49 protein-coding genes and 2 pseudogenes are annotated in these 51,498 nt (G+C 70.2%); 23 read left to right on the forward strand and 28 right to left on the reverse strand.

From position 1 onward, the window contains the following. Positions 1-408: 408 nt before the first annotated feature. The 6 genes from AB0O76_RS41205 (at position 409) to AB0O76_RS41230 (ending at position 6,805) form a co-directional block, all read left to right on the forward strand. Complete coding sequence (locus AB0O76_RS41205) at positions 409-1,179, forward strand: DeoR/GlpR family DNA-binding transcription regulator (RefSeq protein WP_365502385.1); 771 nt, start codon at positions 409-411, stop codon at positions 1,177-1,179. Between the two features lie 100 nt (positions 1,180-1,279). Then, on the forward strand, positions 1,280-2,653 hold the full coding sequence (locus tag AB0O76_RS41210; protein ID WP_365502386.1) for a sugar ABC transporter substrate-binding protein: 1,374 nt from the start codon (positions 1,280-1,282) through the stop codon (positions 2,651-2,653). After that, complete coding sequence (locus tag AB0O76_RS41215; RefSeq protein WP_365502388.1) at positions 2,650-3,594, forward strand: sugar ABC transporter permease; 945 nt, start codon at positions 2,650-2,652, stop codon at positions 3,592-3,594. Before AB0O76_RS41210 ends, AB0O76_RS41215 begins: the two co-directional genes overlap by 4 nt. Beyond that, on the forward strand, positions 3,594-4,457 hold the full coding sequence (locus AB0O76_RS41220; RefSeq protein WP_365502390.1) for a carbohydrate ABC transporter permease: 864 nt from the start codon (positions 3,594-3,596) through the stop codon (positions 4,455-4,457). The genes AB0O76_RS41215 and AB0O76_RS41220 overlap by 1 nt, the downstream gene beginning before the upstream one ends. Continuing rightward, the gene (locus tag AB0O76_RS41225) at positions 4,454-5,443 is read left to right on the forward strand and encodes a zinc-dependent alcohol dehydrogenase family protein (RefSeq protein ID WP_365502392.1); all 990 of its coding nucleotides are present in this window, start codon (positions 4,454-4,456) and stop codon (positions 5,441-5,443) included. Before AB0O76_RS41220 ends, AB0O76_RS41225 begins: the two co-directional genes overlap by 4 nt. Positions 5,444-5,581: 138 nt before the next feature. Next, positions 5,582-6,805 (forward strand): TerD family protein, encoded by a 1,224-nt coding sequence (locus AB0O76_RS41230; RefSeq protein ID WP_365502461.1) that lies wholly within the window; start codon positions 5,582-5,584, stop codon positions 6,803-6,805. Between the two features lie 85 nt (positions 6,806-6,890). On the opposite strand, the gene AB0O76_RS41235 is transcribed toward AB0O76_RS41230, so the two are convergent. The 5 genes and pseudogenes from AB0O76_RS41235 to AB0O76_RS41255 all read right to left on the reverse strand — a co-directional run bounded on the left by AB0O76_RS41235 (position 6,891) and on the right by AB0O76_RS41255 (position 12,529). Next, the gene (locus AB0O76_RS41235; RefSeq protein ID WP_135329399.1) at positions 6,891-7,118 is read right to left on the reverse strand and encodes a CarD family transcriptional regulator; all 228 of its coding nucleotides are present in this window, start codon (positions 7,116-7,118) and stop codon (positions 6,891-6,893) included. A 264-nt stretch (positions 7,119-7,382) separates the two neighbouring features. Next, positions 7,383-8,122 (reverse strand): annotated as a pseudogene (locus tag AB0O76_RS41240) (aminocyclopropane-1-carboxylate deaminase/D-cysteine desulfhydrase family protein). A gap of 24 nt (positions 8,123-8,146) precedes the next feature. Further along, positions 8,147-8,683 (reverse strand): GntR family transcriptional regulator, encoded by a 537-nt coding sequence (locus tag AB0O76_RS41245; RefSeq protein WP_365502394.1) that lies wholly within the window; start codon positions 8,681-8,683, stop codon positions 8,147-8,149. A gap of 90 nt (positions 8,684-8,773) precedes the next feature. Continuing rightward, positions 8,774-10,354: a TROVE domain-containing protein gene (locus AB0O76_RS41250; protein WP_365502396.1), complete on the reverse strand. Its 1,581-nt coding sequence runs from the start codon at positions 10,352-10,354 to the stop codon at positions 8,774-8,776. A gap of 582 nt (positions 10,355-10,936) precedes the next feature. Beyond that, a pseudogene (locus tag AB0O76_RS41255) lies at positions 10,937-12,529 on the reverse strand (alkaline phosphatase PhoX). A 155-nt stretch (positions 12,530-12,684) separates the two neighbouring features. On the opposite strand from AB0O76_RS41255, the gene AB0O76_RS41260 reads away from it, so the two are divergent. The 4 genes from AB0O76_RS41260 (at position 12,685) to AB0O76_RS41275 (ending at position 15,550) form a co-directional block, all read left to right on the forward strand. Further along, positions 12,685-13,452, forward strand: a complete 768-nt coding sequence (locus AB0O76_RS41260) for an SDR family oxidoreductase (protein ID WP_365502398.1) — start codon at positions 12,685-12,687, stop codon at positions 13,450-13,452. Between the two features lie 161 nt (positions 13,453-13,613). Further along, complete coding sequence (locus AB0O76_RS41265; protein ID WP_365502400.1) at positions 13,614-13,856, forward strand: hypothetical protein; 243 nt, start codon at positions 13,614-13,616, stop codon at positions 13,854-13,856. A gap of 64 nt (positions 13,857-13,920) precedes the next feature. Next, positions 13,921-15,075: a hypothetical protein gene (locus AB0O76_RS41270; RefSeq protein WP_365502402.1), complete on the forward strand. Its 1,155-nt coding sequence runs from the start codon at positions 13,921-13,923 to the stop codon at positions 15,073-15,075. Between the two features lie 28 nt (positions 15,076-15,103). Next, positions 15,104-15,550 carry a hypothetical protein gene (locus AB0O76_RS41275; RefSeq protein ID WP_365502404.1) on the forward strand — a complete coding sequence of 149 codons (447 nt, stop codon included), beginning with the start codon at positions 15,104-15,106 and terminating at the stop codon, positions 15,548-15,550. A gap of 55 nt (positions 15,551-15,605) precedes the next feature. Here the strand turns inward: AB0O76_RS41275 and AB0O76_RS41280 are convergent, their stop codons facing one another. Further along, entirely contained in the window at positions 15,606-17,066 is a 1,461-nt protein-coding gene (locus AB0O76_RS41280) for a hypothetical protein (RefSeq protein WP_365502406.1), read from the reverse strand. A 239-nt stretch (positions 17,067-17,305) separates the two neighbouring features. Between AB0O76_RS41280 and AB0O76_RS41285 the strand changes: the two genes are divergently transcribed. Next, positions 17,306-19,171 carry an endonuclease/exonuclease/phosphatase family protein gene (locus AB0O76_RS41285; RefSeq protein ID WP_365502408.1) on the forward strand — a complete coding sequence of 622 codons (1,866 nt, stop codon included), beginning with the start codon at positions 17,306-17,308 and terminating at the stop codon, positions 19,169-19,171. Between the two features lie 3 nt (positions 19,172-19,174). On the opposite strand, the gene AB0O76_RS41290 is transcribed toward AB0O76_RS41285, so the two are convergent. From AB0O76_RS41290 to AB0O76_RS41310, 5 genes are all read right to left on the reverse strand, one after another. Then, entirely contained in the window at positions 19,175-19,918 is a 744-nt protein-coding gene (locus AB0O76_RS41290; RefSeq protein WP_365502410.1) for an SRPBCC domain-containing protein, read from the reverse strand. 61 nt (positions 19,919-19,979) lie between these two features. Then, positions 19,980-20,771, reverse strand: a complete 792-nt coding sequence (locus AB0O76_RS41295; protein ID WP_365502412.1) for an SGNH/GDSL hydrolase family protein — start codon at positions 20,769-20,771, stop codon at positions 19,980-19,982. Positions 20,772-20,861: 90 nt separating this feature from the next. Further along, positions 20,862-21,626: a glucose 1-dehydrogenase gene (locus AB0O76_RS41300; protein WP_365502414.1), complete on the reverse strand. Its 765-nt coding sequence runs from the start codon at positions 21,624-21,626 to the stop codon at positions 20,862-20,864. A gap of 102 nt (positions 21,627-21,728) precedes the next feature. Next, a complete protein-coding gene (locus tag AB0O76_RS41305) occupies positions 21,729-22,397 on the reverse strand; it encodes a hypothetical protein (RefSeq protein ID WP_365502416.1) in 669 nt (222 codons plus the stop codon). Continuing rightward, positions 22,394-22,540, reverse strand: coding sequence for a hypothetical protein (locus AB0O76_RS41310; RefSeq protein ID WP_365502418.1), 147 nt, complete (start codon positions 22,538-22,540; stop codon positions 22,394-22,396). The genes AB0O76_RS41305 and AB0O76_RS41310 overlap by 4 nt, the downstream gene beginning before the upstream one ends. A 180-nt stretch (positions 22,541-22,720) precedes the next feature. On the opposite strand from AB0O76_RS41310, the gene dapA reads away from it, so the two are divergent. Next, entirely contained in the window at positions 22,721-23,617 is an 897-nt protein-coding gene (dapA, locus tag AB0O76_RS41315) for a 4-hydroxy-tetrahydrodipicolinate synthase (protein WP_365502420.1), read from the forward strand. A gap of 13 nt (positions 23,618-23,630) precedes the next feature. Here the strand turns inward: dapA and AB0O76_RS41320 are convergent, their stop codons facing one another. From AB0O76_RS41320 to AB0O76_RS41335, 4 genes are all read right to left on the reverse strand, one after another. Beyond that, entirely contained in the window at positions 23,631-24,857 is a 1,227-nt protein-coding gene (locus AB0O76_RS41320) for a WD40 repeat domain-containing protein (RefSeq protein ID WP_365502422.1), read from the reverse strand. Then, on the reverse strand, positions 24,854-25,456 hold the full coding sequence (locus AB0O76_RS41325) for a SigE family RNA polymerase sigma factor (RefSeq protein WP_365502424.1): 603 nt from the start codon (positions 25,454-25,456) through the stop codon (positions 24,854-24,856). Before AB0O76_RS41325 ends, AB0O76_RS41320 begins: the two co-directional genes overlap by 4 nt. A 183-nt stretch (positions 25,457-25,639) precedes the next feature. Next, a complete protein-coding gene (dapD, locus tag AB0O76_RS41330) occupies positions 25,640-26,629 on the reverse strand; it encodes a 2,3,4,5-tetrahydropyridine-2,6-dicarboxylate N-succinyltransferase (protein ID WP_361826869.1) in 990 nt (329 codons plus the stop codon). 9 nt (positions 26,630-26,638) lie between these two features. Next, a complete protein-coding gene (locus AB0O76_RS41335; protein WP_365502426.1) occupies positions 26,639-27,892 on the reverse strand; it encodes an MFS transporter in 1,254 nt (417 codons plus the stop codon). Between the two features lie 59 nt (positions 27,893-27,951). Here AB0O76_RS41335 and AB0O76_RS41340 point away from each other — a divergent pair, with 59 nt between their 5' ends. Continuing rightward, positions 27,952-28,842 carry a winged helix-turn-helix transcriptional regulator gene (locus tag AB0O76_RS41340; protein ID WP_365502428.1) on the forward strand — a complete coding sequence of 297 codons (891 nt, stop codon included), beginning with the start codon at positions 27,952-27,954 and terminating at the stop codon, positions 28,840-28,842. On the opposite strand, the gene AB0O76_RS41345 is transcribed toward AB0O76_RS41340, so the two are convergent. Continuing rightward, entirely contained in the window at positions 28,831-29,376 is a 546-nt protein-coding gene (locus AB0O76_RS41345; protein WP_365502430.1) for a TetR family transcriptional regulator, read from the reverse strand. The genes AB0O76_RS41340 and AB0O76_RS41345 overlap by 12 nt on opposite strands. Beyond that, positions 29,376-29,696, reverse strand: a complete 321-nt coding sequence (locus tag AB0O76_RS41350) for a multidrug efflux SMR transporter (RefSeq protein ID WP_365502432.1) — start codon at positions 29,694-29,696, stop codon at positions 29,376-29,378. The genes AB0O76_RS41345 and AB0O76_RS41350 overlap by 1 nt, the downstream gene beginning before the upstream one ends. Before the next feature lie 136 nt (positions 29,697-29,832). Here AB0O76_RS41350 and AB0O76_RS41355 point away from each other — a divergent pair, with 136 nt between their 5' ends. Further along, positions 29,833-30,960 (forward strand): hypothetical protein, encoded by a 1,128-nt coding sequence (locus AB0O76_RS41355; RefSeq protein ID WP_365502434.1) that lies wholly within the window; start codon positions 29,833-29,835, stop codon positions 30,958-30,960. Between the two features lie 70 nt (positions 30,961-31,030). Here AB0O76_RS41355 and AB0O76_RS41360 read toward each other — a convergent pair whose 3' ends face one another. The 8 genes from AB0O76_RS41360 to AB0O76_RS41395 all read right to left on the reverse strand — a co-directional run bounded on the left by AB0O76_RS41360 (position 31,031) and on the right by AB0O76_RS41395 (position 37,591). After that, positions 31,031-31,366 (reverse strand): metal-sulfur cluster assembly factor, encoded by a 336-nt coding sequence (locus tag AB0O76_RS41360; protein ID WP_135329414.1) that lies wholly within the window; start codon positions 31,364-31,366, stop codon positions 31,031-31,033. Continuing rightward, positions 31,363-31,839, reverse strand: a complete 477-nt coding sequence (gene sufU / locus AB0O76_RS41365; RefSeq protein ID WP_135329415.1) for a Fe-S cluster assembly sulfur transfer protein SufU — start codon at positions 31,837-31,839, stop codon at positions 31,363-31,365. The genes AB0O76_RS41360 and sufU overlap by 4 nt, the downstream gene beginning before the upstream one ends. Positions 31,840-31,855: 16 nt before the next feature. Beyond that, positions 31,856-33,124: a cysteine desulfurase gene (locus AB0O76_RS41370; protein ID WP_360763641.1), complete on the reverse strand. Its 1,269-nt coding sequence runs from the start codon at positions 33,122-33,124 to the stop codon at positions 31,856-31,858. After that, positions 33,121-33,885: a Fe-S cluster assembly ATPase SufC gene (gene sufC, locus AB0O76_RS41375; protein ID WP_135329417.1), complete on the reverse strand. Its 765-nt coding sequence runs from the start codon at positions 33,883-33,885 to the stop codon at positions 33,121-33,123. Before sufC ends, AB0O76_RS41370 begins: the two co-directional genes overlap by 4 nt. A 5-nt stretch (positions 33,886-33,890) precedes the next feature. Beyond that, positions 33,891-34,208, reverse strand: coding sequence for a bifunctional 3-phenylpropionate/cinnamic acid dioxygenase ferredoxin subunit (locus tag AB0O76_RS41380; protein ID WP_365502437.1), 318 nt, complete (start codon positions 34,206-34,208; stop codon positions 33,891-33,893). Next, positions 34,205-35,386, reverse strand: a complete 1,182-nt coding sequence (gene sufD / locus AB0O76_RS41385; protein WP_365502439.1) for a Fe-S cluster assembly protein SufD — start codon at positions 35,384-35,386, stop codon at positions 34,205-34,207. Before sufD ends, AB0O76_RS41380 begins: the two co-directional genes overlap by 4 nt. 64 nt (positions 35,387-35,450) lie before the next feature. Further along, entirely contained in the window at positions 35,451-36,872 is a 1,422-nt protein-coding gene (sufB, locus tag AB0O76_RS41390; protein ID WP_135329420.1) for a Fe-S cluster assembly protein SufB, read from the reverse strand. Continuing rightward, entirely contained in the window at positions 36,869-37,591 is a 723-nt protein-coding gene (locus AB0O76_RS41395) for a metalloregulator ArsR/SmtB family transcription factor (RefSeq protein ID WP_365502441.1), read from the reverse strand. Before AB0O76_RS41395 ends, sufB begins: the two co-directional genes overlap by 4 nt. 161 nt (positions 37,592-37,752) lie before the next feature. Here AB0O76_RS41395 and AB0O76_RS41400 point away from each other — a divergent pair, with 161 nt between their 5' ends. From AB0O76_RS41400 to AB0O76_RS41415, 4 genes are all read left to right on the forward strand, one after another. Continuing rightward, positions 37,753-38,565: an AAC(3) family N-acetyltransferase gene (locus AB0O76_RS41400; protein ID WP_365502443.1), complete on the forward strand. Its 813-nt coding sequence runs from the start codon at positions 37,753-37,755 to the stop codon at positions 38,563-38,565. Positions 38,566-38,611: 46 nt separating this feature from the next. Then, entirely contained in the window at positions 38,612-39,538 is a 927-nt protein-coding gene (locus AB0O76_RS41405; protein WP_365502445.1) for an ABC transporter ATP-binding protein, read from the forward strand. Continuing rightward, on the forward strand, positions 39,535-40,305 hold the full coding sequence (locus AB0O76_RS41410; protein ID WP_365502447.1) for an ABC transporter permease: 771 nt from the start codon (positions 39,535-39,537) through the stop codon (positions 40,303-40,305). Before AB0O76_RS41405 ends, AB0O76_RS41410 begins: the two co-directional genes overlap by 4 nt. A gap of 63 nt (positions 40,306-40,368) precedes the next feature. After that, positions 40,369-41,391 carry a COX15/CtaA family protein gene (locus tag AB0O76_RS41415; protein WP_365502449.1) on the forward strand — a complete coding sequence of 341 codons (1,023 nt, stop codon included), beginning with the start codon at positions 40,369-40,371 and terminating at the stop codon, positions 41,389-41,391. Between the two features lie 6 nt (positions 41,392-41,397). Here the strand turns inward: AB0O76_RS41415 and AB0O76_RS41420 are convergent, their stop codons facing one another. The 3 genes from AB0O76_RS41420 to AB0O76_RS41430 form a co-directional block, all read right to left on the reverse strand. Next, complete coding sequence (locus AB0O76_RS41420) at positions 41,398-42,486, reverse strand: amidohydrolase family protein (RefSeq protein ID WP_365502451.1); 1,089 nt, start codon at positions 42,484-42,486, stop codon at positions 41,398-41,400. Between the two features lie 101 nt (positions 42,487-42,587). After that, positions 42,588-42,935, reverse strand: a complete 348-nt coding sequence (locus AB0O76_RS41425) for a hypothetical protein (protein WP_365502453.1) — start codon at positions 42,933-42,935, stop codon at positions 42,588-42,590. A 585-nt stretch (positions 42,936-43,520) separates the two neighbouring features. Next, positions 43,521-44,474 (reverse strand): heme o synthase, encoded by a 954-nt coding sequence (locus tag AB0O76_RS41430; RefSeq protein ID WP_365502463.1) that lies wholly within the window; start codon positions 44,472-44,474, stop codon positions 43,521-43,523. Between the two features lie 400 nt (positions 44,475-44,874). On the opposite strand from AB0O76_RS41430, the gene tkt reads away from it, so the two are divergent. The 5 genes from tkt to pgl are packed head-to-tail and all read left to right on the forward strand — an operon-like array spanning position 44,875 to position 51,451. Continuing rightward, positions 44,875-46,968 (forward strand): transketolase, encoded by a 2,094-nt coding sequence (gene tkt / locus AB0O76_RS41435; RefSeq protein WP_365502455.1) that lies wholly within the window; start codon positions 44,875-44,877, stop codon positions 46,966-46,968. A gap of 34 nt (positions 46,969-47,002) precedes the next feature. Further along, a complete protein-coding gene (gene tal / locus AB0O76_RS41440; RefSeq protein WP_365502457.1) occupies positions 47,003-48,121 on the forward strand; it encodes a transaldolase in 1,119 nt (372 codons plus the stop codon). Next, positions 48,118-49,650, forward strand: a complete 1,533-nt coding sequence (gene zwf, locus AB0O76_RS41445) for a glucose-6-phosphate dehydrogenase (protein ID WP_365502465.1) — start codon at positions 48,118-48,120, stop codon at positions 49,648-49,650. Before tal ends, zwf begins: the two co-directional genes overlap by 4 nt. Further along, the gene (gene opcA, locus AB0O76_RS41450) at positions 49,647-50,675 is read left to right on the forward strand and encodes a glucose-6-phosphate dehydrogenase assembly protein OpcA (protein WP_365502459.1); all 1,029 of its coding nucleotides are present in this window, start codon (positions 49,647-49,649) and stop codon (positions 50,673-50,675) included. Before zwf ends, opcA begins: the two co-directional genes overlap by 4 nt. Positions 50,676-50,716: 41 nt before the next feature. Beyond that, positions 50,717-51,451: a 6-phosphogluconolactonase gene (pgl, locus tag AB0O76_RS41455; protein ID WP_365502467.1), complete on the forward strand. Its 735-nt coding sequence runs from the start codon at positions 50,717-50,719 to the stop codon at positions 51,449-51,451. The last annotated feature ends 47 nt before the right edge of the window (positions 51,452-51,498 follow it).

The raw sequence follows: 51,498 nt of genomic DNA on the forward strand, positions 1-51,498 counted from the left end.
CGTACGGCATCCGGCTCGCCCGGGACATCGCCGCGCAGCCCGCGATGGCGGTCCCGATCGGCCAGGTCTTTCAGCCCGGCCGCAGGTCTTTCAGCCCGTCCGGCGTTTGAGGACGAACTCGGCGGAGCCGGTGATTGACGGCGCGCAAAGCCCCGGCGCAGCCGGTTTTCGGGAAGGGGTGGGTTTGGGGAAAGAAAAGGCCCCGAACCCGCACCCGGGCAGCAAACGGGCACCCCCACCCCGCCGAACGGGCACCCCTCCCGCCCGAAGCACAGGCCAGCGCCCCGTCAAACGGGCAGAGGCGGGCACCATCGCCCCGGCTCCGAGCCTGTTCATGCCCCGCCCCCCGCTGTAGAACTTCCCCACAGGGCCCGAACGGGCATCCGGCGAGGGAGGAGGCGGCGGCCAATGACCGCGGAAGAACGTCAGCGGAAGATCGTCCGAGCGGCGCGGAACTCCGGTTCCGTGGACGTCACCGCGCTCGCCGCCGAACTGGGCGTCGCCAAGGAGACCGTGCGCCGTGACCTCCGCGCCCTGGAGGACCACGGCCTGGTCCGCCGCACCCACGGCGGCGCCTACCCCGTGGAGAGCGCCGGTTTCGAGACGACGCTCGCCTTCCGCACCACCATGCACGTCCCCGAGAAGCGAAGGATCGCCGCCGCCGCGGCCGACCTCCTGGGCGACGCGGAGACCGTCTTCGTCGACGAGGGCTTCACCCCGCAGCTGATCGCCGAGGCGCTGCCCGAGGCCGCCAAGGGCCGTGCCCTGACCGTGGTCACCGCGTCCCTCGCAACCGCCGGCGCCCTCGCCGAGGCCGAGAACATGTCCGTGCTGCTCCTCGGCGGCCGGGTCCGTCCGGGCACCCTGGCCACCGTCGATCACTGGACGACCCGCATGCTGGCCGGATTCGTGATCGACCTGGCGTACATCGGGGCCAACGGCATCTCCCGCGAGCACGGCCTGACGACTCCCGATCCGGCCGTCAGTGAAGTGAAGGCGCAGGCGATCCGGGCGTCACGGCGCACCGTGTTCGCGGGCGTGCACACCAAGTTCGGGGCGACGAGCTTCTGCCGGTTCGCGCACGTCGGCGACCTGGAGGCCATCGTCACCAGCGCCCAGCTGCCCGCGTCCGAGGCGCACCGCTACTCCCTCCAGGGGCCGCAGGTCATCCGGGTCTGACGACACCCGCGCCACATCCCCTCCCCCGCCGTACCGGGCTTCCGCACGCCCGGAACACCCCAACCACACCCCATACCTCCCCATAAGTCCAGGAGCATTCATGCGAACCCAGAGCCGACGGAGGCCGCGCGCACTCGCCGTGGCCGCCGCAGGGACGCTGCTTGCCCCGCTGCTCTCCGGCTGCTGGGCCGGGGCGGGCGGGACCGGTTCAGGCGGCGACTCCATCAACGTACTGATGGTGAACAACCCGCAGATGGTCGAGCTGCAGAAGCTCACCGCCGCCCACTTCACCAAGGAGACGGGCATCAAGGTGAACTTCACGGTCCTGCCCGAGAACGACGTCCGCGACAAGATCAGCCAGGACTTCGCCAACCAGGCCGGGCAGTACGACGTCGCGACGCTCAGCAACTACGAGATACCGATCTACGCCAGGAACGGCTGGCTGCACGAAGTCGGCTCGTACACGCGCAAGGACAAGGCGTACGACCAGAACGACATCCTGCCGCCCATGCGCCAGTCGCTCACCGGCGACGACGGGAAGCTCTACGGACAGCCCTTCTACGGAGAGTCGTCCTTCCTGATGTACCGGAAGGACGTGTTCAAGAAGGCCGGTCTGACCATGCCGAAGCAGCCCACCTGGCAGCAGGTGGCGAAGCTCGCGGCCGATGTCGAAGGCGCCGGCGCCGAGTCCGGCATGAAGGGCATCTGTCTGCGCGGGCTTCCCGGCTGGGGCGAGCTGATGGCGCCCCTGACGACCGTGGTGAACACCTTCGGAGGGACGTGGTTCGACAAGGGGTGGAAGGCCCGCATCGACTCACCCGAGTTTGAGAAAGCAACTCGCTTCTACGTAGACCTCGTTCGCAAGCACGGCGAGTCCGGAGCCGCCCAGTCCGGCTATGCCGAGTGCCTGAACAACCTCACCCAGGGCAAGACCGCCATGTGGTACGACGCGACGGCCGCCGCCGGTTCGCTCGAGTCGGCCAAGTCGCCGGTCAAGGGCAAGATCGGGTATGTACCCGCGCCCGTGGAGAAGACCAAGAGCTCCGGCTGGCTCTACACCTGGGCCTGGGGCCTGCAGAAGGCGTCGCGCAACCCGGACAAGGCCTGGAAGTTCGTCTCCTGGGCGTCGAGCAAGGAGTACGAGCAGCTGGTCGGCGAGAAGATCGGCTGGTCCAACGTCCCCGCGGGCAAGCGCGCTTCGACGTACGCCAACCCCGAGTACCGCGAGGAAGCCGCCGCCTTCCAGGACGTCACCCGGGCCGCCATCGAAGGCGCAAGGCCCCGCGACCCCGGCGTACAGCCCCGGCCCGCACCCGGCATCCAGTTCGTCGGCATCCCCGAGTTCACCGACCTCGGCACGAAGGTCTCCCAGGAGATCAGCGCGGCCATCGCCGGGCGGCAGTCCGTCGAATCGGCCCTGAAGAAGTCACAGAAGCTCGCCGAGAAGATCGCCGAGGAGTACGAGGGACGATGACCGCCACCGCGAGCACCACCGCCGTCGCGCCCGCGCGCGTGACCGCCGCCAAGCCACCGGGACGGCTGCGCGCCTGGGCCACCAGGGCCCCGCTCCTGCCCGCCCTGATCTTCATGGTCGTCGTCACCCAGCTGCCGTTCGTGGCCACGCTGGTGATCTCCTTCTTCGACTGGAACGCCCTCTACCCCGACGCCCGCAGCTTCGCGGGACTCGCCAACTACTCCGAAGTCCTCACCGATCCGGACCTGCGCAAGTCCGTCCTGACGACCATCGTGCTCACGGCCACCGTCGTGATCGCGAGCCTCGTCATCGGCCTCGGGCTCGCACTCCTCCTGGACCGGAAGTTCCGCGGCCGCGGTCTGGTGCGTACGTTGCTCATCGCGCCGTTCCTGCTCGTGCCGGTGGCCGCGGCGCTGCTGTGGAAGCACGTGCTCTACAACCCCGAGTACGGGCTCTTCAACGGCCTCCTGCACTGGGTGGGCGGTGACGGCGCCGCGCAGCCCGACTGGGTGTCCAACACCCCGCTGATCGCCATCGAGGCCTCCCTGATCTGGCAGTGGACGCCCTTCATGATGCTGATCCTGCTCGCCGGGCTGCAGAGCCGCGACACCGAACTGATCGAGGCCGCCCGCATGGACGGCGCGAACAACTGGCAGGTCTTCCGCCATCTCACGCTGCCGCATCTGCGCCGCTACCTCGAACTGGGCGCCCTGCTCGGCTCGGTGTACATCGTGCAGAACTTCGACGCCGTCTTCACGATCACCTCGGGCGGCCTGGGCACCGCCAACCTGCCCTACACCGTCTACCAGAGCTTCTACCAGGCCCACGAGAACGGCCTGGCGTCCGCCGCCGGTGTCCTCGTCGTCATCGGCTCCATCATCATCGCGACCTTCGCGCTGCGGGTCGTCTCGTCCCTGTTCCGTGAGGAGGCGTCCCGCTGATGAGCAGCATGAACACCGCCGTGACGCGTGTCCGTACCGTCCGTACGAAGGGAGCGTCGGGGCTCGGCCTCGTCGCCTGGCTGGCCGGCATCCTGTTCTTCCTTCCGATCGCCTGGATGACACTGACCTCCTTCCACTCGGAGGAGGACGCCGCGACCAACCCGCCGTCGATCGCCGCCTCGCTCACCCTGGACGGCTACCGCGACTTCTTCGGCACGGGCGGCGGCGCGAGCCCCTGGCCCGCGCTGATCAACTCGACCGTGGCGTCGGTCGCCTCGACCCTCCTTGTGCTGCTCCTCGCACTGCCCGCCGCGTACGCGCTCTCCATCAGGCCGGTGAAGAAGTGGACGGACGTCCTGTTCTTCTTCCTTTCGACGAAGATGCTGCCGGTCGTGGCGGGCCTCCTGCCGATCTATCTCTTCGCCAAGAACACCGAGATGCTCGACAACATCTGGCTGCTCGTCATCCTCTACACGTCGATGAACCTGCCGATCGCGGTCTGGATGATGCAGTCCTTCCTCGCCGAGGTACCGGTCGCGATCATCGAGGCCGCACAGATCGACGGGGCGCGCCTGCCGACCATCCTCGCGCGCGTGGTGGCACCCATCGCGCTGCCCGGGATCGCCGCGACGGCCCTGATCTGCTTCATCTTCAGCTGGAACGAACTGCTCTTCGCTCGGGTGCTCACCGGGGTCGTCGCCCAGACCGCGCCCGTATTCCTGACCGGCTTCATCACCAGCCAGGGCCTGTTCCTGGCGAAGGTGTGCGCCGCGTCGCTCGTGATCTCCCTGCCGGTGCTCGCCGCGGGGTTCGCCGCCCAGGACAAGCTGGTCCAGGGCCTGTCGTTGGGAGCCGTCAAGTGAAGGCCGCCATCATCGAGTCCGTCGGCAAGGCTGTCGTCGGCGAGGTGCCCGACCCCGCTCCGGGGCCGCGCCAGGTCGTCGTCGAGGTCGCCGCTTGCGGTCTGTGCGGGACCGATCTGCACATCCTCCAGGGCGAGTTCGCGCCCACGCTTCCCGTGGTGCCGGGGCACGAGTTCGCCGGGGATGTGGTGGGGCTCGGCAGCGAGGTCACGGAACTCGCCGTCGGCGACCGGGTCGCCGTCGACCCCTCTCTCTACTGCTACGAGTGCCGCTACTGCCGCACCGGCCACAACAACCTCTGCGAGCGCTGGGCCGCGATCGGCGTCACCACGGCGGGCGGCGCCGCCCAGTATGCGATCGCGCCCGTCGCCAACTGCGTACGCCTCCCGGAGCATGTCCGCACCCAGGACGCCGCGCTCATCGAGCCGCTGTCCTGCGCGGTGCGCGGCTACGACGTGCTCCGCGCCCAATTGGGTGCGCACGTGCTGATCTACGGCTCGGGAACCATGGGCCTGATGATGCTGGAGCTCGCCAAGCGGACGGGCGCGGCGAGCGTTGAGATCGTGGACCTCAACGCGGACCGCCTGGCCACGGCGCGGCAGCTGGGCGTCTCGGGCTCTGCCGCGAACGCGGACGATCTTGAGCGGCCACAGGGCTGGGACATCGTGGTCGACGCGACGGGGAACGCGGGGGCGATCCAGGACGGGCTCGGGCGGGTCGCCAAGGCGGGGACGTTCCTGCAGTTCGGGGTGGCGGACTACGCGACGCGCGTGAGCATCGACCCGTACCGGATCTACAACCAGGAGATCACCATCACCGGGTCGATGGCGGTCCTGCACAGCTATGAGCGGGCGGCGGAGCTGTTCGCCGGGGGCGTCCTGGACCCTGACGTCTTCATCAGCGACCGCCTGCCGCTGACGGCGTACCCCGAGGCTCTGGACCGGTTCGCCTCCGGCGTGGGCCGGAAGATCGTCGTCGTGCCGTAGCGGCCCCTGCTCCCCCGACGCCGGACGGTCTTGAAGGTTCAAGACCGTCCGGCGTGTGCAGACGCTGTGGAGAGAGAAAAGTTCTGCGGGTAAGGGAACGGCAAAGCCGGGATGTTCGTTACCCCGTGCATGACCGCTATGACACCCGGCTCGAACATCCCTCTCACCGCCACGCGCGTAGCGGTGGACGTCGCCGCACCGGTGCGGCTCGACGTGTCGGGCCTGCTGCTCACCGCCGACGGCAAAGTGCGCTCCGACGACGACTTCATCTTCTTCAACCAGCCCGCGGGCCCCGGCGTGACCTACCAGTCGGGCGGCGGCACGACGCCCGACAAGATCACCGTCGACACCACGGCCGTGCCCCCCGGCATCGAGAAGATCGTAGTCACCGCGAGCCCGGACGCCGCGGGCCAGACGTTCCAGGGCATCGAACCCACCGCCACCATCCGCAACGCCGACGACGGCTCCGTACTCGCCACGTTCACTCCCCCGCAGCTCGGCGGCGAGACCGCCCTGGTGGTCATCGAGGTCTACCTGCGCAACGGCGCGTGGAAGGCCCGTGCCGTCGGCCAGGGATACTCCAACGGCCTCGCGGGCATCGCGACGGACTTCGGGGTCTCGGTGGAGGAGCCCGCGCCCGCCCCGGCCGCCGCTCCGGCCCCCGCCCCGATGGCCCCGCCGGTCGGCGCGCCCGTGCAGGGCCCGCCCCCGCCGGTCGCCGACCCCCGCGTCGCCGCCCCGGCAGCGCCCGCGGCGACGCCCGCCGCCCCCGCGCCGGGCGCCGGGAAGATCAACCTGGACAAGGGCCGCGTCAGCCTGCAGAAGAACCAGACGGTGTCCCTGGTCAAGGGCGGCCGGCCGCTGCTCTCGCAGGTCAAGATGGGCCTCGGCTGGGAGCCCGCGTTCCGCGGCAAGGACATCGACCTGGACGCCTCGGTCATCGCCTACGGCCCGCAGCGCAACCACGTGGACAGCTGCTACTTCGGCAAGCTGTCGATCGTGAACGGCGCGATCAAGCACTCCGGCGACAACCTCACGGGCGAGGGCGGCGGTGACGACGAGGTGATCGTCGTCGACCTGGGCCGGCTGCCGCAGGACGTGACGGGTCTCGTCTTCACGGTGAACTCGTTCTCCGGCCAGAAGTTCACACAGGTCGCCAAGGCCTACTGCCGCCTCCTGGACGCGGCGACGGGCGAGGAACTGGTCCGCTTCGACCTCACCAACGCCGAGGCGCAGACGGGCGTGATGATGGCCAAGCTGATCAAGCAGTTCACCGGCGAGTGGGAGATGACCGCCATGGGTGACTTCGTGAAGTCACGCACCGTGCGCGGCATGGTCAAGCCGGCGGCGCAGGCGCTGTAGCCGCCGCGGGACATGCGCAGGGGCGGCCGCCGGGAGGATCGACTCCTCCTGGCGGCCGCCCCTTTGTCGTACGCAGATCAGGGACTCAGAGCTTGGCCAGCTTGGGGTACGGGCTCAGGAACCTTCCCTGGCGGCCCGCGAAGTCGATGACCACCGCTTCCTCGCCTTCGACTCCGACGATCCGTCCGAGTCCGTACTGGTCGTGCGAGACCCGGTCGCCCACGGCGAACTGCTCGATGGGCGGTGCGGGCGGCGGCGGAACGTTGAAGGGACTGTTCGGCAGGTGGCGTCGGGTACCGGGGGGCCTCGTCATGTCCTGAGTATGCGCCCCCGGGAGCCCGCCGCACCATGCTCCGAGCTCACACGGTCCTCACATCGGCATCAAACCGACACACAAACACGGCTTCCCCGTAGCGGTCCGTAGCCACTCCATCGCACCACGCGCACATTTGTGCCCCACGCGACTCCGTCAACGCCGTTTTATCCCTTCAGGAACCCCCGGCACATCCGTTCAGGAAAATCAGGCGGATCCGGTTAGGGGCGCGGTGGGCGGATGCATCAGAACACGGCACCGGCCTCAGAACAAGGCACTGTACGCGTTCAGCGCGGGCTGCCCGCCGAGGTGGGCGTACAGGACCGTCGCGTCGCGTGCGATCTCGCCCCGCTCCACCAGGTCGATCATCCCGGCCATCGACTTCCCCTCGTAGACCGGGTCGGTGACCATGCCCTCCGTGCGGGGCCGCGAGCCGCATCGCGTCGCCGCCCTGCTCGGCGAGCGCCGCGAATCCGGCGACCATGCCCGCCTGTGTGGACCCGGTCACCGAGCACACGACAATGGTGTCGAAGAAGACACCCAACTGCCGCTCCTGCTCAGCCACTTCATGCGCCCAGCGGGCGAAGCCGAGGCCGCCGAGCCGGTGCTCGGAGCAGCCCGCAGGGATCGCGTACGGCGTGCCGCCCGCCTCCTCGACCTCGCGCACCGCCTGCTCCCAGCTCTCCTTGATGCCGATGCCGAAGCCCGCCCGCACCAGGCGCACATCGGCGCCCGCGAGCCTGCTGATGAGGATGTTGCCGACCTTGTCGTAGACGGAGTCGGGCCGAGACGAGGGTGTCGCAGCCCTGCGCGAGCGCGTCGGCGACCAGATACTCCAGCTTGCGGGTCTTGTTGCCGCCGTACGCGATGCCGGAGTTGCAGTCCTCCCGCTTGGCCCAGAGCGTGGCGCCGCCGAGGTGCCGGATGAGGCGCTCCAGGGGACGGACGGGCGAGGGCCCGAAGAGGAGCGGGTAGCGGGCGTACGAGTCGAGGAGTGCAGACACGTGGGCCTCCGGCAGATGGCGGATTCAGGGGTGGGCGAGCTCTTCCAAGACGCGCCAGATCTCCGTGGTGACACGGACCGCCGCGGCCGTGTCGCCGTCCGCGCAGGCCTCGATGAGCCGTTCGTGCAGCTCGGCGGAGCCGCAGGTCACGCCTTCGCCGAAGCGCTGCCGCTCCAGGCGGCGGATGAGGGGGGTGTAGCGGGCGATGGTGGCGGCGGCCGCGCCGTTCCCGGCGACGGTCACGAGTACGCCGTGCAGTTCGTCGTCGGCGCGCAGTGCCGTGTCGACGTCGCCGGACGCGACGGCCGCCGTGAACCGCCGGTTGGCGTCCCGCATCGCGTAGAGGTGCGGGGGCTCGATGCGGGGCACGGCACTGCGGGCGACGAGTTCGTGCATGGCGCGGACGACGGCCGCCGCGTCCCTGACGTCGGCGGCGTCCAGCGGCGTCACGCGCGTGTGGCTCTGCGGTTTGCTCTCCAGGAGGCCCTCGTCGACGAGCCGCGAGAACGCCTCGCGGACGGGCGCGCGGGAGAGCCCGAGCGACGCGGCGATAGATGTCAATTTCCTTTGCGGGCAAGGGTCTTGCAAGGGGGGACAGGGAGGGGGGTACGGCGGCCGCCGTACCCCCCTCCCTGTCCCCTGCTACTTCTGCTACTTCACCCAGGGCCAGTCACTCGAAGCCCCCTGCTCAAGCAGCTGCACCATCCGGAAGGCCGCGTCCGAAAGCCCGCCGAACACATGGCGATTGCCCGTGCCGGAGGCGCCGTGGCCCGCCCGGTAGCCGGCCAGGTTCCAGGTGTAGACCGGGATGTTCGCCGGAACCTGCCCGGTCGGGTCGCCGTGGTAGCTGTACGCCGCCTGCTCGTCGGTGACGATCAGGACCCGGTCGTGCTTCTTGTAGAAGCGGCGTACCGCCTCGGTGGTGTTCGTGCCGCCGAGGCTCCCGAAGCGGTCGAGCACCTTCAGGACGGACTCGCCCTTGCGGTACTTCACCTGGGCACTGCCCGTACCGAACTCGACCAGGTCCGCGTCCGCCGCCCGCAGCGCGAGCGCCGTGCCGAAGACCGCCGCCGCGTCCGCGCGGTTGAGCTGCGAGCGGGCCGAGAGCGGCGACCACATCGATCCTGACCGGTCGACCAGGATCAGCGAACGGCCGGGCAGCGCGGGCACGTTGGCCAGCGAGTGGCCGAGCGCCTGCTCCAGCGGGTACGCCCAGCGCAGCGACGGCGCGTGCTGGTACGCGGCGAGGTAGCGGAAGGGGAGCTGCCGCGACTTCGCGACCTCCGCCGGGTCGGCGAGCTTCGCCGCGACGCCGGCCGCCGCCTCGTCCGAGACGCCCGCCTCGTCGAAGTTGCGCAGGTTACGGACGAGCGCCATCGCGCCCATGGACGGAATGACCGCTTCCCAGGCCGCCTTGTCCATCGGACCCTGCAGCCAGCCCGCGAGCGCCTCCCAGGTGATGCCCGCGGCGGCGAGCCGCTCGGCGCCGCCCGGACCGGTCACCACGGCGCGCCGCTCGGCAACCGGCAGCGCCATCAGCTCGCGGTGCGCGCCCAGAATGCGGGCGGACGCGGGCGGGACGGCCGTGTCCGGGTTGTGCCGGCGGTCGAGCGCGTACTGGAAGAGGTCGCCCTGCCACGGCTTGTCCGGGTCGGGCGCGGCGTGCACGAGGTTGAGGATGTCGCCGAAGCGGTAGCCCTTGGACGCCGTGTCGTACTTGAGCAGCGCCTTCTCGCCGTACATGCGGCGTACGGCGTCGGCGATGCCGCGCTTGACGGGCTTGGGGATGCTGCGGCCGTACGTCGCCGTCCAGTAGCCGAGCAGCTCGCCGGGCTCGTCCGGGCGGCGCAGCACGGAGGCGACGACCTGGCGGTTGGCGGGGCCTTCGGTCACGTCCGCGTCGAGGCGTGCCTTGACGTACTCGGCGGCGCCGACGAGCGAGGCCGTGCGCATGTTGCCGTCGCCGCGCAGCCAGCCGAGCAGGCCGGCGGTCCACTCCGGGTCCTCGACGGCGAGGCGGCGCACGAGCGCGGCGAAACGGTCGTCGCGGTCATCGCCGGGCTCGTAAAAGGTCTGCTGGGACACGAAATTCGCGACCGCGAGCAGGAAGAGCTCGGAGCGCGGGTCACGGAGGTGTCCTCGGCCGCCCTCGTGGGTGCGGGTGGTGCGGCCGGTCGACTTCACGGCCGAAGTGACGAGCGCCTTCGCGGACTTGGTGTTGAAGCGTGCCATGAGAATTCCCCCGAATTCAAAATTGCAAGGGGGAGGCGAAGCAGCAGAAGGGCGTGCCCGAGTTCTGTGGCGGCGACGGACTTTTATGCCGGACGCTCTGCCTGACTGAGCTACGCCGACCCGAAGTCGGTGACGAGGATTCGAACCCCGCGACATTCCGGTCCCCAGAAGTAACCGTTGCCTTCGCACCGGGCACGACCTGCTGCTGAGCCTCCCGAGATCAAAGTGGCAGCGGTCTGGTTTCTGTGAAGGAAGTAGCCGCGGCCGGCGCACCGGGAGGTGCGTGAAAACGCATGAAGTTATGGGTGTCCAGAGATCGAGGTCGGCTGAACTGACGATGGTGCTCTAACCCCTGAGCTACTCCGGCCTGTAGTGCCGGAGACGGGACTCGAACCCGTCCGCTCCCCATTATGAGTGGAAGTAAGTCCTGCCTTCGCACCTGGACGAGCTTCACTTTAGGAGAGTGAACTGACGGGGCGCCAATGGTTTTTCGGTGCAACCGTGGGATGCTCCTCAGGCGTCGCACAGATCGTCCACAGGGGCGGTCGAGGCGGCTGGCTGCCGTCAGCTCCCCGGCCGTTCCTAGCCGCGCTGCCTCCGCCACGGCCCCGTGATGGCCAGCATGATGCCCGGCGACTGGATGTTGGCGTAGAGCGTCTTGCCGTCGGGCGAGAACGTGACGCCGGTGAACTCGCTGTAGGAGGGCTTCTCCGGGGTGCCCCCCGCCGCGGCAGCGGCTGATGTCACAGCAAGGTCATTGCGCGCGATCGGGTACGTGCGGCCGCGGTCGGTAGCGCCGAAGAGGTGCTGGATGCCGTCGCCGTCCTCGGCGATGACCAGGCCGCCGTACGGGGAGACGGTGATGTTGTCCGGGCCGTCGAAGGCGCCGTCCTTGCCGGGGTCCTGGTTGACGCCGAGGAGGACCTTCAGGGTCAGGGTGCGGCGGGCCGGGTGGTAGAACCACACCTGTCCGTCGTGCTGGACGGGGCTCTCGTCACGGGCGTACGACGCGACGATGTAGACGCCGCCGTCGCCCCACCACATGCCTTCGAGCTTGCGGGCACGCGTGATGTCGCCGTCGTCGAACTGTTCGCGCACCGGGACCGTGCGGGCGTCGCGGTCGGGGACCTCCACCCAGTCCACGCCGTACACCGTGCCGATCTTGGTGGCGCGGGACAGGTCGTCCACGAAGCGGCCGCCGGAGTCGTAGCACTTGGGGTCCTTCAGTACACCGGCGTCGTCGGCGAGGGTGCGCAGCTTGCCGCGGCCGTGCTCGAAGCCCTTCGGCGGGGTCCAGCGGTAGAGCAGGCCGTTGGGCTCGTCGGCGTCCTCGGTGAGGTAGAGGTGACCGCGCTTGGGGTCGACGACGACGGCCTCGTGGGCGTAGCGGCCGAGCGCCTTGATGGGCTTGGGGTCGCGGTTGGCGGATGGGGTCTCCCCTGCTCGAACGGAGTTGAGAGCTTGGGGAATGTCGAGGGGGTCGACCTCGAAGACGTAACCGTGGTCCTTGGTCATGCCGTTCTCGCCGGCCTTGTCCTCGGTCTCCTCACAGGTCAGCCAGGTGCCCCAAGGAGTGCTGCCGCCCGCGCAGTTGGTGGCGGTGCCGGCGATGCCGACCCTTCCCCAAGCTCTCAACTACGTTCGAGCAGGGGAGACCCCATTGGCGACCTGTCCGTCGCGGCGGACCTCGACGACCGTGCAGCCGCCGGACGCGGCCGGGTCGTAGACAAGGCCGTCGGTGAGCGGGACCGGGTGCTTCCACTTGGAGCGGGGGCCGCTCAGCTCATGGTTGTTGACGAGCAGCGTCACACCGCGCGGGCCGTCGAAGGTGGCCGTACCGTCGTGGTTGGACGGCGTGAACTCGCCGGTCTCCAGCTTCGTCTTCCCGCTGTACGTGAGGACGCGGTACGAGAATCCGGCGGGCAGCGCAAGCAGGCCCTTCGGGTCCGGGACGAGCGGGCCGTAGCCGGGGGCGCCGTACGTCGCGTCGGCGCCCTCCGCGTCGACACCTTCCGTCTCTGTGGCGGCGAGCGCGCCGGGTGCGGTGGCGAGCGCGCCGGGTGCGGTGGCGAGCGCGCCGGGTGCGGTGGCGAGCGCGCCGACGCTGCCGGCCAGCGCGACCCCCGCGCCGGTGATCGCGGAGCGTCTGGCGAAGTCCCTGCGGGTGAGCGACATGATCTCTCCAAAGGCGCGTACGAGCGGACTACGGACGGGCTGCGTGGGGGCTCGGTCGCAGGCGGCGAGGATCGGCCGGGCTGCTGTCGGCGTCACGTTCCCGCTCGCGTATAAACGGCGGTTGAACACCGTCCGACGTCAAGGGGCTTCCTTCCATGAACCTGCCAGCCACCGGCCGCCGTGTCCTGATCAGCGGAGCCTCCCGAGGCCTGGGGAGAGCCCTCGCGCAGGCCTTCGCGGAGAACGGGGACCGTGTCGCGGTGCACTACGGCTCGCGTGAGGAGGAGGCGCGCGCGACCCTCGACTCACTGACGGGCGACGGACATGTGCTGGTGGGCGGTGACCTGTCGGATCCGGCGGGTGCGGCGGACGTCGCGGCGCGGGCCGCCGACGCGCTCGGCGGCATCGACGTCCTGGTGAACAACGCCGCCGTGAACCTGCCGCACCCGCTCGCCGACACGTCGTACGAGGACTGGGCGGAGCTGTGGCAGCGGCATGTGTCCGTGAATCTCCTTGCCACGGCGAATCTCAGCCACCTGGCGGCCCGCCGGATGATCGACCAGGGCTCGGGCGGCCGGATCGTGAACATCGGCTCGCGCGGCGCCTTCCGGGGCGAGCCGGATCACCCGGCTTACGGGGCGACGAAGGCCGCCGTGCACGCGCTCGGGCAGTCCCTGGCCGTCTCGCTGGCCCCGCACGGCATCGCGGTGGCGTCCGTCGCGCCCGGCTTCTTCGAGACCGAGCGCGTGGCGCACCGGCTCAGTGGGGCGGAAGGCGCGGCGATCCGTGCGCAGAGCCCGTTCGGGCGGGCGGGGACGGCGCAGGAGATCGCGGCGGCGGTCCTTTGGCTCGCCTCGCCGGTCGCCGAGTGGGCGTCGGGCACGGTGCTCGACCTCAACGGCGCTTCGCATCTGCGTACCTGAACGTCCGCGTCCGAACGAGAGGTTGGAAGAATCTTCGTAAAGAAGGTCAACAGGCGCGGATCACCCGTAAAGCCAAGATTTCGTGCAGTACGCCTTGACCCGCGATCCACACCGCAATAGACATCACCTACCTGCATCACCCGTTGGGGGAGGCGAGCCGCGTGGACGCACAGCAGGCCCGCAGCCTCCATGAGGACCGGCTGATGAAGCTGGCCAATGTCACCGGCGTCGGCATCGGAAAGGACGAGCACTCGGGGGCGGACGTGATCGTCGTGTTCGTCACCCGCACAGTGCCCCGCGACCGGCTCCGTGACGAAGACGTGATTCCGGATCTGCTCGAAGGCGTCCCCGTGCGTGTGCTCGCCATCGGCGAGACCGCGGCGCAACAGGACGAGGCGCAGTAGGACGACCCGCGCAAGCGGCCCGGAACTCCGCCCTTCAACCAAGGGGAAGAGGTGGTCTGGCGTGGTGAGCCAGCCCGAATTGATGCGAGGACCCACCGGCGGTCAGCTCAGTGACAGCTCACGTCAGCAGGCGACAGGGGACTTCCTGGGCCCCCAGACGTCGCTGGCCAACGTCGTCGGCTTCGGCCACGGCGTGAAGTGGACCGAGGGTGAGCCCACCGGCGAACCCGCGGTCATCGTGTTCGTGACCCAGAAGGTTCCGGAGTCCATGCTCCCGGAGCGGGACGTGATCCCCTCCCAGATGGACGACGGCACCCCCACCGACGTCGTCGCCGTCGGCCACGTCGCCGCACAGCGGCAGCAGCGCAAGTCGGGCCGCACCGAAGACCGTTCGGTGACGTACGGCCCCGACGGCGGTGTCAGCGAGCAGCTCAAGGGCCTTTCGCAGCCCATGCTCGAAGAGCTCGCCGGACTCGGCGCGTTCGAGCCGCAGCTCCTCAAGCGCCGGATGCGCCCGTGCCCCTCCGGCTTCTCGGTCGGCAACGTACGGGTGACGGCCGGGACGCTCGGCAGCGTGGTCTACGACTTCCTGCCCGGCGCCTCCGTCGACCCGCCCGGCTCCGGCCTCGGCGTACCGGCGAAGTTCTACATCCTGTCCAACAACCACGTGCTCGCCGACTCCAACCGCGCCCAGCTGGGCAGCGCGATCGTGCAGCCCGGCGTCTTCGACGGCGGCCAGGACCCAGCCGACCGCATCGCGACCCTGGAGCGCTTCATCACGATCCAGTTCGCCCCGCAGATCCCGCTGGAGCGGCACAACAACGTCGTCGACGCGGCGCTCGGCACCGTCGACTTCCAGGACGCGACCCGTGAGACGTACTTCAGCGGCGCGCCGCGCGCCTGGCGCCGCAAGGCGAACGTCGCGGTCGGCGACCTGGTGAAGAAGACCGGCCGTACGACCAACATCTCCTTCGGCCGGATCATCGCCGTCGACGCGACGATCGACGTCAACTACGGCACGGCGGGCACGGCCCGCTTCAAGGACCAGATCCTGACGACGAACATCTCGGCGGGCGGCGACTCGGGGTCCCTGGTGACCTCGCTCGACAACGTGGCGCTCGGCCTGCTGTTCGCCGGTTCCTCGACCGTGACCGTGCTCAACCACATCGAGAACGTCCGCGCGCTGCTGCGGGTCGAGGTCTCCGAGCAGCTGGCCTGACCGGTCGCACCACGAGAGGAGGGCTTCCATGACCACTCAGGCACGTAAGCAGAAGGGCCAGGCCCGCGCGGAGCACCGCTTCCACAATCCGCAGGGCGCCGAGGTCAAGACGCGCGACGAGGCGTTCGCCTCACCCCAGGAGGTGTCCGCCGAGGCGGTCTCCACGGCCTGCAAGATGCAGCTGCACAACGGCGCGATCACCTTCGCCATCGAGGTGAAGTACAACCCGAACACCTACCCGCACGTGGTGACGGGCGGCCAGATCACCGCCGGCATCTGCGGTGCGCCGTGGGACATCACGGGCGGCCTCATCGGCGACACCATCCGCCTGGACGCCAAGCGCGCGGGCCAGGGATCGTGCGCGAACACGATCACGATCGTCGGCGAGTACCAGAACCCTCCGGCGTACCGGGGGACGTACGGCTTCGACGGTGCTACGGCGTCGTTCAAGCACACGACGCTGTATCAGTGCTGAGCTGAACCGGGCGCCTGCCGGGCCGCGTTGCCGGCCCGGCAGGCGCCCCACTGCGTCAAATCCCTTGCTGCGAACGGGCCTTGAAGGCCGCCTTCCGCGCTTCCTTCGCCACCTTCTTGTCCGGGTGCAGCCGTCCCATCGCCTCCAGGACATCGGCGGTGGCCGGGTGCTCGACCCGCCACGCCGCCGCGAAGAACCCGCTGTGCTGCTCGGAGAGCCCCTCGACCAGACCCTGCAGCTCGTCCGAGTTGCCCTCGGCGGCGAGCTGCGCGGCGATCGTGTCGATGGTCAGCCAGAACACCATCGCCTCGGACGGCGCGGGCACGTCCGCGGCCCCGTGCTCGGCCAGCCACACCCGTGCGAGCCCGCCGAGCTCCGCGTCGTCGAGCACCTCCCGCAGCGCGGGCTCCGCTCCCGCGCCCACCAGCGAAAGCGCCTGCTGGCAGCGGAGCCTGCGGAGCGGCGCGCCCTCGTCGCCGCCGCGCGCCGCGGCCAGCAACTCCCGTGCCGCGTCCAGCGGTTCGTGCCGGGCGAGCCACAGCTCGATCTCGGCCTGCGCGGCCGCCTGCGGGAAACCGGCCGTCCCGTCGAGCAGCGTGTCGGCGCCCTTGTCCGCGAGGTCACCGACCGCGGGCGCGTCGACGCCTGCCTCCAGCATCCGCGCACGGACGCCGTACAGGCCGAGCGGCGTAAGCCGGACGAGGCCGTACCGGGACACGTCCTCGTCGTCCTCCGGGAGCGGCGCCTCCGCCTCGTCGATGTCGACCATCAGCGCCTCGTCGACCGGCTGGTACTCGACGAGGCCAAGGGGCTCGAAGAGCCGGAACTGATCGTCGAGCTTCATCATCGCGTCCGACACCTGCTCCAGGACGTTGTCCGTGGGCTCCCCCATGTCGTCGGGCACGATCATCGAGGCGGCGAGCGCGGGCAGCGGCACCGGCCCTTCGTTCCCTGCGGCGTCGTTGACGGTCAGCAGATACAGGTTGCCGAGCACACCGTCGAGGAAGTCGGCCTCGGCCTGCGGGTCCCAGCCGAGCTCGTCGAAGTCGACCTCGCCGTTCTCCTCCAGGACATCGAGGAGGTTGTCCATGTCGGGCACCGTCGCGTCCGCGTACACCGTGTCCAGGGCGCCGAGCCAGACGCCGAGGACGTCCTGCGGGCTGCCGGACGTGAGCGCGGCGAGGTCCTCGCCGACGGTCACCGTGCCAAGGGCGTCCTCGCCCTCCGACTCGTCGGCGTCCGTGACCTCCACCAGGCCCGTGTCGACGGCCACGCGCCAGGCCTCGCTCGCGTACGCGGCGGCGTCCGGGTCGTCCGTGTCGAGGCCCAGCTCCGCCGCGGCGGCCGGCAGCTGCTCGTCGACGAGTTCGCCGCCCGCACCGACCCGCGTGTCGGGACCCGCCCAGCGGGCCAGCCGCGCGGCGCGGGACAGCAGCGGTGTGGCGAGCGCGGCCCGCGCGAGTTCCGCTTCGGGGTGCAGCAGCACCGGCGGCAGGGTGGCGGGACTTACGGACATCGGCTGGTTCTCCTCCGAGGCAAAGCAAACGGTTCGACTGGGCAGAAGCCTAGACGGATATGGACCCATGCCGCCCGGTTCATGTCCCTGTCAGGAGACATACAGGAGACATACACGGCGAGAACACCCGCCGAACCTTGACAACTCCCCTGGCCACACAAGAGATTGACGCGCGTAGAGTCCCGGGCGCCCGCAGGCCCGGTACTGCGTACGTTCCCTCACCCACCCGGAGTCCCCACATGCCGCTCATACCCGGTGCCACCCGGCCCACCGTGAGATCCGCCGCGGTCGCCACCGTCGTCGCCACCGCGCTCGCCGCCGGTCTGCTCGCCGCGAGCTCGTCCGCCGCCTCCGCCGACGAGGTCCACGTCCACGACATCCAGGGCACCACCCGTCTCTCGCCCCTGAACGGGCAGCAGGTCACGGACGTGACGGGCATCGTCACGGGCGTGCGCTCCTACGGCTCCAAGGGATTCTGGATCCAGGACCCGAAGGCCGACTCGGACGCCGCGACCAGCGAGGGCGTCTTCGTCTACACGGGGTCGGCGGCCTTGACGGTGAAGACCGGTGACGCCGTCCGCGTCTCCGGCACGGTCGCCGAGTACGTGCCCGGCGGCGCCAAGTCCGGCAACCAGTCCCTGACCCAGCTCACCAAGCCGACGGTGACCGTCGAGTCGTCCGGCAACGCGCTGCCCGCGCCGGTCACGGTGGACGCCAAGAAGGTGCCATCCGCGTACGCACCCGACGGTGACCCGGCGAACGGGGGCAGCATCAACGCGCTGCCGCTGAAGCCCCGCTCGTACGCCCTCGATCTGTATGAGTCCCTCGAGGGCATGAACGTCCGCGTCGGCACCTCGCGCGTGGTCGGCGCCACCGACCCCTACTCCGAGCTGTGGATCACCGTGAAGCCGCACGAGAACGCGAACCGGCGGGGCGGCACCGTCTACGGCTCCTACTCGGCGCAGAACACCGGGCGGCTGCAGATCCAGCAGCTCGCGCCGGTCTCCGAGCAGCCGTTCCCGAAGGCGAACGTCGGCGATGTGCTTTCGGGTGGCGCCGAAGGCCCCCTGGACTTCAACCAGTTCGGCGGCTACACCCTGACGGCGCGGACCCTCGGCAAGGTCACCGACAAGGGGCTCGCACGGGAGAAGACGCGGCGTCAGGCCAAGAGCGAGCTGGCCGTGGCGACGTACAACGTGGAGAACCTCGACCCGACCGACCCGCAGAAGAAGTTCGACGCGCTCGCGGGTGCCGTCGTCTCGAATCTCGCATCGCCCGACATCCTCGCCCTTGAGGAGATCCAGGACGACAACGGCGCCAAGAACGACGGGACCGTCTCGGCGGACGCGACCCTGAAGAAGTTCACGGACGCGATCGTCGCCGCGGGCGGGCCCCGCTACGAGTGGCGGTCCATCGACCCGGAGAACAACAAGGACGGCGGGGAGCCCGGCGGGAACATCCGTCAGGTGTTCCTCTTCAACCCGGAGCGGGTGTCCTTCACCGACCGGGGCGACGGGGACGCGACGACCGCCACGGACGTCGCCCGCTCCTCGTCGGGCGGACGGGCCGAGCTGACCCTCTCGCCGGGCCGCATCGACCCCGCGAACTCCGCCTGGGCGGACAGCCGCAAGCCGCTGGCAGGCGAGTTCAGCTTCCGGGGGCGGACCGTGTTCGTGGTCGCCAATCACTTCGGCTCGAAGGGCGGCGACGAGGGTCTCACGTCGCACCATCAGCCGCCGGTGCGGTCCTCGGAGGAGAAGCGGGTGCGGCAGGCGCAGGCCGTGAACTCCTTTGTGCGGGACGTGCGGAAGGTGCACAAGAGCGCGGACGTGGTCGTGCTCGGGGACGTGAACGACTTCGAGTTCTCCGGGACGACGAAGACCCTGGAGTCGGGCGGCGCGCTGAAGTCGGCCGTCAAGTTCCTTCCCCGGTCCGAGCGTTACTCGTACGTGTACCAGGGGAACTCGCAGGTCCTCGACCAGATCCTGACCAGTCCCGGGGTGGGGAGCGCCGGGGACTTCTCGTACGACAGCGTGCACATCAACGCGGAGTTCGCCGAGCAGAACAGTGATCACGACCCGCAGGTGCTGAGGTTCCGCCCATAGGGCCTAGGCGTAGAGCCTGTCCAGCCAGTCCCGCCAGGCCAGTTCGGTGCCCTTGGGGTCGGCGTGCGGCGCGAAGTCGTGGACGCTGAGGGCCACGGGGGCGCCGAAGCGGTTGCGGCCGAAGAAGCGGTGCAGCGCGGTGTCCGTGCGCAGGCCGATGAAGTGGGACGTCCGGAAGTCGACCACCGCGTCGAGCGGACCGCCGGGGGCGTCCACGCGTACGCGGGCGCCTTCCCGCGCGTCGTCGGGCAGGCCCAGGTGGCGGCCGAGCCTGACGAACGCGTCCGGGTCCTTGGCGGCGGGCGGGCCCTCCAGGGTGGTGAAGGTGGCGGGGCGGCCCGTGAAGTGGGTCAAGTACTGGCGCAGGGTGTGCAAGTAGAAGTCGGTGTGCTTGCTCACCCCGTCGTACTGGTTGGCCCAGTCGTCGGTGAAGACGCCGCTGTGTACGTAACGGACCCAGGAGCGGCGGCCGCCGTCGCGGGGCTCGATGGTGTGGTCGAGCTGATGGAGGACCTGGCCGTCCGGCAGGCCTTCCGGATCCTCCACCCGTCCGGTGAGACGGTGCGGCGGATCCCAGCGGGTGACGGTGCCGCCGAAGGGGGCGGCACCGCCTTCGCGAGGTTCGTACGCCATGGGCCACAGCCAGCCGCCGGTACCGGTGGTGAGCGCGTCCCAGACCTCCGCGGGCGAGGCATCGACCTCAAACTCCCGCGCGATCTCGAACTCCTTGCCACTGCTGGTGGTCATGCCGACTCCCTCGTGATCGTGATGGTGGTACTTCTCCTGCCGCCGTCCCGGCCACGGGCCCTCACGGCGCCCGCTCCGGCGTGACCACCGGTCCAAGAGTCGGCCGCTTCGCCTCCCTCCCGTCCCCCGAGGAACGCCCCCGCAGCCGCCGCCAGGCCCACGGCCCCATGAACCCCGCGAGCCACCGCGCCTCCACGGCCGCAGCCCGCAGCGGCGACACCGCCGAAGGCGGCGGCGCCAGCGGCCGCAGCCAGTCCTCGTGGCCCGGGATGCCAAGCGCGTCGGCCATGCCGGCGGCGATCCGCGCATGCCCCAGGGGACTGGCGTGCAGACGGTCGGCGCACCACAGCCGGGGGTCGGTGGTGATCCGGTGCGGGAACGTGTCGAGGACGACGACGCCGTGGCGGTCGGCGGCCGCCCTGATCCGGGCGTTCAGGTCGAGCACCCGCGGCATCGCCCGGCGCGCGAGCGGCGAGATCCGGCCGATGTCCGGGAACGTCACCGTGGCCACCCGCGCGCCCGCCGCGGTGAGCTCGGTGAACATGTCCTCGATGTCGCGGGCCACCCCCGCGGCGTCGAATCCGGGCCGCACCAGGTCGTTCATGCCCGCCATGACCGTGACCAGGTCCGGCTTGAGGGCCAGCGCGGGGGCCAGCTGCTCCGCCTTGATGCCGGCCGTCAGTCTGCCCCGTACGGCCAGGTTGGCGTAGCCGAGATCCGGGTTGGCTTCGGCGAGGATCTCGGCGAGCCGGTCGGCCCAGCCGCGATAGCCGTGGCGCTCGTCGCCGTCGCCGATCCCTTCCGTCTGGCTGTCGCCGATCGCGACATAACGCGCGTACGGATGTGTACTCATGGCCTGAGCGTCCTCTGGCGGACGGGGGGCGTCAACGCGGCCGAGCCACACTCCGGCCATGTCCGCCCCGCCACCCGCCCGCGTGACGCGTCACAGGAGGTGGCCGCCGCCGTCCACCAGGAGGACCTCGCCGGTGATGTACGCCGCGTTGGCCAGGTCGAAGACGGCGTCGGCGATGTCCTGCGGCCTGCCCACGCGGCGCAGCGGCAGCCGGGCCGCCGTCTCCTCCATCGCGGACTCGATGCCCTCGACGCCGTCGAACCACGGGGTGTCGATCATGCCGGGCGCCACCGCGTTGACCCGTACCTCCGGGCCGAGGGTCTTGGCGAGGAGCTTGGTCATGTGGTTCACGGCGGCCTTGCTGACCGAGTACGGGATCGAGCTGCCGCCGGGGCGCACGCCCGCCTGCGAGGAGATCGTGACGACGCTGCCCGTGCCGCTCGCCCGCAGGTGCGGGACGGCGGCCGTGATCGTCTGCCACACGCCGATGACGTTGATGTCGTAGAGCTCGCGCCAGACCTGGGGGTTCGCGGACTCGAAGTCGTCGTGGGCAATGAAACGCGTGGCGCCCGCGCAGTTGACGAGGATGTCCAGGCGTCCGTAGGTGTCGACCGCCGTCCGGACCAGGCGCTTGGCGTCGGCCTCGTCGGCGACGTTCGCCTGAACGTAGACGGCATCGGGGAGTTCGGCGGCCAGTTTCTCGCCGGCCTCGGCCGAGTTGGCGGAATTGATCACGACGCGGATTCCCGCCGCGGCGATGCGGCGGGCCACCTCCGCGCCGATGCCCGATGACGAACCCGTCACCAGGGCGACGCGCTTGTCCTGTGCCTGCGTTCGGTTGTCGTTGTTGCTCATCAAGCCTCATGTCTTGTCATGTCGGCCTGTCACGCCCCGCGCCGATCATGCCAGAACGCCCGCGGCCAGGGCCCGTCCGATGGGTCAGGCGGCGGACAGGCCCTAGTCCCGCCCGCCTTCGGTCAGCCGCGCCAACTCCCCCTGGAACAGGTCAAGTCGGGCCTGGAGCAGGGCCGCCTCCGCGATCAGTTCGGGCACCCCAAGCGCCTGGGACGGCGATCCGGGCACGGAGTCGGGCGGCGCGCCGACGACGGTGAGCCCCTCCCCCGCGATCCGTGCGAACTCCGTAAGCCGCAGCGCCGTACGCCTGCCCGCGCACATCGCGCACGCCCCCTCGACCACCCGCCAGCCGGGCCTGCCCCACCCGGCGTCCACCAGGACCGAGGCCCGCGCACCGCAGCCGCACGGCCGCACCGTCGCCGTACGCACCCGCTGGCGCGCGTACCGGAAGCCGCGCTCGAAGCGGATGTACGCGCCGAGCACCGCCACTTCGAGCAGCGCCGCCCTGCGGTGCTCGGCGGTGCACAGGAGCGCCTCGGCCGTGGCGCGTTCGTGGACGCAGTGGAAGCCGCAGTCGCAGCGGCGGTGGGGTGCCGCGTGCCGTCTGCCGTAGACGCAGTGCGCATCGTCGAGCACGCCGTAGGGCAGGGCGGCGCCCAGGGAGACGCCGGTGAACCCGGCCCGGGTGCCGTCCTGGGACAGCACCGGGTGGGCAATCTTGTATCCGGTCGGCGGCTCCGTCGGGCGTTCCTCGGGGAGCCGCAGCCTCATCGGGCGGCCGGGACCTCGACCGGGGCCTCGGCGGCCGACTCGCGGGTGTCCTGGACCTGTTCGGCGCGTACCGCGTCCTCGACGCGCTCTTCGCGCGGCTGCTCTTCGGCGATACCGGTGGCGAGTGCCTTGCCCAGCCTCATGACGCCTCCTGTGCCCGGCCCTGCGGCCGTCCGTCGACTACCGTCCCGCCATGGTGGCCCATACGGGGGCCAGTTGGCACTAGTGCCTGCCCTGTCGGCCCTCACCTCGTAGCGTTCCTGCCCCATATCTCGTAGCAGAATTAAGTGGAGCTTCACGGGCGCTGTGCCGACACTGCCCCTATGACCCCTCCCTCATCGGTTCCTCCCCCCTTCGGCCGCGCGCTCTGCGCGATGGTCACGCCCTTCACGGACAACGGTCAGCTCGACCTCGACGGCGCGCAGCGGCTCGCCGGGCGTCTGGTGGACGGCGGCTGCGACGGGCTCGTGCTCTCCGGCACCACCGGCGAGTCGCCCACCACCTCCGACGGCGAGAAGTCCGCCCTTGTACGGGCCGTCGTCGAGGCCGTCGGCGACCGGGCCACGGTCGTCGCGGGCGTCGGCAGCTTCGACACGCGGCACACGGCCGAGCTGGCGGCGCAGGCCGAAAAGGCGGGCGCGGACGGCCTGTTGGTGGTCACGCCGTACTACAGCAAGCCGCCGCAGGACGCCGTCGAGGCGCACTTCCGCGAGATCGCCGACGCATCAGGGCTGCCGATCGCCCTCTACGACATCCCGGGCCGCACCGGGACGCGTATCGAGCCGGAGACGCTGCTGCGGCTCGCCGAGCATCCCCGGATCGTCGCCGTGAAGGACTGCGCGTACGACCTGATGGGTACGCAGAAGGTCCTCGCCCGGACCGATTTGGCGTACTACACGGGCTGCGACGAGTACATCCTGGCGATGTACGCGATCGGCGGCGTCGGCTACATCAGCACGGTGGCCAACGCCGTACCGCGCCAACTCCGGGCGATCGTCGACGCGTTCGACGCCGGAGACACGACGGAGGCCCGGCGCCTCCAGCAACGGGCCATGGAACTCATCGAGTTGATGATGGGCGCGGGCCTCCCCGGTACGGTGACCTCCAAGGCGGTGCTCGGCGAACTCGGTCTGCCCGGCGGTCCGGTGCGCGCGCCGCTGCGGCCCGCCGGCCGCGAGGCGACCGACGGGCTGATGGCGGCGTACGAGACGCTGCAGTAGCTGCAGCCGGGGGTCAGCGGGCGGCGAACATCGGCGACCAGCGGCCCGGATAGTCGGCCGACGCCTTGCGGAAGTCGCTGAGCGGCACGACCTTCTCGCTGCCGATGGTGACCAGCAGGAGCTGGTTGCGGAACTCGCCCTTGCCGTCGCACTTCTTCGGGTCGCAGCCCCACGCGATGAGCCGCTTGTTGTCGGCCCAGGCGAGCTGCTGCTGCCCCGGCACCGTGGTGATCTTCTTGCCGGTCCTCGGGTCGAGGATCGGCGAGCCCTTGTCGTTGCCGTCGCTCGCGAGCAGCTTCCCGTCGGGTGAAAGACCGGCCTCGGGCCAGCCCGCGTACCGCTCGGCGGCGGGCGCCTTCGTCTTCTGGCCCTCCGGCGTGTACCAGGCGCGGTTCTCGCCGTCGGGGCCGTCCGCAAGCTGGACGTAGAGCAGCTTGCCGTCATGGCTCCAGCGCAGGTCCTCGCGCGAATTGCCTTCGAAGAAGCCGAACTTGCCGGCGGCCTTCTGCGGCAGCTCGCGGAACGGGCCCACCTCGCCGGACGAGGCGTCGACGACGAAGAATCCGGTGCGGCTGCCGTGCCGCTGGGGCGGGTTCTTGGGGTGGTCGTCGGGCAGGTCGATCAGCCGGTCGGGGTTCTTGCTGTACGCCGTGGCGACCAGTTTGCCGCCGTCGGGGGACCAACCGACCCCCGCCACCGGGTGGTTCACCGGGATCCAGCGTTCGACCTTGCCGGTGATCAGGTCGAGGATCCCGATGCGCCGGGCGGGCAGCTCGCCCTCCAGGACCGCCGCGGTGCGCATGCCCGGCGCGACATCGATCCAGGCCCACTTCTTGGAGGCCTTCTTGTACGTTCCCGTCTTCTGGTCGAGCAGGCCGTACGTACGGGTGGTGAGCTTGTCGCCGCCCGGCTGCTTCGTCGTCTCGACGGTGTAGAACGCGGCGAGCGCGGTGTTCCCCGCGGCGATCAGGTCCCGGGGCGGTGACTGGTCGGGGTGGGCGACGACGTCGCCGGTCTGTGCGTCGCTCGCGGGGCGTACGTCCTCGCCGCCCGAGTCGAGCGCGGGCACGGCCACCGCGGCGGCGACCGCCGCGGCCGTGGCGACCGCGAGGCCCGCGACGGTGCGGGTCCTGCGGCGGCGCCTGAGGGTGAGCACCCGGTCGGCGAGACCGTCCGGGGGCCGCACGCCGTCGCCCGCCTGTTCCCGGAGCGACTCGCGCACCACTTCTTCCACGTTCACGGTTTTACCTCCACGGACGACACGGGCGAGTAGTCAGGGGCCGGCGGTCGGCCGGGGTCAGGGCCGTCGAGCGCCGCCAGTTCCGGCGCGAGGCCACGCAGCTTGGCGAGCGAGCGGTGCGTCGTACTGCGCACGGTGCCCACCGAGCAGCCGAGCAGCCGGGCCACGTCCGCCTCCGGCAGGTCCTCGAAGGAGGGGGTCCCCCCTGCTCGAGCGAAGTCGAGAGCTTGGGGGAGCAGGACCAGCACGGTGCGCTGCCGGGTGGTGAGCCGGGCGAGCGCGGCCCGCATCACGATGCGCAGCTCGGCGGCGCCCGATCCGTCCCCCACGGCGCTCTCCGGCGGCTCGGCGACGGCCAGTTCGCGCCGCGGCCACTTCAGCCGCCAGCGGCTGACCTGCTGCCGGTAGAGGATCTGCCGTACGTATGCTTCGGGGTCGTCGATCCGATGCCACCGGCCCGCGGCCTTGACCAGCGCGTTCTGCAGCAGGTCCTCGGCCGCGTGCCGGTCGCCGCCGCTGAGCAGCACGGCGGTCCTCAGGAGTGCGGTCGACCTGTTGTCCACGAACTCCCGGAAGCTTTCCTGGCCTTCGGCATCCATCGCCACCTTCTCGTCTCCTGCGTTCCTGCGGGCCTCACTGCCCCTCTGCCCGTGATGACGCGCGCGGCGCCGCCCCGCTATGCCTCGCCTGTGCGTCTACGTCTTGTGTGTCTGCCCCTACATACGCGTGGGCGGCCCGCACCGGTTTCGGTGCGGGCCGCCCAGGCGGAGTGGCGCGGTGCGTCAGTTGTGGCTGTGCAGGACGTCGTTCAGGCCGCCCCACACCGCGTTGTTCGGGCGGGCCTCGACGGCGCCGGAGACCGAGTTGCGGCGGAAGAGGATGTTCGAGGCGCCGGAGAGCTCGCGGGCCTTGACGATCTGCCCGTCGGGCATGGTGACGCGGGTGCCCGCGGTGACGTACAGACCGGCCTCGACGACGCACTCGTCGCCGAGCGCGATGCCGACGCCCGCCTCGGCGCCGATCAGGCAGCGCTCGCCGATGACGATGCGGACGTTGCCGCCGCCGGAGAGGGTGCCCATGGTGGAGGCGCCGCCACCGATGTCCGAGCCGTCGCCGACGACGACACCGGCGGAGATGCGGCCCTCGACCATGGAGGTGCCGAGCGTGCCCGCGTTGAAGTTCACGAAGCCCTCGTGCATGACGGTCGTGCCCTCGGCGAGGTGCGCACCGAGCCGGACGCGGTCGGCGTCGGCGATACGGACGCCCTTCGGCGCGACGTAGTCCGTCATGCGCGGGAACTTGTCGATGGAGGTCACGGCGAGGTGCAGGCCCTCGGCGCGGGCGTTGAGCCGGACCTTCTCGACGTCGTCGACGGCGACCGGGCCGAGCGAGGTCCAGGCGACGTTGGCGAGCAGGCCGAAGACGCCGTCCAGGCTCTGGCCGTGCGGCTTGACCAGGCGGTGGCTGAGCAGGTGCAGACGCAGATACGCGTCGTGGGCGTCCAGCGGCTTCTCGTCGAGGGACGCGATGACCGTACGTACGGCGATGATCTCCACGCCACGGCGGGCGTCGGGGCCGATGGCCTTGGCGGCGCCGTCGCCGAGCAGCTCCACGGCGCGCTCGGCGGTGAGCCGCTCGGTGCCGGACGGGCCCGGCTCGGCGGCGAGCTCGGGTGCGGGGAACCAGGTGTCGAGGACGGTGCCGTCGGCGGTGACGGTGGCAAGGCCTGCGGCGACGGCGCCGGTGGTGCGGGAAGCGTTCGTGTCGGTCATGGGGAAAACCTAACCGGCGGGGCGCCGCGCGGGCGAACCGGTCTCAGTGGCCGAGCCGGTCGCGGGCCGCGGGGCGGGCACGGTCCGCCTCCCGGCGGCCAGCACGACGCCGCCCGCCACTGCCGCGAGGACCGCGCACAGCGGCCAGAGCAGCCCCGGCGCCACGGTGTAGAGGGCGCCGCCGAGCGGCGCGGAGAGCACGACGCCGCTCACCGAGACGCCCGAGTACAGGCTCTGGAAGCGGCCCTGCACATGAGCGGGCGCGTGGTCGGCGACGTACGCGGTGGCCGGGGTCTTATAGAGGATCTCGCCCGCGGTGAGCAGCAGCATCAGGGTGACGGCCGTCGCGAGGCCGGTGCCGAGGGCGAGCGCACCGTATCCGGCGCCGACGAGCAGCAGCCCGGTGCCGATGATCCGCAGCGGTGCGCGGCCGCGCAGGGCGAGGGTGGCGGGCAGTTCGAGGAGCAGGATGACGCCGCCGTTGATCGCGAGGAGCCAGCCGTAGACGCCGGTGTCGAGACCGTGCCGGTCGAGGTCGACGGGGAGGGTCGAGTACTGCTGGCGGTAGACGAGGTCGGTGACGAGGATGGCGCAGAGCAGGACGAGCACGGTGGGGCGCTGCCGCAGCGCGGCGAAGACGCCGGGCCCCGGCTCGGCCGCCTTTCCGCGCACCGCGCCGTGCGCGGGCAGCACCCGCGAGGCGTACGCGGCGAAGGCGAGGGTGCCCAGACCGTCGACGACGAAGAGCCAGCCGTAGGAGGCGTGGGCGATCAGCAGGGCGCCCAGCGGGGGCCCGACGGTGAAGCCCGCGTTGGTCGCGAACCGCGTCACGGCGAAGGCCTGCCGCCGCTCGCCCTCGGGCACGCTCACGGCGACGAGCGCTCCGTTGGCCGCGCGCACGCATCCCCCCGCGTACTGGCCGAGTGTCGGCACGACGTAAAGGAGCGCGACCGGCAGGACGGGCAGCGCGAGCACTGCGACGCCGCTGACCAGCGATCCGACCAGGAGCACCCGGCGGTGGCCGTACCTGTCGCCGAACCAGCCGCCGGTGAAGTTGCCCGCGACCTGCCCCGCCCCGCCGATGCCGCTGATCAGCCCCGCTTGGGCGACGGAGAGGCCGCGCCCGTCCGTCAGGTAGACGAAGAAGTACACGAAGGTGAAGGCCACGACCATGTTGAAGAAGCCGCCCGCGGCCAGCAGCCACACCGTTCTCGGTACGTCACGCAGTCCCCGCCCTCGCGCATCGCGCTTCCCCCGCAGCATGCCACCCCCGGCAGACGAGTCAGTTCCTTTTGGGAACGGACTATGTCAGCATGAGAGGCATGGCGCAACGGACCCGACTCGACGACGACCACTGCGCCATCGCGCAGGCCCTGGACGTCGTGGGCGACTGGTGGACCCTGCTGATCGTGCGGGACGCGGCCCGCGGCCTGCACCGCTTCGACGAGCTGCAGCGTGAACTGGGCGTGTCCCGCAAGGTGTTGACCGAGCGGCTGCGTCTCCTGGTGGACGCGGACGTGCTCACGCGCCTCCCCTACCAGGACCGTCCGGTACGTCACGAGTACCGCCTGACGCCGCGCGGCCGCGCACTGCTGCCCGTCCTGGTGGCGCTCCAGGACTGGGGCGACACCTGGGTGATGGGAGAGGGAGAGACGATGGCGACGGCGGCGGAGGCCTCCCTGGAGGCACAGCGGGTCCACGAACTGCTCGGCACGCGCCTGCCCGAGCTTCAACTCCTGGGGCACGACGAGGAGTTGTCCGACCCCGTGGCCACGGCCACCCCGCTCACAGTCCTCTACTGCTTCCCCGGCGCCTACGCCCGCAAGGACGCCTACCCCCCGGACTGGTCGAGGATCCCCGGGGCCCAGGGCTGCACCCTGGAGTCCTGCACCTACCGCGACAGGATCGCCGAGTTCACCGCCGCGGGCGCGACGGTCCACGGCGTATCCACCCAACGCCCGGACGAGCAGCGGGCGTTCGCCGAGAAGGAGCGGCTGCGCTTCCCGCTCCTCTCGGACGCGGACCTGAACCTGACGGCGGCGCTGCGCCTGCCGACGTTCCGCGCGGCGGGGGTGAGCCGGCTGAAGCGGCTGACCTTGGTGGTGGACCGGGACCGGGTCGTGCGGGACGTGCAGTACCCGGTCACGGATGTCACCGCGAGCGTCGATGCGGCACTCACGGCGGTTCGGCGGCTGCGGGGGTCAACCCCCTGACGCGACAATCCGGTTGAACGCCTCGCGCGCGTACTCCTCGTCGTACCGCGCGTCCGTGAGCAGTACCTCCAGACAGATCCCGTCCATGAGCGCGGCGAGCGCCCGCGCGGTGACGGCATCGGTGCGCTGCTCCAGAACCTCGGCGAGGCCCACGCCGCACTCGGCGGCGACGGGCCGCAGGGCGGGCTTGCGCAGGGCGGCCAGATAGAGCTCGTACTCCAGCTCCACCTCCGTGCGGTCGCCCGCGAGCCACTCCCCGAGCAGTGCCGCGAGCTCACCGGCGATATCGGCCCGCGGGTCCTCGAAGGCGCTCCTGGCGGCGACCGCCTTGGCGAACCCCTCGTTGGCCTGCCGCAGCGCGGCCACCATCAGCTCGTCAAGTGTCTTGAAATGGTAGGTCGTGGACCCGAGCGGCACATCGGCCTCGGCGGCGACCGACCGGTGACTGAGCCCGCCGATCCCCTTCTGCCCCACCACCCGGATCGCGGCGTCGATGATCCGCTGCCGCCGCTCGGGGTCGTACCTGCGGGCCATCAGTGCGCACCTCCGAGGTTGAGCACGACGACGCCCGCGATCACGAGCGCGACCCCCGAGACCTTGACCAGACTGGTCGACTCCCCCAGGAACAGCATCCCGATACCGGCGACCGCGGCGGTCCCTATCCCCGCCCAGATCGCGTAGGCAGTCCCCACGGAGAGCGTCTTCAGCGTCTGCGCGAGCAGCGTGAACGCGATCAGATACCCCGCGACGGTGATCAGCGAGGGCCAGAGCCTGCTGAACCCTTCGCTGTACTTCATGGCCGTCGTCCCGGCCACCTCCGCCGCGATGGCCGCGGCCAGCAGTCCGTATCCCATGCGTACGAGTGTACACAACGTTGTGTACGGGCGTACGCAAAGCCGGGCGGCAAACCGGTTAAGGTGACGCGATCACTGTGGGGGGCCACAGAGAACACTCAGCGAGATCCGCACGACACTACGGAGCACAAGAGCGATGTCGGACACATCGGGGTGGGGACCACAGGCGCCTTACGGCGGGCCGCCGGGACCGTACGGGCCGCCAGGGCCCTACGGCGGGCCACCGCCCGGCTGGGGCTGGAACGGCAGCAGCTGGGCGCCGCTGCCCCCGCCGCCCAAGCCGGGAGTCATACCCCTGGCGCCGCTCGGCGCCAACCACATCATCGGCGGCGCGTTCGCAACGATGCGGCGCTACGCCAAGCCCCTGTTCGGCACCGCCGCCGCGGCCTACGGCCTGCTCGCCGTCGTCCTCGTGGCCGGGGCAGGGCTCGCCTACGCCGCGACCCAGGAGCACGTCCGCGCGGCGTACGAACCTGGTGCGGACTTCACCTGGGACGACGGCAGGCCGATCCTGATCGCGTTCGGCCTGGTGTGGCTGCTGTTCATGCTCGCCACGCTGGTCGTCAACTCGTTCATCCAGGCATCGTGCGCCGCCACGCTGCACGAGGCGGTGCTCGGCCGCCCGGCGACGTTCGGCGCAGTCTGGCGCAGGGCGTGGTCAAGGACGCCGTCCGTGCTGGCCGTGACGCTCTTCCTCTCCCTCATCCTGATGCTGCCGGTGGCCGCGTTCGCGCTGGTCCTCTTCTCCCTCCTCTTCCTGATGATGACCCAGTCGCTCATCCCCATCGGCCTGGTCTTCCCACTGTTCCTGCTGACGATGCCGCTCGCGGCCTGGCTGTACGTCCTGTTCGCCTTCGCCCCGGCCGCCGCGGTCCTCGAAACGGCGGGCCCCTTCACGGCGTTGCGGCGTTCCGTACGTCTGGTGCGCGGCGCCTGGTGGCGCACGTTCGGCATCTCGCTGCTCGCGGGCCTCATCGTGGTGGGGGTGTCCCTCGCACTGCGGCTCCCCCTGCAGTTCGCGGCGCCGACCCCGCCCCCGGTGGACCCGGACGACTCCGCGTCGGCCTACCTCCTGGACCAACTGCGCTCCCAGTTCGGCCTGTACGCCGTACTGGGCCTGGTCGGCAGCTTCCTCACCCAGCTGGCCGCCACCGTGTTCCTCCCCCTGGTGACCGCCCTCCTCTACATCGACAGCCGCATCCGCAAGGAGGGCCTGGCCCACACGCTGACGGAGGCCTCGACGGCCCAGCCGACCGCCCCGTAAAAGCAGTTCGGCCCCCCGCGCCATAAGCGCGGGGGGCCGAATCAGCCGTATCAGTGGTGTCTCAGACGTCTCAGACGTTGAACCCGAGCGCCCGAAGCTGCTCGCGGCCGTCGTCCGTGATCTTGTCCGGGCCCCACGGCGGCATCCAGACCCAGTTGATCCGGAGCTCGTTGACGATGCCGTCGGTGGCGGACTTCGCCTGGTCCTCGATGACATCCGTCAGCGGGCAGGCCGCCGAGGTGAGCGTCATGTCGATCGTCGCGATGTTCGCGTCGTCGATGTGGATGCCGTAGATCAGGCCGAGGTTGACGACGTCGATGCCCAGTTCGGGGTCGACGACGTCGTACAGCGCCTCGCGCACCTCTTCTTCGGAGGCGGGCTTCGTCAGCGTCTCGTTCTCGCTCATGCGGTCTTCCTCTCAGCGATCCCGGCTCCGGCGCCCTCGAGCGCCTGGGCCGTCGCGTCCTTCCACGCCATCCAGCTCAGCAGAGCACACTTCACACGCGCCGGGTACTTCGAGACCCCGGCGAACGCGACCGCGTCCTCCAGGATCTCCTCCATCGCGTCGTCCGGCTCCAGCTTGCCCTTGGACTGCATCAGCTCCAGGAACACGGCCTGGATCTTCTGCGCCTCGGCGAGCTCCTTGCCGACGAGCAGGTCGTTCAGGACGGACGCGCTGGCCTGGCTGATGGAGCAGCCCTGGCCCTCGTACGACACGTCGGCGATCGTCGACCCGTCGTACTTGACGCGCAGCGTGATCTCGTCGCCGCACGTCGGGTTGACGTGGTGCACCTCGGCGTCGCCATCACGCAGACCGCGCCCGTGCGGGTGCTTGTAGTGGTCCAGGATGACTTCCTGGTACATCGAATCCAGCTTCACGTTCCCAGCCAGCCCCTCAGCCGAAGAAGTTCCGTACGTGCTCCAGGCCGTCGATCAGCGCGTCGATCTCGCCGGGCGTGGAGTACAGATAGAACGACGCTCGCGTGGTCGCAGGAATTCCGTAGCGGAGGCAGACGGGGCGGGCGCAGTGGTGACCCACGCGGACCGCGATGCCTTCCTCGTCCAGGACCTGGCCCACGTCGTGCGGGTGGATGTCGCCGAGCGTGAAGGAGATCGCTGCGCCGCGGTCCTCCGCCGTGGACGGACCGATGATCCGGAGGTCGGGGACCTCCAGGAGGCGCTTGACCGCGTACTCGGTGATCGCGTGCTCATGCGCGGCGATCTTGTCCATGCCGATCGCGGACAGGTAGTCCACGGCCGCGCCCAGGCCGACGGCCTGGGAGACCGGGGGCGTGCCCGCCTCGAACTTGTGCGGCGCGGGAGCGTACGTCGACGAGTGCATCGACACGGTCTCGATCATCTCGCCGCCGCCGAGGAACGGCGGCAGGTCCTCGAGGAGTTCCTGTCGTCCCCACAGCACGCCGATGCCCGTCGGGCCGAGCATCTTGTGGCCGGTGAAGGCCACGAAGTCGGCCTGCAGCGCCTGCACGTCGAGCACCATGTGCGGGGCGGCCTGCGAGGCGTCGATCAGGACCAGGGCGCCGACCTCCTGGGCGCGGCGGACGATCGCCTCGACGGGGTTGAGCGTGCCCAGGATGTTCGACACGAGCACGAAGGAGACGATCTTCGTCTTCTCCGTGATGATCTCGTCGATGTTGGACAGGTCGAGCCGGCCGTCGTCCGTGAGACCGAACCACTTCAGCTTCGCGCCCGTGCGCTGCGAGAGCAGCTGCCACGGCACGATGTTGGAGTGGTGCTCCATCTCCGTGATGACGATCTCGGTCTCGTGGTCCACGCGGTAGGGCTCGTCGGCCCAACCGAGCATGTTGGCCACGAGGTTGAGCGACTCCGAGGCGTTCTTGGTGAATATCACCTCGTCGCGGCTCGGCGCGTTGATGAACGCCGCGACCTTGTCACGGGCGCCCTCGTACAGCGCCGTGGCCTCCTCCGCGAGGACGTGCACGCCGCGGTGGACGTTGGCGTTGTGCTTCTCGTAGTACTCGTTGAGTACGTCGAGCACCTGGCGCGGAGTCTGGGACGTCGCCGCGTTGTCCAGGTAGACGAGCTTCTTGCCGTCGTGGATCGTGCGATCCAGGATCGGGAAGTCCTTGCGGATCGCCTCGGTGTCGAGGAGGCCGGAGAGCCCCTGGTGGGCCAACGTCACGCTGATACGCCACCCTTCGTGTAAGCCTCGTAGCCCTCGGCCTCGAGCTTGTCGGCGAGCTCCGCGCCGCCGGACTCGGCGATGCGGCCGTTCGCGAAGACGTGCACGAAGTCGGGCTTGATGTAGCGCAGGATGCGCGTGTAGTGCGTGATCAGCAGGGTGCCGACCTCGCCCGTCTCGCGGACGCGGTTGACGCCGTCCGAGACCTGACGCAGGGCGTCGACGTCCAGACCGGAGTCCGTCTCGTCGAGGATCGCGATCTTCGGCTTGAGGAGCTCCATCTGCAGGATCTCGTGGCGCTTCTTCTCACCGCCGGAGAAGCCCTCGTTCACATTGCGCTCGGCGAAGGCCGGGTCCATCTGGAGCTGCTCCATCGCGGACTTGACCTCCTTCACCCAGGTGCGCAGCTTGGGGGCCTCGCCGCGGATCGCGGTGGCCGACGTACGCAGGAAGTTGGAGACCGAGACGCCGGGGACCTCGACCGGGTACTGCATGGCCAGGAACATGCCGGCGCGGGCGCGCTCGTCGACGGACATCTCCAGGACGTCCTCGCCGTCGAGGGTGACGGTGCCCTGCGTGATCGTGTACTTGGGGTGGCCCGCGATGGAGTACGCGAGGGTCGACTTGCCGGAGCCGTTCGGGCCCATGATGGCGTGGGTCTCGCCCTGCTTCACGGTCAGGTCGACACCCTTGAGGATTTCCTTGGTGCCGTTGTCGACCTCGACGGTGACGTGCAGGTCGCGGATTTCAAGCGTTGCCATGTGCCTCAGGACTCCTGGGTGACGGAGACGAGCACATCGTCCCCTTCGATCTTTACGGGGTATACGGGGACCGGGCGCGTCGCGGGAAGGCCGGACGGCTTGCCGGTGCGGAGGTCGAACGCGGAGCCGTGCAGCCAGCACTCGATCTGACAGTCCTCCACCTCTCCCTCGGAGAGGGAGACGTTCGCGTGCGAGCAGATGTCGTAGATCGCGAACACCTCGCCCTCGGTGTGGACGACCGAGACCGGCGTGCCGTCGAGTTCCACCCGCTTCGGGGTGTCCTCCGACAGCTCGCTCAGCCCACAGACGCGTACGAAGGTCATGCGACCGTCGCCTCCAGCTCCTCTTCGATCTTGGCGATGAGGCGCTCCTCGACATCCGGGATGCCGATCTGCTGGATCAGCTCGGCGAAGAATCCGCGGACGACCAGGCGGCGCGCCTCGTCCTCCGGGATGCCGCGCGACTGCAGGTAGAAGAGCTGCTCGTCGTCGAAGCGGCCGGTCGCCGAGGCGTGGCCCGCGCCGACGATCTCGCCGGTCTCGATCTCGAGGTTCGGCACGGAGTCGACACGGGCGCCGTCGGTCAGAACCAGGTTGCGGTTCATCTCGTACGTGTCCGTGCCCTCGGCCGCGGCCTCGATGAGGACGTCGCCGATCCACACCGCGTGGGCGTCGTCGCCCTGGAGCGCGCCCTTGTAGACGACGTTCGACTTGCAGTGCGGCTGATTGTGGTCGACCAGGAGGCGGTGCTCCTGGTGCTGGCCCGCGTCGGTGACGTACAGACCGATGAGCTCGGCCTCGCCGCCCGTGCCCGCGTACTGGACACGGGGGTGCAGGCGGACGACGTCGCCGCCGAAGGTCACGACGACCGACTTGAAGGAGGCGTCCCGGCCGATCAGCGCGTTGTGCTGCGCGACGTGCACGGCCTTGTCGTCCCAGTCCTGGACGGAGACGACGGTCAGCTTGGCGCCGTCGCCCAGGATGTAGTCAACGTTGGCCGCGAGCACGGCGTCACCGGTGTGGTCGATGACGACGAGGGCCTCGGCGAACGCGCCCAGCTCGATGACCTGGTGCGAGAAGACGGTGCCGCCCTGGCCGTGCACGGCGATCCGGATCGGCTCGGTGAGGACCGTCTCCTTGGGGACGGTCACGACCGAGGCCTTCTCGAAGGACGAGTACGCCTGCGCGGCGACGCGGTCGACGGGCTTGCCCGCCTTGCCCACGCGCGCGTCGTCACGGCCGACGGTCTCCTGGGTCACGCCCGCCGGCGCCGTCACCTCGACGCGGATGCCGCCGGTGGCGGCCGCCGTGCCGTCGTGCAGCCCGCGAAGGCGCTCCAGCGGCGTGAACCGCCACTCCTCCTCGCGGCCGTGCGGCACGGGGAAGTCCGCCACGTCGAAGGACGGGGGCGCGCTCATACGGGTGGCGACGGTGGACTCGGCGGCCACCGCGATGGATCCGGCGGTGGTGGATCCCACCGGGATGTTCTGAGCCTCAGCCATGGCTGTCGTCGTGCTCTCTCTCTGCGTAAGAAGTCTGCTCGCTGCTACGGGGACGCGGCCGGTCTTAACCGACCGAGCCCTCCATCTGCAGCTCGATCAGCCGGTTCAGCTCCAGGGCGTACTCCATGGGCAGCTCCTTGGCGATCGGCTCGACGAAGCCGCGGACGATCATCGCCATGGCCTCGAACTCGGTCATGCCGCGGCTCATCAGGTAGAAGAGCTGGTCGTCGGAGACCTTGGAGACGGTCGCCTCGTGACCCATGGAGACGTCGTCCTCGCGGACGTCGACGTACGGGTAGGTGTCCGAACGGGAGATCGTGTCGACGAGCAGTGCGTCACAGAGCACGTTCGACTTCGAGCCGTGAGCGCCCTCGCCGATCTCGACGAGACCGCGGTAGGAGGTGCGGCCACCGCCACGCGCCACGGACTTCGACACGATGTTGGAGGACGTGTTCGGCGCCATGTGGACCATCTTGGAACCGGCGTCCTGGTGCTGCCCCTCGCCCGCGAAGGCGATGGAGAGGGTCTCACCCTTGGCGTGCTCACCCATGAGGTAAACAGCCGGGTACTTCATCGTCACCTTGGAGCCGATGTTGCCGTCGATCCACTCCATGGTCGCGCCCTCGTACGCCACGGCGCGCTTGGTGACCAGGTTGTAGACGTTGTTCGACCAGTTCTGGATCGTCGTGTAGCGGCAGCGGCCGCCCTTCTTGACGATGATCTCGACGACCGCGGAGTGCAGCGAGTCCGACTTGTAGATCGGCGCGGTGCAGCCCTCGACGTAGTGAACGTAGGCGTCCTCGTCCACGATGATCAGGGTCCGCTCGAACTGGCCCATGTTCTCCGTGTTGATGCGGAAGTAGGCCTGGAGCGGGATCTCGACGTGCACGCCCTTGGGGACGTAGATGAACGAGCCGCCGGACCAGACGGCCGTGTTCAGCGACGCGAACTTGTTGTCACCGACGGGGATGACCGTGCCGAAGTACTCCTTGAAGAGCTCCGGGTGCTCCTTCAGCGCCGTGTCCGTGTCCAGGAAGATGACGCCCTGCTCCTCCAGGTCCTCACGGATCTGGTGGTAGACGACCTCGGACTCGTACTGGGCCGCGACACCGGCGACGAGGCGCTGCTTCTCCGCCTCGGGGATGCCGAGCTTGTCGTACGTGTTCTTGATGTCCTCGGGCAGGTCCTCCCAGGACTCCGCCTGCTTCTCCGTGGAGCGCACGAAGTACTTGATGTTGTCGAAGTCGATGCCCGACAGGTCCGAGCCCCAGTTGGGCATGGGCTTCTTGTCGAAGAGGCGCAGGCCCTTGAGGCGCAGCTTGGTCATCCACTCCGGCTCGGACTTCTTGGCCGAAATGTCCCGGACGACGTCCTCATTGATGCCGCGCTTGGCAGAGGCACCAGCCGCGTCGGAGTCGGCCCAGCCGTATTCGTACGTACCCAGACCCTCGAGTTCGGGGTGGGCAGTCTCCGTGGGGAGAGTCATGCGGGGTTCCTCCCGGCCGTGCTTGCAGATGCGTTATGTGTGGTCTGTGGGGTGTTGCGGGGAATGAACGTCGTGCAGACGCCGTCGCCGTGGGCGATGGTGGCGAGCCGCTGGACATGCGTTCCGAGCAGGACGGAGAAGATCTCCGTCTCCGCCTCGCACAGTTGCGGGTACTGCTCGGCGACATGAGCGACGGGGCAGTGGTGCTGGCACAGCTGCTCGCCTACCGGCGCGCTGCGCGCCGTAGCAGCGTACCCGTCGGCGGTCAACGCCTTCGCAAGAGCCTCGGTGCGCTGCTCCGGGGGCGCCGCGTCGATCGCCTTGCGGTAGGCCTCGGCCTGGGAGGCGATCCGCTCGCGGGCGAATTCGACGACCGCTCCCTCGCCGTGCCGCTCGCCGATCCAGCGCAGGGCGTCGGCGGCGAGCTTGTCGTAGGACTGGTCGAAGGCGTCCCTGCCGCAGTCCGTCAGGGCGAAGACCTTAGCGGGGCGGCCGCGCGTACGCGTGCCGTAGACCCGCTGCTCGCGGGCCTCGACCACGTTCTCGTGGACGAGGGTGTCGAGGTGCCTGCGTACGGCAGCCTGGGTGAGGCCGAGGCGCTTCGCGAGGTCCGCGACGGTGGACGGGCCGTGATCCAGGACGGAGCGCGCGACCCGGTTGCGCGTAGACCGCTCCCCGGTCGCGAGTTCCTCCTGCGGAGCCTCGCCAACGTTTTTCACAACGCCATTGTTGCGTAATTCCTCAGAGCCTGACAACCCGCGTCCGGATCACGGTCCGGTGCGCTGCATCACTTAGGCATACCTAAGCTGACCTGCGGAAATGATCACTGATCGATCAAATCGGTGGCGCCGGGCGAGCGGTCCGGGAAGACTCCCGGACCATGCCCACACCCCCTCCCACCGGCCCTTTGTGTACGCGGAGCTCCCTCGCGGCCGACCTCCGCGAGCTCGGCGTGCGGCCCGGCGAGACCCTCCTCGTGCACTCCTCGCTCAGCGCGCTCGGCTGGGTCAGCGGTGGCCAGATCGCCGTCGTGCAATCACTGCTCGACGCCCTGGGCGAAATCGGCACGCTGGTGGTCCCCGCGCAGTCCAGCGACAACTCGGACCCCGCCGAGTGGGAGAACCCTCCCGTGCCCGAGTCCTGGTGGCCCGAGATCCGCGCCTCCATCCCCGCGTACGACCCGCGCACCGCGCCCACCCGTGGCGTGGGCGTGATCCCCGAGACCGTACGGACCTGGCCAGGAGCCGTCCGCAGCGCACACCCGCAGACCTCCTTCGCGGCGATCGGCCCCCGCGCGGCCGCCCTCATGGACGGGCACGCGCTCGACTGCCGACTCGGCGAGCGCAGCCCGCTGGCCCGCCTGGAGAAGGAGCACGCGCGCGTACTGCTGCTCGGCGCGGGCTTCGACTCCTGCACCGCCTTCCACCTGGCCGAGTACCGGATCCCCGCCCCCGAGGTCGAGAACTCCTTCGCGGTCATGACACCGGAGGGGCGCCGCTGGACGACGGTGCGCGAGCCCTCGATCTCCGACGAGGGCTTCGAGGAACTCGGCTCCGACTTCGAGCGGGACAGGCCTGTGGTGCGCGGCGCCGTCGGCGCGGCGACGGCTCGGCTCTTTCCCGTCGCCGACGCGGTCGCGTACGCGGAGAGGTGGCTGGACACCCACCGCTCACGGGCCGAGTGGGCGGGCTGACAGCCCCCTGCCCGCGCCCCTTCTCCCCCTCTCTAGACTTCCCGCCATGGGAACTGAGTCCGTCGTCCAGGTCACCGGCCTGGTCAAGCGGTACGGCAAGAAGACCGCGGTGGACGGCCTCGACCTCCGGGTCCGCGCGGGCACCGTCACCGCCGTCCTCGGGCCGAACGGCGCCGGGAAGACCACCACGATCGAGACCTGCGAGGGCTACCGCAGGCCGGACGCGGGCACGGTCCGCGTCCTGGGCCTCGACCCGGTCACGCAGGCCGCGGCGCTGCGCCCGCGGATCGGCGTGATGCTCCAGTCCGGCGGCGTCTACTCCGGCGCCCGCGCCGACGAGATGCTCCGGCACGTGGCGAAGCTGCACGCACACCCCCTGGACGTGGGCGCTCTGATCGAGCGCCTGGGCCTGGAGAGCTGCGGCCGCACCACCTACCGGCGGCTCTCCGGCGGCCAGCAGCAGCGCCTCGCGCTCGCCATGGCCGTGGTCGGCAGGCCCGATCTTGTCTTCCTGGACGAGCCCACCGCGGGCCTCGACCCGCAGGCACGCCGGGCCACCTGGGATCTCGTACGCGATCTGCGGCGCGACGGAGTCTCCGTCATCCTCACCACGCATCACATGGACGAGGCCGAGGAACTCTCCGACGACGTCGCGATCATCGACGCGGGCAAGGTCATCGCCGAGGGCAGCCCCGAGGAGCTGTGCCGCGGCGGCGCCGAGAACACCCTGCGCTTCAGCGGGCGCCCAGGACTCGACGTCGGCTCCCTTCTCAAGGCGCTGCCGCCGGACTCCGCGGCCGCCGAACTCACCCCCGGCGCCTACCGCGTGAGCGGCACGGTCGACCCCCAGCTGCTCGCCACGGTCACCTCCTGGTGCGCCCAGCACGGCGTCATGCCGGAGAAGATCGCGGTCGAACGCCACACCCTGGAAGACGTCTTCTTGGAGCTCACAGGCAAGGAGCTGCGCGGATGAGCGCCGCCGGTACGTACACACCGAAGCCGGGCGCCGCCCCGCTCCCCCGCATGATCGCCACGCAGGCGGCACTCGAGACGAAGATGCTCCTGCGCAACGGCGAGCAGCTGCTTCTGACGGTCGTGATCCCGACCCTGCTGCTCGTGCTGTTCAGCGCGGTCGACATCGTCGACACCGGCAAGGGCGAGGCCGTCGACTTCCTCGCGCCCGGCATCCTCGCGCTCGCCGTGATGTCGACGGCGTTCACCGGGCAGGCCATCGCGACGGGCTTCGAGCGGCGCTACGGCGTCCTCAAACGGCTCGGCGCGTCACCGCTGCCCCGCTGGGGCCTGATGACGGCCAAGACCCTGTCGGTCCTTGTCACCGAGGTCCTGCAGATCGCGCTGCTCACGGTCATCGCCTTCGCGCTCGGCTGGTCTCCGCAGGGCAGCCCCGTCTCCGTACTCCTCCTCCTGATCCTCGGTACGACCGCCTTCTCCGGGCTCGGCCTGCTGATGGCCGGGACCCTCAAGGCCGAGGCGACACTCGCCGCCGCGAACCTGGTCTTCCTGCTCCTGCTCGTGGGCGGCGGCGTCATCGTGCCGCTCGACAAGTTCCCCGACGCCGCCCAGTCGTTGCTCGGTCTGCTCCCCATCTCGGCGCTCTCGGACGGGCTTCGGGACGTGCTGCAGCACGGTGCGGGCATGCCGTGGGGGGGCCTCGGAATCCTCGCGGTCTGGGCGGTTCTGGGGCTCGGCGCGGCGGCGAAATTCTTCCGCTGGGAGTAACCGGCGTCACAAATACGCCACTTACGTCCCCCTCGTGAAGCCGTGCACAAGCGGCCCCCTACGATGGGGCCCGTGCCAAACGTGACCCGAGCCGACGCCGCTCAAGCCGTGCGCAACCCGCTCGCCTTCATCGCTGAACGCTGGACCCCGCGGCAGCGGACCGTCCGGCGCGCGGCCCTCATCTCGCTCGCGATGACGGTGTGCATCGTGGTCACCGGCGGCGCCGTCCGGCTGACAGGATCGGGGCTCGGCTGCCCGACCTGGCCCAAGTGCACCGACGAGTCGCTCACCGCCACCACCGAGATGGGCTTCCACGGGTACGTCGAGTTCGGCAACCGCCTGCTGACGTACGTGCTGTGCGCGGCCGTCGGCTGGGCGATCATCACGGCCCGCTCCCAGAAGCCGATGCGGCGCAGCCTGACCCGGCTCGGCTGGGTCCAGTTCTGGCTGGTCATGGGCAACGCGGTGCTCGGCGGCATCGTCGTACTCGTCGGCCTGAACCCGTACACGGTCGCGGCGCACTTCCTGCTCTCCACCGCCCTGATCGCGGTCGCCGTCACGATGTGGCAGCGCACCCGCGAGGGCGACGCAGAGCCGCGCCCGTTGGTCGGCAAGGCCGTGGCGCAGCTGGTGTGGGTCCTGGTCGGGGTGTCCGTGCTGCTGATCGCCCTGGGCACGGTCGTGACCGGTGCGGGGCCGCACGCGGGTGACTCCAGTGACGTACCGCGGATGAACCTGGAGCCGATCGGCCTCGACTGGGAGAGCGTCACCAAGCTGCACGCGGTCCTCGCCTGGATCGTGGTGACCCTGACGTTCGCCCTGTGGTTCGTCCTCAAGGCGGTCGACGCGCCCAAGGGCCCGCTGAACCGCACCCGGGACCTGTTCCTGATCCTGCTCGCCCAGGGCGCGATCGGCTACGTCCAGTACCTCACGGACCTGCCCGAGCTCCTGGTCGGCCTGCACATGTTCGGCTCCTGCCTGGTGTGGATCGGCGTGATGAGGGTGCTCCTCTCGCTGCGCGAGCGCCCGCTGGCCACGGTGGAGGTCCCGGCGCAGGCCGACGACTCCCGCCTGTCGGCGGTCTGACGGGGCTCAGCCCTCCGAAAGCCCGTACACGCGGCGGGCGTTGCCCGCCGCGACGAGCCCCGCCACCCGCTGTGCGTCCGCCAGCGACCACGCACCCTCCACGACCCAGCCGCCGAGCACCCTGCCCAGCGCCTCCTGGAACAGCCGCGCGCCCACCACGTGCAGCTCGGGAAGCCCGTGCGCGCCGCTGGAGAAGAGCACCTTGCCGAACGGCGCGAGCTCCAGGATCTCCGCGAGTACGGCCGCCGCGCGGGCCCCGGTGCGTACCAGCGCGGGGCCCAGATCGGCGTACACATGCGGGAAGTCGCCCGCGAGATGGGCGGCGCCCCGGTGGTAGGGGTAGCCGTGCAGCAGTACGAGATCGGTGCCGAGCCCCGCGGTCGCCCGTGCGAAGCCGCCGAAGTATGCCTGCGGGTCGCCGGCCCCCGCGTGCAGCTGCAGCGGGCGCCCCGACGCGACGGCGATCCACAGCAGATGCCTCAGCAGTACGGGGTCGCCAAGGGCGCCGCCCACCTGCCGCCCGGAGAGCCAGCGGCCCGCGGCGCCCCGCACTTCCCCGGGACCCGGCGGTTCGGGCGTCAGGGCGAGACCGTGCCGGACGCCGGCGACCGAGGTGAAGGCGACGGCGCCCGCGGCCGCCGCGTGCACGGACTCGGCAAGATTGGCGAGGAAGGAGTCGACGGTGCCTGAGGTGTCGGCAACCTGTTCGGCCAGCAATTCCAGGCGAACGATCTCGTGTGCGTCGGCGGCACCGGTGGACGCCATCTCCCCTGGCCCGGTGAGGTCTCCGGGCAGCCCGGTGTCGACGAGATACGTCGTGATGCCGCTGCCCCGCAACAGCCGCCGGGCCGCCTCGAGTACGCCCAGTTCGCGACGGCGGGCGAGATAGCGGGCGGGCGGGCAGTGCGGTTCGAGGCCGAGCAGCGGCGGGCACCAGCGGCGTACCGCGAAGCCCGTCTGGGTGTCGAAGAAGGTGGTGCCGGGCGCGGGCGGGCCATCGCCGCGGCCGAGGTGGGCCTCGAAGGTGCCGAGGCCCAGCTCCGTGCGCAGCACGCCATGGCAGTAGTGGTCCACCAGGGACGGCGTTTCGATCATCCGGGCTCCCGGTAGACGGACCGTGCTCCTACGGTCCTAACGGGTGACCCGGGCGTCAGGTGTTGCTTTCGGCCAGTCTGTACGACATCGACCGCGAGCCGTCAGCCGTTGCTGGGCCCGCCGAGCTGAATGCCCGCCATGCGCGTCCACTCGTAGGGCCCGGTCTTCACCTTGGCCGCGAAATCGCCGTCGAAGTTCTCGTGGACGGTGATCCCGGCCTTCTCCACGGCGCTCTGCGCGATGGCGTAGGTGGGCGCCACGAGATCACCCCACCCACCGTCCTCACCGACGAGGACGATCCGGGTGCCCTCGTGCCCGATGTACGCGATCTGCCCCTCGGCACCACCGTGCGCGCGGGCAAAGGCCCCGATCTCCTTGGCCAGCTTGGCCGCTTTCCGCTCGGCCTTCGCGGCCTGCTTGCTGTCGTCCACCTGCTGCGTGTCTGCCATGGGCAGGATGCTACCGACGGGTAGATCGTCTGGCGACGGGCGGGGTGAGTGGCGTCGCCCACGCGGACATCGACGGGGGGGCTCGGGCGACGCGGGCGGCGTGGCAGGCGCGGGGGCTCGGGCGACGCGGCAGGCGCGGGCGCCGCCGACGCGGGCGACGCGGCTGGCTCGGGCGACTCGGGTGGCTCGGGCAACGCCGCTGACGCGGGCGACGCGGCCGATACGGACGACGCGGGCGGCTTGGGCGACACGGGCACATGGGCGGCTCGGGCACACGGGCGCCACAGGCGACACGGGCAACGCCGCTGGCGCGGGCAACGCGGCCGACACGGGCGACACGGGCGGCTCCGGCGATGCAGCCGACACACGCGACACAGACCGACGCCGGGTCGGGCCGACGCGGGGTCGCAGACCAACGCGAGGGCGCAGACCAACGCGAGGGCGGCGCAGGCGCTGCGTGCAGCGCCTGCGCCTGGGCCGACCGGTGGAGCAGCGACGCGCACGTCCGGCGCACCACACGACAAAGCCCCAGCCGCCCGCGAGGGCGGCTGGGGCCTCAAAAAAACCGTCGACCGGGCCGGAGGCCTAGCGCAGGAAGGGATCCACCGCCACCGCCACGAACAGCAGCGAGACATAGGTGATCGACCAGTGGAAGAGCCGCATCTCCTTGAGCTTGCCGCCCGTGACCTCGGCCTTGGCGCGGGTCTGCAGGCCGTGCGCCTCCCACAGCCAGAAGCCGCCGGAGAGCAGGGCGACCGCCGTGTAGAACCAGCCGGTGTAGCCGAGCGGCTGAAGGAGCAGGGACACGGCGACCATGACCCAGCTGTAGAGGACGATCTGGCGGGCGACCACCTTGTTCGACGCGATGACCGGCAGCATCGGGACGCCCACGCGCGCGTAGTCGTCCTTGACCTTCATGGACAGCGGCCAATAATGCGGCGGCGTCCAGAAGAACATGACAAGGAAGAGGATGACCGGCGCCCACGACATCGAGTTGGTGACCGAGGACCAGCCGATGAGAACCGGCAGGCAGCCCGCGATGCCGCCCCACACGATGTTCTGCGAGGTGCGGCGCTTGAGGATCATCGTGTAGACGACCACGTAGAAAAGCAGCGCGCCCAGGGAGAGCCAGGCCGAGAGCCAGTTGACGGTCAGGCCGAACAGGAGCGTGGAGATCACCGCGAGCGAGATGCCGAAGACCAGGCATTCGCGGGGGCTCACCATGCCGGTGACCAGGGGCCGTTGCGACGTACGGTCCATCAGCGCGTCGATGTCACGGTCGATGTACATGTTCAGCGCGTTGGCGCCGCCCGCGGAGAGGTAGCCGCCCACACAGGTCAGCAGGACCAGCCACAGGTCGGGCACACCCTGCTCGGCGAGGAACATCACCGGAACGGTGGTGATCAGGAGCAGCTCGATGATCCGCGGCTTGGTCAGCGCCACGAACGCCATGACACGGGCCCCGAACGGCCGGTGGCTTGGGCTAGAGCTCGTCCCAATCGCTCCCGCTGGACGGGATTCAACGGCCGTCACGCACACCCCTGACAGAGACTTCCCAGCAAGCCACTTCGGACGTTCGGACATGAAGATCCGGTAAAGGCTCGCGCGTACCACGCCACTGTAGACGTTGCCCATACCTCGCCCTTCGCGGGGGTGGGGTCGTGTTGAGCGGCGTGTTGAGTGCCCGGAAAGGTCCCCGGAAACACCGCGCGACACCCGTTCAGATGAGCGGCCCGGCACTCGTTCAGACAGTCCATCTGAGCGGCCTCGACTTCACATGGTGAACAGCGCGGATCCCTTTCGACAGGCGGATCCCGGCGCGTCCCGGCAGTCTGGAATGACTCGAAAAAATGCACGTCTTTACAGCGGTAGGCTCGACATCGGCCGGTGGGATCTCCATCGCCGGCATTCGACATGTGGAGAGGAGCCCTGACTCAGGGTGAGCACCAAGCCGACCACCACTGACCTCGAGTGGACCGAACTGGACCAGCGGGCTGTTGACACCGCCCGCGTCCTGGCCGCCGACGCCGTACAGAAGGTCGGCAACGGCCATCCGGGTACGGCCATGAGCCTCGCGCCTGCCGCCTACACCCTCTTCCAGAAGGTGATGCGGCACGACCCCGCGGACGCCGAGTGGACGGGGCGCGACCGGTTCGTTCTTTCCGCGGGCCACTCGTCACTGACCCTTTACATCCAGCTCTACCTGGCCGGCTTCGGCCTGGAGCTCGATGATCTGAAGGCGTTCCGCACCTGGGGTTCGAAGACCCCCGGCCACCCGGAATACGGGCACACCACGGGCGTGGAGACGACGACGGGCCCGCTGGGCCAGGGCGTCGCGAACGCCGTGGGCATGGCGATGGCCGCCCGTTACGAGCGTGGCCTGTTCGACCCGGAGGCCGCCGAGGGCGAGTCGCCGTTCGACCACTTCATCTACGCGATCGCGGGCGACGGCTGCCTCCAGGAGGGCATCTCATCGGAGGCGTCCTCGCTGGCCGGGCACCAGAAGCTCGGCAACCTCGTGCTGCTGTGGGACGACAACCACATCTCCATCGAGGGCGACACGGAGACGGCCGTCTCCGAGGACACGATGAAGCGCTACGAGGCCTACGGCTGGCACGTCCAGCGCGTGGAGCCCAAGGAGAACGGCGACCTCGACCCGGCCGCCCTGTACCGGGCGATCCAGGCCGCGAAGGCGGTGACGGACAAGCCGTCCTTCATCGCGATGCGCTCGATCATCGCCTGGCCCGCGCCGAACGCGCAGAACACCGAGGCCGCGCACGGCTCGGCGCTCGGCGCCGACGAGGTCGCGGCCACCAAGCGCGTCCTCGGCTTCGACCCGGAGCAGAGCTTCGAGGTCGCCGACGAGGTCCTCGCGCACGCCCGCGAGGCGCTCGACCGCGGCCGTGACGCCAAGGCCGAGTGGGAGAAGGGCTTCGCCGCCTGGCGCACCGCGTCGCCGGAGCGCGCCGCGGAGTTCGACCGCATCGCCGCGGGCGAGCTGCCGGCCGGCTGGGAGGAGAAGCTCCCGGTCTTCGAGGCGGGCAAGGGTGTCGCCACCCGTGCCGCGTCCGGCAAGGTCCTCCAGGCGCTCGGTCCGGTCATCCCCGAGCTGTGGGGCGGCTCGGCCGACCTCGCGGGCTCGAACAACACGACGATCGACAAGACGTCGTCGTTCCTCCCGGCGGACAACCCGCTGCCGGAGGCCGACCCGTACGGCCGCACGATCCACTTCGGCATCCGTGAGCACTCCATGGCCGCGGAGATGAACGGCATCGCGCTGCACGGCAACACCCGCATCTTCGGCGGCACCTTCCTGGTGTTCTCCGACTACATGCGCAACGCCGTCCGTCTGTCCGCGCTGATGCACCTGCCGGTGACGTACGTGTGGACGCACGACTCCGTCGGCCTCGGCGAGGACGGCCCGACGCACCAGCCGGTCGAGCACCTCGCATCGCTGCGCGCCATCCCGGGCCTGAACGTGGTCCGCCCGGCGGACGCGAACGAGACCGCCGTCGCCTGGCGCGAGATCCTCAAGCGCTACACCAAGGTGTTCGGCAAGGGCGCCCCGCACGGCCTCGCGCTGACCCGTCAGGGCGTGCCGACGTACGACCGCGAGGTCACCGAGGGCGCGGTCAGGGGCGGTTACGTCCTGTTCGAGGCCGACGGCGGCAAGCCCGAGGTCGTCCTCATCGGTACCGGCTCCGAGGTGCAGCTCGCCGTCGAGGCGCGCGAGCAGCTGCAGGCCGCCGGCGTTCCGACGCGCGTCGTCTCGATGCCGTGCGTCGAGTGGTTCGAGGAGCAGGACCAGAGCTACCGCGACAGCGTCCTTCCGCCTTCGGTGAAGGCGCGTGTGGCGGTCGAGGCGGGCATCGGCCTGACCTGGCACCGCTTCGTGGGTGACGCCGGACGCATCGTTTCGCTGGAGCACTTCGGCGCTTCGGCCGACGGCAAGGTGCTCTTCCGCGAGTTCGGCTTCACTGGCGACGCGGTCGCCGCCGCCGCCCGGGAATCACTCGACGCCGCTCAGCGCTGACGCCGACATACGACCAAGTAGGAGATGTAATCCCATGACAGACGCACTCAAGCGCCTCTCCGACGAAGGCGTCGCGATCTGGCTGGACGACCTGTCGCGCAAGCGGATCACGTCCGGCAACCTCGCCGAACTGATCGACCAGAGCCACGTGGTGGGTGTCACGACGAACCCGTCGATCTTCCAGAAGGCGATCAGCAGCGGTGACGGTTACGAGCAGCAGCTCGCCGACCTCGCCGCCCGCAAGGTCACCGTCGAAGAGGCCATCCGCATGATCACGACGGCGGACGTCCGTGACGCCGCCGACATCCTGCGCCCGGTCTTCGACGCGACGGGCGGCCAGGACGGCCGTGTGTCGATCGAGGTCGACCCGCGCCTGGCGCACAACACCGAGGCGACGGTCGCCGAGGCCAAGCAGCTCGCCTGGCTGGTGGACCGCCCGAACACCCTCATCAAGATCCCGGCGACGAAGGCGGGCCTGCCCGCGATCACCGAGGTCATCGGCAAGGGCATCAGCGTAAACGTGACGCTGATCTTCTCGCTGGAGCGCTACCGCGAGGTCATGGCGGCGTACCTGGCGGGCCTGGAGAAGGCGAAGGCCGCGGGCCTCGACCTCTCCAAGATCCACTCGGTGGCGTCCTTCTTCGTGTCCCGCGTGGACACCGAGATCGACAAGCGCCTGGACGGCCTGGGCACCGACGAGGCCAAGGCCCTCAAGGGCAAGGCCGCGCTCGCCAACGCGCGTCTGGCGTACGAGGCGTACGAGGAGGTCTTCTCCTCCGACCGCTGGGCCGCGCTCGACAAGGCTCAGGCCAACAAGCAGCGTCCGCTGTGGGCATCGACCGGCGTCAAGGACCCGGCGTACAAGGACACCCTGTACGTCGACGACCTGGTCGCGCCGAACACGGTGAACACGATGCCGGAGGCGACCCTCGACGCCACCGCCGACCACGGCCGGATCACGGGCAACACCGTGGCCGGGACGTACGACGCCTCGCGCGGCGAGATCGCGGCCGTCGAGAAGCTGGGCATCAGCTACGACGATGTCGTACAGCTCCTTGAGGACGAGGGCGTCGAGAAGTTCGCGACGTCCTGGAACGATCTGCTCAAGTCCACCGAGGCGGAGCTCAAGCGCCTCACCCCTTCGGAGGGCTGACCATCTTGTCAAGCAGCAATCCGCTGCGTGACGCCGCAGACCGACGGCTCCCGCGTATCGCGGGGCCGTCGGGCCTGGTCATCTTTGGCGTCACGGGCGATTTGTCCCGTAAAAAGCTGATGCCCGCCGTCTATGACCTCGCCAACCGAGGCCTTCTTCCGCCGGGCTTTTCCCTCATCGGTTTCGCCCGGCGCGAGTGGCAGGACGAGGACTTCGCGCAGGAGGTGCACGACGCGGTCAAGCAGCACGCGCGCACCCCCTTCCGCGAGGAGGTCTGGCAGCAGCTCATCCAGGGCATGCGCTTCGTCCAGGGCAACTTCGACGACGACGAGGCCTTCGAGCAGCTCAAGGCCACCATCCAGGACCTCGACAAGGCGCAGGGCACGGGCGGCAACTTCGCCTTCTACCTGTCCGTACCGCCGAAGTTCTTCCCGGACGTCGTCCAGCAGCTGAAGAAGCACGGGCTCGCGGACGCCCCCGAGGGCTCCTGGCGCCGCGCGGTCATCGAGAAGCCGTTCGGGCACGACCTGGCGTCCGCCAAGGACCTCAACTCGATCGTGCACGAGGTGTTCGACCCGGACCAGGTGTTCCGGATCGACCACTACCTCGGCAAGGAGACCGTCCAGAACATCCTGGCGCTGCGCTTCGCCAACCAGATGTTCGAGCCGATCTGGAACCGGTCGTTCGTGGACCACATCCAGATCACCATGGCCGAGGACATCGGCATCGGCGGCCGCGCCGGCTACTACGACGGCATCGGCGCCGCCCGTGACGTCATCCAGAACCACCTCCTCCAGCTGATGGCGCTGACCGCGATGGAGGAGCCCGCTTCCTTCGACGCGGACGCGCTTGTCGCGGAGAAGGCGAAGGTTCTGGGCGCGGTCCGGCTGCCCAAGAACCTCGGCGAGAGCACGGTCCGCGGGCAGTACGCGGCGGGCTGGCAGGGCGGCGAGAAGGCCGTCGGCTATCTCCAGGAAGACGGCATCGACCCCAAGTCGAAGACCGACACCTACGCGGCCATCAAGCTGGAGGTGGACAACCGCCGCTGGGCGGGCGTCCCCTTCTACCTGCGCACCGGCAAGCGCCTCGGCCGCCGCGTCACGGAGATCGCGGTCGTCTTCCAGCGCGCCCCGCACTCCCCCTTCGACCACACGGCGACCGAGGAGCTCGGGCAGAACGCGATCGTCATCCGCGTCCAGCCCGACGAGGGCATCACGGTCCGGTTCGGCTCGAAGGTGCCCGGCACCTCGATGGAGATCCGGGACGTGTCGATGGACTTCGCGTACGGCGAGTCCTTCACCGAGTCCAGCCCGGAGGCGTACGAGCGCCTGATCCTGGACGTCCTGCTCGGCGACGCCAACCTCTTCCCGCGCACGGAGGAGGTCGAGCTGTCCTGGAACATCCTCGACCCGATCGAGCAGTACTGGGACAAGCACGGCAAGCCCGCGCAGTACCCGGCAGGCACCTGGGGCCCGACCGAGGCGGACGAAATGCTCGCACGAGACGGACGGAGCTGGCGTCGGCCATGAAGATCGACCTTACGGACACCACGTCCAGCAAGATCAACAAGGCGCTCGTGCAGGGCCGCCGCGCGATCGGCACGCCGGCCGTCGGCATGGTGCTCACCCTCGTCATCGTCACCGACGAGGAGAACGCCTACGACGCCCTGAAGGCCGCCAACGAGGCGTCCCGCGAGCACCCCTCGCGCACCCTGGTCGTCATCCGGCGCGCCGCGCGCTCGCCCCGTGACCGCACGACGTCGCGCCTGGACGCCGAGGTGCGGGTCGGCGTCGAGGCGGGCACCGGCGAGACGGTCGTCCTTCGCCTGTACGGCGAGGTCATCAACCACGCCCAGTCGGTCGTCCTGCCGCTGCTGCTTCCCGACGCCCCCGTGGTCGTCTGGTGGCCGGTGAACGCCCCGCTCGACCCGTCCAACGACCCGCTGGGCTCGCTGGCCCAGCGCCGCGTCACGGACACCTACGCCGCCGAGCAGCCGATCCATGAGCTGGCCGCGCGCGCCGAGGCGTACCACCCCGGCGACACGGACCTGTCCTGGACCCGGATCACGCCGTGGCGCTCGATGCTCGCGGCCGCCCTGGACCAGGTCACGTGCAAGGTCACGTCGGTCGAGGTGGAGGGCGAGGAGTTCAACCCGAGCTGCGAGCTGCTCGCGATGTGGCTCGCGGACCGGCTGAATGTCCCGGTGAAGCGTTCGATCTCGACGGGCCCGGGCCTGACCAGCGTACGTATGGAGACCGATTGCGGTCCCATCGTGCTCGGCCGCTCCGACGGCTCGCTCGCGACGCTCTCCGTGCAGGGGCAGCCCGACCGTGCGGTGGCGCTCAAGCGCCGCGAGACGGCCGAGCTGATCGCCGAGGAGCTGCGCCGTCTCGACCCGGACGACACCTACGCGTCCGCGCTGAAGTTCGGCGTGGAGCGGCTCGGTGAGCCGGCGTCGCAGACGACGGCGCCGCCCGCCGGGCAGCCCGCCGACGAGCCGAAGAAGGCCGCTCCGGCGAAGAAGGCCCCGGCCAAGAAGGCGGCGGCGAAGTGAGCGCGGCCCCGCAGCTGGTCGTGCACCGCGACAAGGAGCTGATGGCGCAGGCCGCGGCGGCCCGCCTCATCACAAAGATCGTCGACGCGCAGTCCGCCAGGGGCTACGCGTCGGTGGTCCTCACCGGCGGCCGCAACGGCAACGGCCTTCTGGCGGCGCTGAGTTCGGCCCCGGCGAAGGACGCGGTCGACTGGTCGCGCCTCGACCTGTGGTGGGGCGACGAGCGCTTCCTGCCGGACGGCGATCCGGAGCGCAACTACACCCAGGCCAGGGAGGCACTGCTCGACTCGGTGCCGCTCAACCCGGCGCGTGTGCATCCGATGCCCGCGTCGGACGGCGCGTACGAGGTGGACGCGGCCGCCGAGATGTACGCTGCCGAGCTCGTCGCTGCGGCGGGCCCCGAGGACCACGGTCCGGTGCCGACGTTCGACGTACTGATGCTGGGCGTCGGCCCCGACACGCATGTCGCCTCGCTCTTCCCTGAGCTGCCCGCGGTCCGTGAGACGGAGCGCACGGTGGTCGGCGTGCACGGCGCGCCCAAGCCGCCGCCCACCCGCATCACGCTCACGCTCCCGGCGATCCGGGCGGCCCGCGAGGTGTGGCTGCTCGCGGCGGGCGAGGACAAGGCGAACGCCGCGGCGATCGCCCTGTCGGGCGCCGGCGAGGTGCAGGCTCCGGCTGCCGGTGCGTACGGCAGGTCGCGCACCCTGTGGCTGCTCGACGCGGCGGCGGCCTCGCAGCTGCCGCGCGATCTGTATCCGCCGGCTTCTCCCTGACGCCGGCGACGACGCACGCGCCGCGGCCCGGTCCTCCTCGTGGGGAC

The organism is Streptomyces sp. NPDC086554 (assembly GCF_040686095.1).
Lineage (GTDB): Bacteria > Actinomycetota > Actinomycetes > Streptomycetales > Streptomycetaceae > Streptomyces.

What these genes read in the sequence shown, in the direction of transcription:
- AB0O76_RS41205 (WP_365502385.1), top strand. Translation starts at nt 409, where the DNA reads ATGACCGCGGAAGAACGTCAGCGGAAGATCGTCCGAGCGGCGCGGAAC.
- dapD (WP_361826869.1), bottom strand. Translation starts at nt 26,629, where the DNA reads ATGACCGACACGAACGCTTCCCGCACCACCGGCGCCGTCGCCGCAGGC.
- AB0O76_RS41275 (WP_365502404.1), top strand. Translation starts at nt 15,104, where the DNA reads ATGACCACTCAGGCACGTAAGCAGAAGGGCCAGGCCCGCGCGGAGCAC.
- AB0O76_RS41410 (WP_365502447.1), top strand. Translation starts at nt 39,535, where the DNA reads ATGAGCGCCGCCGGTACGTACACACCGAAGCCGGGCGCCGCCCCGCTC.
- AB0O76_RS41215 (WP_365502388.1), top strand. Translation starts at nt 2,650, where the DNA reads ATGACCGCCACCGCGAGCACCACCGCCGTCGCGCCCGCGCGCGTGACC.
- sufC (WP_135329417.1), bottom strand. Translation starts at nt 33,885, where the DNA reads ATGGCAACGCTTGAAATCCGCGACCTGCACGTCACCGTCGAGGTCGAC.
- AB0O76_RS41305 (WP_365502416.1), bottom strand. Translation starts at nt 22,397, where the DNA reads ATGAGGCTGCGGCTCCCCGAGGAACGCCCGACGGAGCCGCCGACCGGA.
- AB0O76_RS41400 (WP_365502443.1), top strand. Translation starts at nt 37,753, where the DNA reads ATGCCCACACCCCCTCCCACCGGCCCTTTGTGTACGCGGAGCTCCCTC.
- AB0O76_RS41325 (WP_365502424.1), bottom strand. Translation starts at nt 25,456, where the DNA reads ATGGATGCCGAAGGCCAGGAAAGCTTCCGGGAGTTCGTGGACAACAGG.
- AB0O76_RS41280 (WP_365502406.1), bottom strand. Translation starts at nt 17,066, where the DNA reads ATGTCCGTAAGTCCCGCCACCCTGCCGCCGGTGCTGCTGCACCCCGAA.
- AB0O76_RS41345 (WP_365502430.1), bottom strand. Translation starts at nt 29,376, where the DNA reads ATGGCCCGCAGGTACGACCCCGAGCGGCGGCAGCGGATCATCGACGCC.
- sufD (WP_365502439.1), bottom strand. Translation starts at nt 35,386, where the DNA reads ATGGCTGAGGCTCAGAACATCCCGGTGGGATCCACCACCGCCGGATCC.
- dapA (WP_365502420.1), top strand. Translation starts at nt 22,721, where the DNA reads ATGACCCCTCCCTCATCGGTTCCTCCCCCCTTCGGCCGCGCGCTCTGC.
- AB0O76_RS41290 (WP_365502410.1), bottom strand. Translation starts at nt 19,918, where the DNA reads ATGACCACCAGCAGTGGCAAGGAGTTCGAGATCGCGCGGGAGTTTGAG.
- tal (WP_365502457.1), top strand. Translation starts at nt 47,003, where the DNA reads ATGACAGACGCACTCAAGCGCCTCTCCGACGAAGGCGTCGCGATCTGG.
- AB0O76_RS41230 (WP_365502461.1), top strand. Translation starts at nt 5,582, where the DNA reads ATGACACCCGGCTCGAACATCCCTCTCACCGCCACGCGCGTAGCGGTG.
- AB0O76_RS41405 (WP_365502445.1), top strand. Translation starts at nt 38,612, where the DNA reads ATGGGAACTGAGTCCGTCGTCCAGGTCACCGGCCTGGTCAAGCGGTAC.
- AB0O76_RS41350 (WP_365502432.1), bottom strand. Translation starts at nt 29,696, where the DNA reads ATGGGATACGGACTGCTGGCCGCGGCCATCGCGGCGGAGGTGGCCGGG.
- AB0O76_RS41260 (WP_365502398.1), top strand. Translation starts at nt 12,685, where the DNA reads ATGAACCTGCCAGCCACCGGCCGCCGTGTCCTGATCAGCGGAGCCTCC.
- AB0O76_RS41235 (WP_135329399.1), bottom strand. Translation starts at nt 7,118, where the DNA reads ATGACGAGGCCCCCCGGTACCCGACGCCACCTGCCGAACAGTCCCTTC.
- sufB (WP_135329420.1), bottom strand. Translation starts at nt 36,872, where the DNA reads ATGACTCTCCCCACGGAGACTGCCCACCCCGAACTCGAGGGTCTGGGT.
- AB0O76_RS41425 (WP_365502453.1), bottom strand. Translation starts at nt 42,935, where the DNA reads ATGGCAGACACGCAGCAGGTGGACGACAGCAAGCAGGCCGCGAAGGCC.
- AB0O76_RS41340 (WP_365502428.1), top strand. Translation starts at nt 27,952, where the DNA reads ATGGCGCAACGGACCCGACTCGACGACGACCACTGCGCCATCGCGCAG.
- AB0O76_RS41335 (WP_365502426.1), bottom strand. Translation starts at nt 27,892, where the DNA reads ATGCTGCGGGGGAAGCGCGATGCGCGAGGGCGGGGACTGCGTGACGTA.
- AB0O76_RS41310 (WP_365502418.1), bottom strand. Translation starts at nt 22,540, where the DNA reads ATGAGGCTGGGCAAGGCACTCGCCACCGGTATCGCCGAAGAGCAGCCG.
- opcA (WP_365502459.1), top strand. Translation starts at nt 49,647, where the DNA reads ATGAAGATCGACCTTACGGACACCACGTCCAGCAAGATCAACAAGGCG.
- AB0O76_RS41355 (WP_365502434.1), top strand. Translation starts at nt 29,833, where the DNA reads ATGTCGGACACATCGGGGTGGGGACCACAGGCGCCTTACGGCGGGCCG.
- AB0O76_RS41285 (WP_365502408.1), top strand. Translation starts at nt 17,306, where the DNA reads ATGCCGCTCATACCCGGTGCCACCCGGCCCACCGTGAGATCCGCCGCG.
- AB0O76_RS41295 (WP_365502412.1), bottom strand. Translation starts at nt 20,771, where the DNA reads ATGAGTACACATCCGTACGCGCGTTATGTCGCGATCGGCGACAGCCAG.
- AB0O76_RS41210 (WP_365502386.1), top strand. Translation starts at nt 1,280, where the DNA reads ATGCGAACCCAGAGCCGACGGAGGCCGCGCGCACTCGCCGTGGCCGCC.
- pgl (WP_365502467.1), top strand. Translation starts at nt 50,717, where the DNA reads ATGGCGCAGGCCGCGGCGGCCCGCCTCATCACAAAGATCGTCGACGCG.
- AB0O76_RS41220 (WP_365502390.1), top strand. Translation starts at nt 3,594, where the DNA reads ATGAGCAGCATGAACACCGCCGTGACGCGTGTCCGTACCGTCCGTACG.
- AB0O76_RS41360 (WP_135329414.1), bottom strand. Translation starts at nt 31,366, where the DNA reads ATGAGCGAGAACGAGACGCTGACGAAGCCCGCCTCCGAAGAAGAGGTG.
- AB0O76_RS41250 (WP_365502396.1), bottom strand. Translation starts at nt 10,354, where the DNA reads ATGGCACGCTTCAACACCAAGTCCGCGAAGGCGCTCGTCACTTCGGCC.
- AB0O76_RS41420 (WP_365502451.1), bottom strand. Translation starts at nt 42,486, where the DNA reads ATGATCGAAACGCCGTCCCTGGTGGACCACTACTGCCATGGCGTGCTG.
- AB0O76_RS41380 (WP_365502437.1), bottom strand. Translation starts at nt 34,208, where the DNA reads ATGACCTTCGTACGCGTCTGTGGGCTGAGCGAGCTGTCGGAGGACACC.
- AB0O76_RS41300 (WP_365502414.1), bottom strand. Translation starts at nt 21,626, where the DNA reads ATGAGCAACAACGACAACCGAACGCAGGCACAGGACAAGCGCGTCGCC.
- AB0O76_RS41415 (WP_365502449.1), top strand. Translation starts at nt 40,369, where the DNA reads ATGGGGCCCGTGCCAAACGTGACCCGAGCCGACGCCGCTCAAGCCGTG.